Consider the following 57671-nt stretch of genomic DNA (forward strand, 5'->3'; position numbering starts at 1 on the left):
GCTTCAGTACAGCAACAAATGGGTGCTTTTGTTGAGAGTCTGAGCATGGTCACCGGCTCAATCGGAGATTTGAATCAATCTCAAGGTACGTTGTCCGAAGCGATGAGTAATGTCAGCGCAGTAGCTGAACAATCTTCTGCAACGTCCCAGGAAGTTGCCTCCTTGAGTAGTGAACAACAAAATATCAGTAACCAACTGGTGAATTTGTCTGCAAAACTGGAGAATGTGTCCACAGAATTGAAAGATACATTGTCTCGCTTTACAGTCTAATTCGAACCTGTTTGCTTCAATTGAGAAGCCTGTCCCTAATATGGGACAGGTTTTCTTGTTGTTACCGAATAATTCCATTCCGAATGAAGAATACTATGCCAAAACGCTGAACGGGGTGTCCTGATGCTTTTACAACTGAAGCGGCGCATTTATATTACATGTATTCTTCTTACGGGTTTATTTATTTTGCTTATGATTCGTTTAGCTTGGGTTCAGGGCGTTCAAATCAACCGCACGATGCCAGGATTCCAACGTACCGTTCGTGAAATGTCCGTATTGCAGCGAGAGCGAGGAGTGGTACTGGATACGGGACGAGGCCAATTTACCGATTATAAGGGTCAACCCTTAACAGGCAAGCTGGAATGGGGGTTGGTCCTTTTTCCGCATCCAAATCAAACAAGTCATTCATATCCATCCATAATGGCAGATTCGGAGGTTAAGGAATTGGCTGCTCTCTTACATACTGATGTGAAGTCGTTACAAAAGGAATGGAATCAAGGAAACGCACCCCATTTCTGGACTGCAGGTGCCAACCAGCCCAGAACGTTGACCAATTCTCAGGTTGCCCGACTACGTGAATTGAAGGCAGACGGAGCGAGTGTGTATCCTTTTATGACAAGATATGGACAAGCCGCTACGGGCATGCAATGGTTGGGTTATCTTGCTGAACAGCCTGGATTCTCAAATATACGGTTGGGTCACAAAAATGAGGTCAAGCAGCCTTTTGCCATGAAATCTGGAGCAGCTGGGCTGGAAAGAACAATGGAACCTTTATTGATGGGCATTGGGCCTACCTTGTTAACACGTATGGTTACAGGTTCAGGAGAAGTTATTCAGGATATCCAGCCACGCGTGATTGCACCCTCCAATACACACTACCCATTGCGTGCAGAGACGACGATCAATATCGATGTGCAGCAAGGGATAGAGCAGATTGTGCAGAAGTCCGGAATGAAGGAAGGGGCTATCGTTGTGCTGGATGCAGCCAATGCAGACGTACGTGCAATGGTTTCGGCGCCGTTCTATAATCCGCAGCATGTGGACCCTAAACAAACGGCTTGGGCAAATCGTGCCGTGCAGGGCGCTGTACCGGGTTCCATATTCAAAATCGTTACAGCAGCGGCCGCACTGGAATATCACGCTGTATCCAAAGGGGAAACTTTCCATTGTGATGGCGAGTTTGGGAAATACGGTCTGTCCTGCTGGAAGGAGCATGGGCATGGGACATTGAATCTGGAGCAGGGATTTGCCGAGTCTTGTAATATTGTATTTGCTGAGACTGCACGTCGGCTCAGTATGGAGCAGCTGGAACGTACGGCGGATGCTTTGGGATTGGCACGTACAGTTGGTTGGGAGGGAAAGAAGGCTTCAGGTATGCCGGTGCTGCATCATTTCGATCATGAGGATGCAGGAAGAGTGAGACTGCCTTCCGTCTCTCCTCAGGATGAAGGAGCCAAGGTACAGACGGCTATCGGTCAGCGGGACGTTCTGGTTACTCCTTTACAAGCGGCCAATTTGATCGTTACGCTTTTGCATGATGGCAAAGTGAGCGCTCCACGCCTCGTTCAGCGTATCCGATATGCCGATGGAGATACGATGCTGGATATGCCGATACATGATTCACCATCTTCAGCAGGACGGATCTCTCCAGCTACAGCGCATCAGCTGTTATCCTGGATGAAGAAGGTTGTTAGTGACGGAACGGGAAAATCCCTGCAACATGCACGGTGGCAGGTGGCAGGGAAGTCAGGCACAGCACAGGTACAGCAGCACGGAGAGAAACGTAACCATCAATGGTTTATTGGGTATGGGCCTACGGAACAACCCAAATATGCTGTAGCTGTCCTTGTCCAAAACGTTGCTCCAAGCAGCCGTCATCAAGCAACGGCGATGTTCAGAAAAGTGATGGACTATTTGGCTGAATCCTCGTGATTACCGGGAGAAGCAGGCTCTTGCACCGAAGGCTCAACATTCGTATCAGGGGTGGTGCTGCCCGGTGTGTCCATCACTAAAGGGGAAGATTCGAATTCATCCTTCGGCAAATGAATCCATTGCTGGAGATATCCTTGTTGCAGCAGTTCTTTGAGCAGAATCAGCAGCACGGGAGACAATACCACACCAGCCAGACCAAAGACAGAGAGCGAGATCAGCATAAAAGAAAGCATCAAGTAAGCGGAAGAAACCCCGATTGAATTACCCGATATTTTGGGCTCCAGCAGTTGGCGTGTCAGCATGGTTACAGCAAGGACTACAATTAAGCCAATCGCAAGGCTGCTATTTCCCACAATGAACAGATACACAATCCACGGGATGAAAATAACAGGAACACCCAGCAATGGAACGAGATCAAAAACGGCACAGATGGCTGCGATGGTGAAGGCATTGGCAGTTCCCAGAATTAACAAGCCTGCATAAATCAATACAAAAGTAATCAGCATCATAATCATCTGAGCCTTCAAATACGAACGGATCGTCTTGAACACATGATTCCGCATAAATTCAAGAGCCAGCTTTAACGTTTTTGGTGTTTTGGCGCGGGCAAATTTCCGCCAGGATTCAATCTCAATGCTGAGAAAGAACGCGAGAATGATGGCAATCCCGAAATTAGTAATAAACGAAGAAAATGAACTGAGAAAACCGATGACGAATTGCGCACCGCTGGTTACCCATTTGGACAGGAATCCGGTCAGTGTCGCAAAATAGTCATTAACCTTATCGGTTATTCCGTTAGGTAAGGCATCAGACTTGTCCTGGATGAAATAAACCAGATTGGTGAATTCATGCTGAATCAACTCGATATAATAAGGGAAATTATCCTGCAAATTAGAAATTTGGGATACGATAATTAACCCCAATCCAAAAAAAGCAGCAACAATAACTGCAAGAAACAATAATACTGAAACGGCGGCACCCAAGGTTTTGGGCAATCCTTTACGATGTAGAAATCTTGCCAGAGGTTCGATCATCCAATACACTATAAATGAAAGAAAAACTGGCGCAGCCAATTGATATAATCGACTAAAACCGTACATGATAAAGTACACGGTTAATACGAGCAGCGCAATGTCAAAGACGGTGCGCCCGTATTTTTTGTAAAGCGGCAGCATGGGCAGGGCTCCTTTATACGTCATTAAGGTAAAAATTAGGATGCATTTATTGTACACGATAGCAATCTTTTTGGGAAAAGAGGATTCAAGAAAAGGCTGAATTATGATAAAATTAAAGGCGGTTTATTTTGGTTAGTGCTATATTATGGCACGGTAATTCAGCAAGAGAAGCGGGGAGTTTGTAGCATGACAAATTTACTTCAGAGCATATTACTGTGGTTATTGTACATTTCATCGTTTTACGCCTTTATTCCGAGTTTGGTTAGCAGACTTTTCGGTTTTCGTGTGTTCAGGCGCGGGAGAAGTGAGACGGAGTTTTCCTTAACATTTGATGATGGGCCGGACCCGGAATACACGCCCAGATTGCTTGATTTACTGCGTCAGTATGAAGCAAAGGCAACGTTTTTTGTAGTCGGGGAGCATGCAGCCCGTCATCCCGAGCTCATCCAGCGCATACATGAGGAAGGTCATCTTCTCGGAATTCATAATTATATTCATAAAACCAATTGGTTGATGCGGCCACGTACGGTTCGAGATCAGATTCAACGAACAGGTCAGATTATTCAAGGGGTAACCGGGGTAAGAACTTGTTATTATCGTCCACCATGGGGCATTATGAATCTGTTTGATTTCTTCAGTAAAAAAGATCGCCGTATTATTCTGTGGTCGTCCATGTTTGAGGACTGGAGAAGCAGTGTGGGCGTTGAGAAATTGACGGAACGAATGTTGAAGGAGCTAAGGGGCGGAGAGGTCATGTTACTGCATGATCGAGGGACTACCCTCGGCGCTGATGCACACGCGCCGGAGCAGATGCTTCAGGCGCTCGAAGTCGTATTGCAGGAAGCAAACAGGCAGCAGTTGCACAGTGTACGCATCGATACGTTGATGGGAGGCGTTACGGTGAGCGAATCTAAAAATGAAGGTCAACCACAAACACTTTTATCACCTTGGAAACGTATGGTTGTTGCGTTATGGCTAGGCTGGGAGAAGTTGTTTCATTGGGTATACCATTTGCATACTGCATCACCAGAGGACCCATTATTACACTACCGCTCCCGCGTATATCATGGAGCATTGGTTGAAATGAACGACGGTCATGTCATTCGTAACGGAGATCCGGTTATTGAACTTCATTTTGATAATAAAAAGCTTTTCGATCTGGGTATGACATCACGCTCAAGTATGCATCTGGCCATTCGCATGATTCGGGCCATGGAACAGCAACTTCCTGATTTGGCCCGGCAGGTCGCACTTGAACCTGAACTTCGTTCAGCCAAGGCTCTGTACGGTGTGAGTATGATTAACCGGGGACCGGAGAAATTTGGGTTTACGGTTCGGGAGTTGGCTCCTGGGCCATTCAGTTCTGCATCCAAAGTGTATCTGAAACTTCTGCTAAGCGTCATTCATCCGGCTGGAACAAAACGACTGAAGCAGCGATCCGAACAATTGGTTCCAAAAATGATTGCCATGCCGCTTGATGTGCTGCTGGATCGATATGGTCAGCACGCATTGGTAGCAGCAACAGCGGAACAGTCATCAGAGGAATTGTTGGTTCCTGAACAGGATCTTGTACCTGAACGAAACTGATTGCGAAATGAATAAAGAAAAGGGTTGCCCTTCGCCGAAGTCGGCTGAAGAGCAACCCTTTATTTATGTTTCTGGTATAGAAATTCACCAGATATTACTTGAATTAGATACTCAGTACGCCGCCGTTGCTTGCATTCGTTACGAGTTTGGAATAACGAGCGAGATAACCGGTTTTTACTTTCGGTTCAAAGCCTTTCCAACCTGCGCGACGACGTTCGAATTCTTCGTCACTGATATGCAATTCGATGATGCGGTTGTTCAGATCAAGTTCTATGATGTCTCCTTCTTCAACAAAAGCGATTGGACCGCCTTCAGCAGCTTCCGGAGAGATATGTCCGATACTGATTCCGCGGGATGCGCCAGAGAAGCGTCCGTCGGTGATCAGACCTACTTTGGCACCAAGGCCCATACCTACGATCTGGGAAGTAGGAGCGAGCATCTCAGGCATACCTGGTCCGCCTTTCGGTCCTTCATAACGGATAACAACAACATGTCCTTCTTTAACTTTGCCGTTCGCAATGCCTTCAAGCGCTTGTTCCTGGGAGTCGAAGCAAATAGCAGGACCTTTGTGGTATCCGCCAACCGATGGGTCAACAGCACCGACTTTGATGATAGCTCCTTGTGGTGCAAGGTTACCAAACAATACAGCCAGTCCGCCTTTTTCCGAGTGCGGATTATCCAGATGATGGATGACATTTGTATCTTGGATTTCCTGACCTTCAACGTTCTCACGGATCGTTTTACCCGTTACAGTAATGCAGTCTCCGTGAATAGCACCTGGTTTCTTGAGCAATTCGTTCAGAACAGCACTTACGCCACCCGCATTGTGAACGTCTTCGATGTGAAGATCGGAAGCAGGTGCCAATTTTGCCAAGTGAGGAACGCGGTTAGCAACTTCATTGATTCGCTCGATTGGATACTCGATGCCTGCTTCATGAGCCAGTGCCAATGTATGAAGTACCGTATTTGTGGAACCACCCATAGCCATATCCAGTGCAAAAGCGTTGTCGATGGCTTCTACAGTAACGATATCACGTGGTTTCAGATCCATTTTGATGAGTTCCATCAGTTGTTTAGCGGATTGTTTAACAAACTCACGACGCTCAGGAGCAACAGCCAGGATGGTTCCGTTACCTGGCATAGCCAGTCCCATCGCTTCAGCCAGACAGTTCATGGAGTTCGCAGTGAACATACCGGAGCATGATCCACATGTTGGACAACCGAACTGTTCAAGTTCAAGCAAGCTCTTATCATCGATTTTACCAGCTTGATAAGCACCTACGCCTTCAAATACGGAAGTCAGGGACAATGCTTTACCGTTGCTGTCACGACCTGCCTTCATTGGACCACCGCTGACAAACACGGTAGGGATATTACAGCGGAGTGCACCCATCATCATGCCTGGTGTGATTTTGTCACAGTTCGGGATACATACCATGCCGTCGAACCAGTGTGCAGATACAACGGTTTCCACGGAATCCGCGATAATGTCACGGCTTGGCAGCGAGTAACGCATACCAATGTGTCCCATGGCAATTCCGTCGTCAACTCCGATGGTGTTGAATTCGAATGGAACGCCACCGGCTTCACGAATAGCTTCCTTTACAATTTTACCGAATTCCTGCAGGTGGACATGGCCGGGCACGATATCGATGTAAGAGTTACATACGGCAATAAATGGTTTGCCAAAGTCCTCTTCTTTAACGCCCGCTGCGCGGAGCAAACTGCGGTGCGGTGCACGGTCAAAACCTTTTTTGATCATATCGGAACGCATCTTCTTGGCTGACATGGTGTATTTCCCCCCAAATTTATAATATTGAGCAACATGAATGGAAATATAAATGGCAGTGCATCTGTCGTTTAATTTCATCCGTACTCTAAAAAAATAGACCAGTGATACTGGTTTCGAGCTTCCCGTAGTTTGTGAAGTTCTTTGCTGCTTTAAACCCGTGAACAACCCGGTTTTTCTATAGAGTCTATCACAACCGTCGTCATATTTCTACAATTCAATAGAAAGAAGCTTCAATCCATTAGTGGAATGAAGCTTTCTTGATTTGATGCACGGGCTCAGGTGATCTTTCGCCGCTGCCCATGGGGATTGGCTAACTACTCCCGCCTTTGCGGCCAATCTCCCGATAGAATTCTTTATTATGAGTTTCGGAAGTTGCTTCTCCACCCTTGCGTCCAATTTCCTTATAGAACTGAGAATCATGCGCATCTGAAGTCGCTTCACCACCTTTTTTACCTATCATTTGGTAGAAGCTCCGATCATGCTTTTTGGATGTGGCCTTGCCACCTAACCTACCGGCTTCCTCACGACTCATTTTGTGTTCAGACGTCTGTGGACGTGCCATTACAAATCACTCCTTATATCATAAGTAGATTGTTGTAGCGCGTATTCCTACTTACCACAACTTTTCCAGCCTGAAACAAGTCGATTTGGATGGTAAGGAGCAGGATTTCAGTTCATCTGAACCAGGATGCTGAACGTTTTAATACCCCTTGACGATTGAACTGGAAGCGGGAAATATCGGGCTCAATGAGAGGGCGGAAGGTATGACGGATGGCTGGGTGGGCCAGCGTTACAGCGAACAGTAACGCAATGGAGACAATCACCGGGATGTACAAGCTGGTCTCCATATAGTTGTAAACCCCGGACCAGACCGCCAAGCGAACGAGAAATCCATGTAGAAGGAACACATACAGCGTGCGTCGTCCCAATTCAGTCAATCTGGATGTTAATGGAGGGACCCATGCGAGAAATAATGCGCCTGACCCGATTTCAAGTGCATAAATTCCGAGGCGATAAATTCCTGCAAACCACTCATGATGTCCAAGCTCTGCGTAAGTCATGCTTCCCAGTAACCAGCCTGGTGAAATGTTGAGCCCTCCGAGTCCGATCCAACCAAGAAGAGCAGCAGACAACGTAGCTGCAATTTTACGACCCCAGCCGGATCGCAAACGGGAGCGGATGGACGCTCCGTAGTCATACCCGATAACAAAGAAAGGAAGAAATACAAATGTTCGGCTGAAGCTCAGCCAGAAACCGTCAATGGGTAAATATCCGGCACATACCCCCAGCATCACGGCACCGAGTAGTCTGTAGATCGGTTTCCAAGAGAGTGTGAGACGAAGCAACAGTCGCCAGCAAAAATGACTTGCCAGAAACCAGAGCAATAGATAAGGTGCAAAGAAAGACAAACGCATATGCGGTGTATGGAATACGGTGAAATCCATTACTGCATAGAGGGACTGAAACAGAAGGTACTGTAATGCAATCTGTTTAAGCACATTGCGGCCAGATGTACCTTTGAGTGAATGTCTGGCAAAGTAGCCGGTTACCCATACAAACAGCGGCATGTGAAACGTATATATCCACAGAAACAGAGCCTCTGCTCCTGCAAAACGCGTAATGATTGGTTCGAGAGCATTGCCCGCTAGTACACAGACAATAAGCATAAAGCGCAAGTTGTAAAAAAAGGAATCCTGATCGTTGTGAATGTTAGTCGGTTTGTTCATGTTGTAGCCCCCCTGATAACCCTTGGCGATTGCAATCTGGTTCTGTAATAAGGGTAATATGGATGTGTAGTATTCATTGTGATATATTTCACATGAGAAAGCGCTATCCTTTCTCAAAGCTGTGACAACAAAATGAACGCTCCGGGATTGACAACGGTTGCATAGAGGCTGACAATGGGGAAAGAAGATGAGAAATTGTAAATATAAGGAGGGGAGAATTCATGTCGACGAATACCCGCCGAAGCCCTGAAATTGTTACGTTTGGGGAAAGCATGGGTTTGCTGACAGCAAAGGATACAAGAGGCCTCGAATATGCAGCGACATTAGACAAATCATTTGGTGGCGCAGAGAGTAATCTGGCCATTGGTGTATCCCGGCTTGGGCATACCAGTGGTTGGTTTGGCCGTCTGGGTAATGATCCGATCGGTAACATGATCTTGAAGGCTATTCGTGGTGAAGGTGTAGATGTATCCAGAGCAAGGATGAGTGAGAAAGAGTCCACCGGTTTGATGATTCGTGAGAACGCTTCCGGGAAAGCCTCGGTGCACTATTATAGGAAGCTATCCGCTGCAAGTGCAATTACTCCTGAAGACCTGGACCCGGATTATATTGCGGGTGCGCAAATCCTTCACGTTACAGGCATCACTGCAGCAATAAGCGCATCGGGACTTGCTACTGTTGAAGCTGCTATACATATAGCCAAGCAGGCTGGTGTGAAAGTGAGTTTTGATCCGAATCTGCGTCTTAAATTGTGGTCAGCTGAAGAAGCGCGGCCTGTTCTGCTTCGTCTGGCTGAGCAAGCTGATTATTTCTTGCCGGGTCTGGACGAGATGAAACTTCTGTATAACGAGGAAGATGATCAAAAAGTACTTGAGCGTTTGTCCGCCATGAAAGCAGTCTGCATCGTTAAGGGCGGTCCTGATTTGACCTACGTATTGGTGAATGGTACCCTAACGGAAGTTCCGTACTTCAAGGCAGATCATGTCCTGGATACGGTCGGGGCAGGAGATGGATTCTGTGCGGGCTTTTTGTCCGGACTTATTAAAGGATATTCTCCGCAGGAGGCGACCCGTCTCGGGAATTTGACCGGTTCCATGGTTATACAGGCTGTTGGCGATTGGGAGGCGCTCCCGACGTGGGAGCAGGTCGAGGCCAAGCTGAACAATGTAGCTCATGTTGAGCGCTAGTCGCTGCTGATATCATAGATGTCTCATCTTCGTTCATTAATGTAAGGCTTGTAATAGACAACCACATTGACAAGGGAGAGAATGAAATGAAGAAGCTTCAGCTGCTGCAAAAAATAACGGACAGTGGGGTTGTTGCGGTTCTGCGTGCAGATTCTGCTGATCAGGTTATCGCCATGGCCGAGCAAGCCATCGCGGGTGGCATCAAGATTATCGAGATTACGATGACAGTGCCTAGTGCCCTCAAAGCCATCGAGAAATTAAGCCGTGTATACCATTGGAACACACAAGATCCAGAGAAATTTGCCATTATTGGAGCTGGAACAGTGCTTGAACCCCAGACAGCGCGTGCCGCGATTATGTCAGGTGCCGAGTTTGTTGTAGGTCCTTCTCTGAACCCGGACACTGTGAAAATCTGCAACTTGTATCGGATTCCGATTCTTCCAGGGGTGATGACCATTGCGGATGTACAACGTGCGTTGGAACTAGGCGTGGATATTGTGAAGTTGTTCCCGGGTAATCTCTACGATCCATCTATAATTAAAACAATGAAGGGACCTATGCCGCAAGCGAATTTCATGCCAACCGGTGGGGTTTCCTTGTCCAATCTGGGTGACTGGATCAAGGGAGGCGCCGTTGCTGTAGGTATTGGGTCGGACCTTACAGCGGAAGCAGTGAAGACGGGGGACTTGAGTCATGTTCGCCGCAAAGCGGAACAATATATGGATGCTTACCGCAAGGCCAAGGCTGAATAGCGATGAATGATGCAGAATGGGAGCCTCAGGAATGAAGGCTCCCATTCTGCAAGCCGCGGCACCTGCGGAAGTGCAGAAAGGTGATGAATGTTGAGAAACCGATATAATACAGGGCGTAAGAAAAGGGGCATCGGGAAATTCCTGCTCGTTCTTCTGGCGCTCATTGTCATTGGGTGTGGGTTTGTGGCCTGGAAGCTGTTTACGCCTTATGGACCACAGGAGATGGCTCAGACAGCAATAGAAACTGCAAATCAGGTGACAGTAACTGAAAAAGACAGCTGGATTGATTTTGTACCGGACAAATCTGCTGGGGTGAGTGTTATTTTTTATCCAGGTGGATTGGTTAAACCGGAAAGTTATGCACCTCTTGCCCATGAACTTGCCGCAGCAGGACATCATACCATTATTGCGAAAATGCCGGTTAATCTGGCGGTACTCAAGCAGAATCTCGCAGATGATATTATTAAAGCTTATCCGGAGGAACAATTTGTTATGGGAGGCCACTCTCTTGGTGGATCGATGGCGGCACGTTATGCGGCTTCCCATCCTGATGCACTCCAGGGCATCTTTTTCCTCGCATCCTATCCGGATGAAAAAGGCAGTGTGAAGTCATTGGGGATACCAGCGTTATCCATACTGGGTACGAATGATGAAGTTGTGAATGCAACAAAGTATCAGAATGGTCGGGCATATTTACCAGAAGATACGGTGTATTACACCATTGAAGGTGGCAACCATTCACAGTTTGGTGACTATGGCCATCAGAGCGGTGACGGCGAACCTGGAGTCAGTGAAGAGGAGCAACTGTCCCAAACGGTTAAAACGACTCTAGGTTGGCTGGATACAATCAAGTAACCTGCAAGTTCAACGGTGAAAGGGACTAATCCATAGCAGAGGGAACTGGAGGTGATACGTATGTCCATGCTTCAAATCCGTGAGAAGCAAGTTCCCTGCCGAGGCATTCTTTTTGATAAGGATGGAACATTACTGGATTTCTTACAGTTATGGGGGCCGTGGGCAGAGTCTTTGCTGAATCAGCTGGAGTCACAGCTGTTAGAGCTTGGGGCCTCGTTCACGGTGGAGCGTGAGCAAGTTCTGGGTACGATCCGCGATCGTGAAGGTCGTCTGATCGGATATGATCTTCAAGGACCCTTGGCTATTGCCACGGTGGACGAGAGCAATGGTTTGCTTGCTGGGCAGTTGTATGCAGCAGGCATGCCATGGAATGAAGCGATCACTATGATTCGCCGTTTTTCCAGTATCGCCATGGATGAGGTAAGGCAGAGAAAAATGGCTGAACCGCTGCCTGGATTAAATGCATTTTTGCAGAGCTGCCAGGAAGCATCGATTCCGATGGCAGTGGTCACTTCGGACAGCACAGCTGCTGCCGAGGAACATCTAGAGTGGATGGGCATCCGGTCGTATTTTACATCGATTGTTGGCAGTGATCGGGTGACGCGGGGCAAACCGGATGGAGAGGCTGCGGTTCTGGCTTGCCGAGAATTACATATTCTTCCTGAGCAGGCTGTTGTGATCGGTGACAGCAATGGAGATATGCAGATGGGACGTAACGCAGGGGTGTCCTGTAAGATTGGTTTCTGTCCAGCAATCGAGGAAAGTCACTATTTACATGACGCTGATACCATTATCCAACATTATCATGAGTTAAAAATCATCTCTGAACATTCCTCACAGGGGTGATCTCGTAAAGGAGGAGAGAGGATGAACGCAACAGAACAACTGGCTGCCTGGATTAATGAAAGTTCAAATATTGTTTTTTTCGGAGGAGCCGGAACTTCAACGGAAAGCGGGATTCCCGACTTCCGCTCTGCGGCTGGTTTATACCAGACAGAGCAGCATTCACCCTATCCACCGGAAGAGCTGCTGAGCCGACATTTTTTTGACCAGCATGCGGATATTTTTTATGATTTTTATCGAGGCAAAATGCTTCATCCCGATGCGATGCCCAACGGCTGTCATCGACTGCTCGCCAGATTGGAGCAGGAAGGAAAACTTCAGGCGGTTATCACGCAAAATATCGACGGGCTGCACCAAAAGGCTGGCAGCAGCAATGTCTTGGAGCTTCATGGTTCAATCCATCGAAACGCTTGTATGGATTGCAAGAGGTTTTATGGGCTGGATGATATTATTACCGCAAAAGATAAGGTGCCTCGTTGCACGGCTTGTGGTGGCGTGATCAAACCGGATGTCGTGCTGTATGAAGAGGAGTTGGACCAGACGATATTATATCGTTCGGTTGATGCACTGTCCTCAGCGGATTTGCTGCTGGTTGGTGGAACTTCACTAACCGTGTATCCTGCCGCACAATTGATTACGTATTTTCAAGGGAAACATACGGTCTTGCTTAACGCTACACCTACGGCTTACGACAGGCGGGCTGATTTGTTGATTACAGACCCTATTGGTGAGGTAATGAATAAGGTGGACCAGCTTCTTGGTTAAACGTAAGTCAACATTATCCGAATAACCGCATTCTCCGGCATACGGACCGGGTACTAGAGGCGGAACCTGGGGAAAGAAGGGATTCATGATGGTCTACGTAGCCAGCGATGCACGCTACGAAACAATGAAATACAACCGCGTTGGACGTTCAGGATTGAAACTGCCAGCGATTTCACTTGGGTTATGGCATAATTTTGGTGGCATTAATAATGCGGAGAACGGCCGAAATATGATTACCCGTTCGTTTGATCTTGGCATTACGCATTTTGACCTTGCCAACAATTATGGTCCGCCGGCAGGTTCGGCAGAGCAGTTATTCGGTCAGGTTTTGGCACAGGATCTGAAGCCATATCGAGATGAACTCGTCATCTCCACCAAAGCCGGGTACTATATGTGGCCTGGACCTTACGGTGAATGGGGTTCTCGTAAAAACCTGGTTTCCAGTCTCAATCAGAGCTTGAAGCGAATGGGTCTCGATTACGTAGACATCTTTTATTCTCATCGTTATGATCCCGAAACACCTCTGGAAGAGACGATGATGGCGTTGGACCATATTGTACGTTCCGGCAAAGCCTTGTATGTCGGCATATCCAACTATCCTGCAGAACAGACGAAGCAGGCGGCCGAAATTCTCAAAGGCCTGGGTACACCTCTGTTAATTCATCAACCCAAATATTCCATGCTGGATCGCTGGATTGAGGATGGACTGCAGGATGTACTTGATGAGTATGGAACAGGCAGCATCGCTTTTTGTCCATTGGCACAAGGCGTGCTCACCAACAAATATCTGAATGGCATTCCAGAAGATTCACGTGCCAAAGGCCCGTCTGTATTTTTGAATGAAAACAACATCTCGCCAGAGACATTGCGCAAAGTTCGTGCTCTGAATCAAATTGCAGCATCACGTGGTCAGAGTCTGGCCCAGTTTGCACTCGCTTGGGTATTACGTGATGGCAAGGTAACTTCTGCACTGATTGGTGCAAGTCGTCCTTCGCAGATTGAAGAGAATGTCGCTGCTCTCAGTCAGTTGGAATTCTCCTCAGAGGAATTAGAACGCATTGAATCGATTCTCCGTCCGGAACCGGATCATAAATAAAGTTCAAAAGGTGCATCTTAGCCATAATGGCGGGATGCACCTTTTTTGTTCCTTTATTATGTAGACCTACGGAATAGGAGATCCTACTTTTGATTACAGGGTTATCTCTGGTGCGGTGGTACTTGGCGAGAACCTTGAGGCAAGGGACTATTAAGAATATTCTCCCGGTACAGACTAGGTGCTTCCCCATGGAATCGCTTGAACTGTTTGGAGAAATACAGCGCATCTGGCAAGCCCACGGAGGCGGATACCTGTTCGATGGACAGATCCGGACGTTCCCGCAGCAACTGGCGCGATTTATCGATCCGCAGTTTAAGCAGGTAGGTGACTGGTGATAGTCCGGTCTCCTGTTTGAAAATGCGGGAAAGGTACGCACGATTATAGCCAAGACTGGCTGACATTTGCTCAATCGAGACAGGGTAGGCATATTGGGTAGACATGTATTGAATCATTTGTTTTACCGTTCGTCGTATGGAGGATTCACCTGGTATTAAGGTTTGACCCTGAGAAAGGTGATTTTGTGCCTCGGCTAGAATCATATATAACGTACCCAGTGATGTAAAATGAGAGCTTTCTTTTCGCTCGGCAAAAGCCGTCTGCATCACGGATAACCAGTCTGTAATACCGCAGGAAGGACCTGCATGAAAGACGGATTTCTCCGGACGGAAGCCTGCTTCCTCTATATGCTTCGCAGCCTGGCTGCCGGTAAAGGCCATCCAGCGATATTGCCAGGGATGCCGGGCATGGGATTGATAACTTACAAGCTGTCCCGGTTGAATGAGAAAACAGTCTCCTGCGGACAGTTCGTAGGTATGTAGTTCAGTACGGAACGTACCGGCTCCTTTTTCTACATAATGCAATAGATAATAATCGTATAGCTTCGGGCCAAGGGCGTGACCGGGAAGGGTCTGGCTTGCCCCTGCAAAGAGGACATGCAATGCCCCTTTTTCATAATAAACAGGATTGGAGGCAACCGAATAGCTGAGAGCTCCACTTTTGCCAGAGGTTTCTGGAATTTGTTTTATCGGATCCCCCGTTGCCCCCGTTGGAGCTTCCTTACGTTGTTCAGTCATGATGACATTCCTTTCCTTCCTGGATGTTCCATTCATTATACGTCGAAAGGTCACATTTATCCATATGGAACACACATGGTTGCATTTCAAGAGGAACCGCCTTCTTGTATAATTACATTAAGAAAACCAACAACATTGAGATGGGGTGCAGCAGCAATGAACATAAATGAATTGAAACAAAAGTTTATTGACAAGTACGGAGAGAGTGGAGCGGACATCCGTGTATTCCATGCCCCTGGGCGGGTGAATCTGATCGGTGAGCACATTGACTACAACGGGGGATACGTGCTTCCGGCAGCGCTTGAATTCGGTACCACATTGATTATCCGTGAGCGTGAGGACAACAAGTTGCAGTTGGCTTCCACGAATATGTCCTATGAAGGAACGCTGGATACGTCCTCTATTGGTAAGGAGAAAACAGGGGAATGGACGGATTACCCGGTAGGCGTCATGGTAGAACTGCAAGGTAAAGGCGTAAAAGTAACCAAAGGTTATGACTTCCTCTATCATGGAGAAATTCCGAACGGCGCAGGACTTTCCTCTTCCGCATCGCTGGAGGTTCTTACCGGGTATGCCATCCAGTCAGTTGAAGGTGTTAAGGATATTGATACGGTGCAACTGGCACTGCTGTCCCAGAAGGCAGAGAATGAATTTGTTGGCGTCAACTGTGGCATCATGGATCAGTTCGCTGTAGCTAATGGAGCAGAGGATCATGCGATCCTGCTGATGTGCGACACTCTTGAATATGAAAAAGTGCCATTCCGTACCGGCGCCTACAAGCTGGTCATTGGTAACACGAATAAACGCCGAGGGTTGGTGGACTCGGCTTACAACGAACGTCGCTCCCAATGTGAGCAGGCACTTGCCATTTTGAAAGAACAACTGCCTGCACTGAACTATCTGGCGCAACTTACACCTGAACAATTCGTTACACTGCAGGATCATATCAAGGATGAGAAGGTAAGACAGCGTGCCCAGCACGTCGTGGAAGAGAATGCACGTGTACTTGCATCAGTGGATGCACTGCGTGATAACGATCTGGAGACTTTCGGTAAGCTGATGAATGCTTCTCATGAATCCCTTCGTTACCTATATGAAGTGAGTTGCGAAGAGCTGGACGTGATGGTTGAAGAAGCTCAACGAATTCCAGGCACTCTGGGTGCACGCATGACCGGAGCAGGATTCGGCGGATGTACAGTTTCCCTTGTGCATGAGGACGATGTAGAGCGTTTTGTAAGCGAAGTTGGAGCGGCATATGAAGCACGTACCAGTCTCAAAGGCGAGTTCTATGTATGCGGAGTAGGCGACGGCGTTAAAGAATTTAAGGAGGCGAAGTAAGATGGCGATTTTGGTGACAGGTGGAGCAGGATATATTGGTTCTCATACGGTAGCGGCTTTGTTGGAGCGTGGCGAAGAGGTCGTTGTATTGGATAATTTGCAGACAGGGCATCGTGAAGCTCTGCTGGGCGGAAAATTGTATGAAGGTGATCTGCGTGACAAGGAACTTCTGGCGAAGCTGTTCGCTGAGAACTCCATTGATGCAGTCATCCACTTTGCGGCTAATTCACTGGTCGGCGAGAGCATGAAAGATCCCGTGAAATACTATGACAACAACGTGTTTGGTACATTGTGCCTGCTGGAAGCGATGAATGCAGCGAATGTACGTCGCATCGTCTTCTCCTCTACGGCTGCTACTTATGGCGAGCCGGAGAAAGTGCCCATTGAAGAGAGTGATCGGACAGAGCCTACGAACGTATATGGTGAAACCAAGCTGATGATGGAGCGCATGATGTCCTGGTTCGATAAAGTACAGGAGATCAAATACGTCTCACTTCGTTACTTCAATGCTGCCGGAGCCCATGATAGCGGCAAAATCGGTGAAGATCACCAGCCGGAGAGCCATCTTATTCCACTCGTGCTGCAAACGGCCTTGAAACAACGTCCACACATCGCCGTGTTTGGTGACGACTACGCGACCGAAGATGGAACCTGTGTACGTGATTACATCCACGTAAGTGATTTGGCGGATGCACATCTGCGGGCCGTAGACTACCTCCGTAAAGGGGAGAACAGCAACGTGTTCAACCTGGGCAACGGTCAAGGTTTCTCTGTTAAACAGGTTATTGAGACAGCTAAGAAAGTAACTGGCCTTGACATTCCGGTTGTTCAGGAACCACGTCGTGCGGGTGACCCGGCTGTACTGGTCGCATCGTCTGCCAAAGCAAGATCCGTACTGGGCTGGAATCCAAAATGGACGAATCTCGAAGATGTCATTCAAAGTGCATGGAGCTGGCATCAGTCTCACCCGGACGGCTACGCAAAAAACTAGGAGGCGAACATCGATATGTCACAGACTCATATTGCAGCAGGCGCCACAGAGCGGACACCGGAGCAGCAGGAAGCACTGCATGCCATTGAACGTCTGGTAGCATTTGCCTTGCAGAACAAATTGATTGAAGAAGCGGATCGGGATTACAGCCGTAATCTGCTGCTGGAACAGTTTGGGTTCTCCGAGCCGTATGCTGGAGTATTGAACGAGACGGTGTTGGATGGACCCCAACCATTGCTGGATACGCTGATTGATTATGGATTTGAGATTGGACTTATACCTGAAAATACGGATACGTACCGTGATTTGCTCGATGCGAAGATTATGGGTCAATTGATGGCCCGTCCATCCGAGGTGGTGCGCGCCTTCCGTCATACGGAGCAGACCGAAGGCATCGAGGCGGCTACTTCCCAATTTTATGAGCTTTCGATTCATTCCAATTACATTCGCATGGATCGCATCTCTAAGAATGTGTATTGGACACAGGATACAGCTTATGGAGACATGGAGATCACGATCAATCTCTCCAAGCCGGAGAAAAGTCCGAAGGAGATCGCGATGGCCAAGCTGCTTCCGCCTCCGGTATATCCGAAATGCCAACTTTGTCGTGAAAATGTGGGCTATGCCGGTCGGGTCAACCACCCGGCGCGACAGAACCTGCGTGTCATTCCATTGGAATTGAACGGCGAACCCTGGTTCTTCCAGTACTCGCCATACGTGTACTACAACGAGCACTGCATTATTTTCCATCACGATCATGTGCCGATGAAATTAACCAAAGATACGCTGCGCAGGCTGCTGGCTTTCGTGGGGGAGTATCCGCATTACTTTATCGGTTCCAATGCCGATCTGCCCATCGTTGGCGGCTCCATCCTGACTCATGACCATTTCCAGGGCGGGCGTCATACCTTTGCCATTCAAAATGCGAAGCCAGAGGCGGTATTCCGCCACGTTGGTTCACCGGGACTTACGCTTAGTCTTGTGAAATGGCCAATGTCCGTATTGCGACTGGCATCACAGGATCCGGCTGAGTTGCTCGAAGCGGGGAATGCCGTGTATGAAGCGTGGAAGGTATACAGTGATTCTACGGTGGAGGTCGAAGCATTCAGTAAGGTTGATGGAGAACAGATTCCACACAATACAGTGACTCCAATCGTTCGTCGCAGTGCGGACGGAGGATATGAGATGGACCTTGTTCTGCGGAATAATCGCACGAATGATGAACATCCCGAAGGGATTTTCCACCCGCACCGCGAAATGCATCATTTGAAAAAAGAGAACATTGGACTCATCGAAGTGATGGGGCTTGCAATCCTGCCAGGCCGTTTGAAAGAAGAACTGGACAGCATCGCGGATATTCTCGCTGGGGATGCCAAGCTGGCTGAGGCAGCCAAAGCTTCCGAACATGTGTTGAACAAACATCTGGGCTGGGCAGACGAACTGATCGAACGTTTCGGTCCCAACCTGAACAAGGAGCAAGCTGTTGCGCTTGTACAACAGGAAGTCGGCTTGAAATTCGCGGAGATTCTCGAACATGCAGGTGTCTACAAATATGATGAGGCAGGACGCCAAGCCTTCCGTCGTTTTGTGACCAGCATGGGATACACCGAATAAACATGTACAACCTGGAGCACCAGCCCTATAGGGCTGGTGTTTTGGTTTATTTGACAATGTGAGATCGAAAAATACTTCTTTACTATGTACACATGTATAATATTTAGAAGAAAAGTCATGGATACTCCTTATCATTAAAAAAAAGGGGATACGAAAATGGAAAAAAAGGGTTTGGATATACCGCTGGTTACCGATGCCGGGGAATTGCAAAATATGGTGGGTGAACCCCACGAGCATGTACGTAACAAGGCAATTTCGTTTGTAGATGCACATGTTCAGAACTTTATATCGCTTTCTCCTTTATTTCTCCTCTCCACTTCTGATCGTGAAGGAAAGAGTGATGCATCTCCGAGGGGAGACGGAGCAGGGTTTGTAAAAGTAATAGATCCCTATCGGCTTGTCTATCCTGAACGTCCTGGCAATCGCAGAATCGATTCTTTACTAAACATTTTGTCCAACCCAGGCGTGGGCATGCTCTTTCTAATTCCAGGTATGAACGAGGTGCTGCGCATTAATGGGAGGGCTTCAATTACGAAGGATGAGGAATTTATCGCGAGTATGGATTGGAGCGGCAAAACCATTGGGGCAGCTGTCATTGTGGAAGTGGAAGAATGCTTCATTCATTGTCCACGAGCATTTAAACAAGCAGGATTATGGTCGTCTGAGACGTGGGTGGATAAAGAAAGCTTGCCATCAACCAGTGAAATGTTCCGTGCACATTTGCAAATCAACGGAATGCTATAAAGTGAGTGGCTATCGATTTGTTTTTGTATAATCGGGGTACTATAATGGGAGTTGCACTAAAATATGAATCTCCATTGGAGGCGACATAGATATGAGATCTTTTCAATTTTATAATCCAACCCGATTGATTTTCGGTAAAGGTCAGCTGGAAGCACTGAAAACCGAAGTACCGAAATACGGCAAGCGGGTTCTGCTTGTATATGGTGGCGGCAGTATCAAACGCAGCGGTTTGTACGATCAGGTGATCGGACTGCTGAAGGAAGTTGGAGCTGAGGTTACGGAGCTGGCTGGTGTAGAACCGAACCCACGTCTTTCGACGGTGCACAAAGGTGTAGACCTCTGCAAAACGAACAACATTGACCTGGTCCTCGCTGTAGGCGGCGGCAGTGTACTGGATTGTGCCAAAGCGATTGCCGTAGGCGCCAAGTATGACGGCGACATGTGGGACTTTGCTCAGCGCAAAGCCGTTGCACAGGATGCTCTTCCACTCGGTACCGTGCTTACAATGGCTGCAACTGGCTCGGAAATGAACTCCGGTTCGGTTATCACGAATCAGGATACACAGGAGAAATTGGGCTGGGGCAGTGCGTATTCGTTCCCTGCGTTCTCGATCCTTGATCCGGTAAATACATATACCGTTCCTCTGGACCAAACGGTTTACGGCATGGTTGATATGATGTCTCACGTACTGGAACATTATTTCCATCTGGATGCCAACACACCGGTTCAGCTCGGCTTCTGTGAGACGATTCTGCGCACAGTTATGGATGCAGCGCCTCGTCTGGTTGAAGACCTGGAGAACTATGAACTGCGTGAAACGATTCTTTATTGTGGAACGATGGCATTGAACGGCGTACTGAACATGGGTCTCGCTGGTGACTGGGCTACTCACAATATTGAACACGCGGTATCCGCAGTGTATGATATTCCGCATGGCGGAGGGCTCGCGATTCTGTTCCCGCATTGGATGAAGCATAATGTGGACGTAAATGTGGATCGTTTCAAACGTCTCGCGATCAATGTGTTCGAAGTTAATCCTGAAGGTAAATCGGACAAACAGATTGCTGAAGAAGGTATCGATGCATTGAGCAAATTCTGGACATCCATTGGTGCGCCTAACCGTCTGGCTGATTATGATATCGATGACAGCCAGATCGAAGTTATGGCTGACAAAGCTATGCTCTTTGGCCCATTTGGTAACTTCAAAAAATTGCAACGTGAAGATGTTGTATCCATCTACAAGGCTTCTCTATAAAATTAAAACATAAAAACACAGCGATGTGTTCTGGAACCGCATGTCTCCTTTAACGGAGATTTGCGGTTCTTTGTTGTGAATAAGAGCGAATTGGAGAATGTTCCAGGAACTGGACCATATTGCGATGAGAATAACCATTATCGGGTCTAGAATACAAATGAGGAAAGATTTTGAAACATAACGGCACCTTGCTACGTATTTATTTACATGAGGAATGCCCAGTTGGATGGAATTGCGGCAGAAGAGAGGAGGAACGGGGAATGGAGTCAATCTATTGGGGGTGTCTAATCGGAGGAGCCATATTTGCAGTCGTCAGCCTTGTGCTAGGTGACTTGATTGATGGCTTGCTGGACGGGGCCTTTGAATTGCCAGGCCTTGATTTTTTCAAACCTGTTGTGCTGGCTGGTTCCATAACAACCTTTGGTGGAGCCGGCATTATGCTGACACGTTATAGCTCGATTAGTGCGATTTCGGCACTGATACTATCCCTGCTTATAGGTATTGCTGCAGCCATGCTGGTATTCTTTGCATATATCAAGCCGATGCGTAACAGTGACGTTTCCATTGCATTTTCCATGAAAGAGCTATCTGGGAAAATTGGAGAAATTACCATTCCGGTACCGGAAAAAGGTTTTGGTGAAGTCATGATCAAGATTGCTGCCGGTAATACGGTGCACACGGCATCCAGCTTTGAACATCGTCCCATTGCGGCGGGAGCGCGTGTTGTAGTTGTGGATGTAACCGAAGGTGTACTGCGTGTGTCGGAATGGGATGAAGATGTACTTAAAAATGTTTAAGGTAGTTTAACCGTTAGCAGTGTAAGCAGTCATGTATGAATAAGGGGAGAGATGTGGAATGAGTGATTTGAATTTGGATATGGATGTATTGTTGATTCCTGCAATCGTTGTCGGTGTTATTCTGATTCTTGGTTTGGCATTCTGGGCGAGATACAAAACGGTTGGGCCGGATGAAGCCATGATCGTTACGGGTTCATTCCTCGGAAGCAAAAATATTTCCGACGATGACTCCGGACGGAAAATTAAAATTGTTCGTGGAGGCGGCGCATTTATCTTGCCAGTGTTCCAGCAGTCAGAGTTTATCTCTCTGTTGTCCCATAAGCTGGATGTTTCCACACCGGAAGTATATACGGAACAAGGCGTGCCGGTCATAGCCGATGGTGTCGCCATTATCAAGGTTGGAAGCTCTGTAGAAGACGTGGCTACTGCAGCGGAACAATTCATCGGTAAGCCCGTAGAATCATTAAGAGGCGAAGCACAGGAAGTTCTGGAAGGGCATTTGCGGGCCATTCTCGGAACGATGACGGTCGAAGAAGTATACCGTAACCGTGATCGCTTCGCACAAGAGGTTCAAGGTGTAGCTGCCAGAGATCTGAAAAAAATGGGACTGCAAATTGTCTCTTTTACCATCAAAGATGTTCGTGACAAACAAGGTTATCTGGATGCCCTCGGTAAACCGAGAATAGCAGCCGTCAAGCGGGACGCCGAAATTGCGGAAGCGGAAGCGATGCGGGATGCGCGTATTCAGAAGGCTAATGCAGAAGAGCAAGGGCAAAAAGCCGAGTTGCTGCGTGATACGAATATCGCTGAAGCTGCAAAAGAGAAAGAATTGAAAGTAGCGACGTTTAAGCGTGATCAGGATACTGCAAAAGCGGAAGCGGATCAGGCTTACCATATCCACGAAGCACGTGCGAGACAAACCGTGGTGGAGGAAGAGATGAAGGTTGAGCTCGTTCGTAAAGAACGTGAGATTGATCTGCAAGAGAAAGAAATTATTGTACGTGAGAAGCAGTATGATGCTGAAGTGAAGAAAAAGGCAGAAGCGGATCGTTATGCGGTGGAGCAGGCTGCCGAAGCGGATAAAGCCAAAAGAATGCGTGAAGCCGATGCGGTACAGTACTCCATTGAAACGCATGCAAAAGCTACTGCTGAGCAGAAGCGTCTTGAAGGTCAAGCGATGGCAGATGCTGAACGTGCCAAAGGTACAGCGGATGCAGAGGTTATTCGTCTCCGGGGTCTGGCGGAAGCAGAAGCGAAGGAAAAACTGGCCGAGGCGTTCCAAAAGTTTGGCGAAGCTGCCGTGCTCGATATCATCGTCAAAATGCTGCCTGAACTTGCTGGCAAAATTGCAGAGCCGATCTCTGCAATTGATAAGCTGACCGTTGTGGACACAGGTAAGGGTGAAGGCGCCACTCGTGTAAGTAATTATGTAACTGAGCTCATGGCGACAGCCCCTGAGATGCTCAAAAGTGTCTCCGGCATTGATGTGGAGCAGTTAATTAAAGGTCTCACCAAACCTAAAACAACAGCACCAGTTGCTATTCAACAGAGCGAACCTGTAACGACTCCCTCTATAATCGATAAGATTGTGGAAAAAGCTGGAGTTGACGAGTAAGACAACGAATTATAAAGCACTTATGTTCTATTGACCTTAAGGCGAATTTTTGTTACTTTTTAAGCGAGACGTCCGGCGCGGTTTGCCCGCTTCCGGATGTCTTTTCTTTCTTACTAGGGTGTGACTGAATCACACTTAAGATGGTGTGAAAAAGAGGTGCAAATATTGAGTAGCCTGCAAGTAGCCAAAGCGCTAAATAATAATGTAATTATTGCACAGCATCCTGAACATGGAGAAGTTGTCGTGATTGGTAAAGGCATCGGCTTCAATCGGAAAACGAATGACATTATTCCACTAATGGCTGTGGAAAAGATGTTCATTTTGAGAAACCAGCAGGAGCAAGAGCAGTATAAACAGCTTCTTCCCCAAGTGGATGAAGCATTGATCGAGATTATTAACGAAGTCATTACGTATATTGCTGAGCATACGGACGTTCCTTTAAACGAACATATTCATATCGCATTGACCGACCATATTTCTTTTGCATTAAAACGGAAAGAACAAGGGATTGTCATCCAGAATCCTTTTCTATATGAGACCCGTGAAATTTATCCTGATGAATATCGGATGGGTGAATATGCGGTTCGTTTGATTAAAGAAAAACTGAGTGTAGATCTGGGCATGGACGAAATCGGTTTTATTGCACTTCACATCTACAGTGCCATGACCAACCAAAATATTTCTCAAGTTCGCGAACATTCGCAATTGATTACCGATCTGGTTAGCCTAGTGTCCACCCAACTGGATTATTCGTTTGAGACGCAATCACTGGATTACTCCAGGTTACTAACTCATCTTCGCTTTGCCTTGGAACGTGTCCGTCGGGGAGACAAAGTGGAAGAAATTCACAAACTGGATTCCCTGCTAAAATTGGAATATCCTGAAATGTACTCGCTTGCATGGAAGCTAACGAAGGTGATGGAAAAAAGGTTGAATCTTCCAGTATATCCTGCTGAAGTAGGCTATCTAACCATTCACTTGCAGCGCTTGAATCAAAGAAAAGAAGAAGAGAGCAAGTGAAATATTTCCACAAGTGGAACTCTAATTTGAGAAATTTCGTGTAAAGGCTTGCATCGTTTTTGAAGTGGTGCTACAATGGTTTCCGTAATCAAGCAACTGAATAAACACAAACGACGTGTTACTGATTCGATCAGGCATGAGTTAATTAGAGTGTGATTGTTCTTACCTTTATCCGGGTATGCTATACCCAAAGGTTGGCACAATTCACTTTATTAATTCATGCCTTTTTTGTTTTCCCTTGCTTGCATCACGACATATAAACTTAAACGAAAGGGTGGATACGACGCAATGTTTAAAAAGCTTTTTGGTGTATTGCAAAGAGTAGGTAAAGCTCTTATGCTACCTGTAGCAATCTTGCCAGCGGCAGGTTTATTGCTAGGGATTGGCAACATGCTTGTGAATCCTGATTTTTTGCAGTATGCAACCGTGTTAGATACTCCATGGGTAAGCTCAATCGCGACGATTATGATGAATGCGGGTCAGATCGTATTTGATAATCTGGCATTGCTGTTCGCTGTTGGTGTAGCTGTCGGGCTGGCCGGAGGCGAAGGTGTCGCAGGTCTTGCGGCCATCATCGGTTACTTGGTCATGAACGTGACTCTGGGTACAGCTGTTGGTGTTACGCCAGCCATGATCGGTGAAGTACCAGGTTATGCGAGCATCTTGGGTATCCCTACATTGAGTACCGGCGTGTTCGGAGGTATCATCATTGGTATTACCGCCGCGCTATGCTACAATCGATTTTTCAAAATCGAATTGCCGTCTTACCTTGGTTTCTTTGCAGGTAAACGATTTGTCCCAATTATCACTTCAGTCGTTTCCCTCTTAATCGGGTTGCTTCTGGTGATCATCTGGCCTCCGATTCAAAATGGGCTGAATGCTGTATCTCACTTCATGGTAGATACAAGTCCGACATTGTCGGCGTTCATATTCGGAGTAGTAGAACGGTCACTTATTCCGTTCGGTCTGCATCACATTTTCTATTCACCATTCTGGTTTGAGTTCGGTGAATATGTGAACAAAGCTGGAGATGTCATTCGTGGAGACCAGCAAATCTTCTTCAATCAACTGCGTGATGGTGTGAACCTCACAGCGGGGACGTTCCAAGTTGGTAAATTCCCGTTCATGATGTTCGGTTTGCCAGCAGCGGCGCTTGCGATGTACCATGAAGCAAGACCGGAGCACAAAAAGTATGTTGCAGGGATTATGGGGTCAGCTGCGCTGACTTCATTCCTCACAGGGATTACAGAACCGCTTGAGTTTTCATTCCTGTTTGTAGCGCCAATCCTGTTTGCAGTACACTGTATCTTTGCAGGTTTGTCTTTCATGACAATGCAAATTCTTGGAGTCAAAATCGGGATGACATTCTCCGGTGGATTCATTGACTTCCTGATCTTCGGAATTATCCCGAACCGCACGCCTTGGTGGGATGTTATCATCGTAGGTTTGATTCTTGCAGTGATCTACTATTTCGGATTCCGATTGATCATTCGCAAATTCAACCTGAAAACACCAGGTCGTGAAGAGGCAACACCTGAAACAGCTTCGGGTGGTGGAGGCTCAGGTTCAACAGATGATCTGCCTCACAACATTCTTGCTGCATTCGGTGGGCAAGAGAATATCAAACATCTGGACGCCTGCATTACTCGTTTGCGGATTGAAGTAAATGAGAAATCCAGTGTAAATAAAGATCGTTTGAAACAATTGGGTGCATCTGGCGTACTTGAAGTGGGTAATAATGTACAGGCCATCTTCGGTACACGTTCAGATACGATTAAATCTCAAATGCAGGATATCATTGCAGGACGGACACCGGCACCAGCTCCAGCAGCTGTAGCTAAGCCAGCTCCTGAACAGGAAAAGGCGCAAGGTGAAGAAGGCGAACGAATTATTGCGGAAGACATCGTTATGCCAGTTAACGGCGAATTGATGGATATCACAAACGTTCCTGATCCGGTCTTTGCTGAGAAAATGACAGGCGATGGCTTTGCTGTTCTACCTCATGATGGCAAGATTACTTCTCCTGTATATGGTAAGGTGTTTAACGTATTTCCAAGCAAACATGCCGTGGGCATTATGTCTGACGGAGGCAAGGAAGTGCTTGTTCATATAGGTGTCAACACGGTTAAGCTGAAAGGTCAGGGCTTTAACGTGCTCGTGCAGGAAGGCGACCTGGTATCTGCAGGACAGCCGATTATGGAAGTGGATCTGGAGTATGTGAAAGCCAATGCTCCGTCGATCATCTCTCCGGTCATTTTCACCAACCTGCCAGAAGGCTCGACAGTAACGCTAACGAAAAGTGGGTTACTGAAAATTGGCGATCAGCCGATTATTGAGATAAAATAAGAAGTGTTACGACGATGGCAAGCAAGTGTAAATATATGCAATGCCTAAATTAAATTATTGAAAGTGAGATGATTGTAATGCAACAAACATTCAGAATTACAGACGAAGATGGTATCCACGCACGTCCGGCGACAGCCCTGGTTAATACAGCAAACAAATTCAAAGGTGCAGAATCCTTTGCAGAAGCTAACGGTAAAAAAGTAACTTTGAAATCCATCCTGGGCGTACTTTCCCTGGGTCTGGAACAAGGCGACACCATCAGCATCATCGTTGAAGGCGAAGGAGAAGCTGAAGCTCTTCAAGCTCTGACAGACGTTATGGTTAACGAAGGGCTGGGCGAAATTAATGCTTAATGTCTCTGGGATCGCGGCTTCGGCGGGTATTGCTATCGCCAAGGCGTTTATCTTGGAGCATCCCAATTACTCTGTAGAAAAACGCGAAATCAACGACGTTGACGCAGAGATCGCGAAACTCGACTCAGCTCTGGGCAAATCCCAGGCTGAGCTTGAGGCGATCAAAGAGCGTACTTTACAAGAGCTTGGCGAGAAAAAAGCTGAGATTTTTGCTTCGCATTTGCTCATTCTGAATGACCCGGAACTGATTGATCCGGTTAAAGCGAAAATTGCAGACGATAAGGTTAATGCGGAATTCGCATTGAACGAAACAGCAACGCAATTTATCGAAATGTTCGAAAACATGAAGAGTGCTTACCTGCAGGAACGTGCTGCGGATATGCGTGATGTAACCAAACGTGTGCTAAATCACTTGCTTGGTATCGAATTCATGAGTCCGGCTGAGATCAGTGAAGAAGTGATCGTGCTTGCGGAGGATCTTACACCTTCCGACACGGCTCAACTGAACCGTCAATATGTTAAAGGTTTTGCAACCAATATTGGTGGACGTACTTCTCACTCCGCGATCATGGCTCGTTCACTTGAAATCCCGGCTGTAGTCGGAACCAAGGATATTCTGGCTCAAGCGAAACAAGGCGATATGATTATCGTTGACGGTTTGGACGGTCACGTGCTGGTTAATCCAACGGATGATGTAATTGCTGAGTATCGTTCCAAACAGGAGCAATACGATGCACAACGTGCGGAGTGGAGAAAACTGCGTGATGAGCCAACGGTAACGGTGGACAACGTTCATGTGGAACTGGCAGCCAACATTGGTACACCGAATGATGTTGCTGGTGTTCTGGAGAATGGCGGCGAGGCTGTAGGCCTGTACCGTACCGAGTTCCTGTATATGGGCAGAGACAAGCTTCCTTCTGAGGACATTCAGTATAATGCCTACAAGGCTGTACTGGAAAAAATGGAAGGCAAACCTGTTGTTGTTCGTACACTCGATATCGGTGGAGACAAGGAGCTTCCATATCTGGATCTGCCAAAAGAAATGAATCCATTCCTCGGTTTCCGCGCAGTTCGTCTGTGTCTGGACCGTCTGGATATTTTCCGTACTCAATTGCGTGCATTACTGCGTGCAAGCGTACATGGTAACCTGCGTGTTATGTTCCCAATGATCGCAACACTGGGTGAATTCCGTGAAGCCAAAGCTGTCCTGCTCGAAGAGAAGGAAAAGCTGGTTGCTGAAGGTATTGCTGTTTCAGACAGCATCCAACTGGGAATCATGGTCGAAATTCCTTCGACTGCGGTTCTGGCAGATCAATTTGCCAAAGAAGTGGATTTCTTCAGTATCGGAACGAACGATCTGATTCAATATACCATGGCTGCTGACCGTATGAACGAGCGTGTGTCGTATCTGTATCAACCATACAACCCTGCCATCTTGCGTTTGGTTAAAATGGTAATTGATGCAGCGCACCGTGAAGGCAAATGGGTTGGCATGTGTGGAGAGATGGCGGGAGACGAAACAGCAATTCCATTGCTGCTCGGTCTCGGACTGGATGAGTTCAGCATGAGCGCAACGTCCATTCTGCCAGCTCGCAGTCAGATCACCAAGCTGTCCCGTGCAGACATGCAAGAGCTTGCTGTCAAAGCACTGGATATGCAAACGGCTGAACAAGTCGTTGAATTGGTTCAAAGCATTCAAGCGTAATGTAATTTTATGGGGTTTCCACCCGATTTTAAGGGTTTCTTTTTCCGATAAAAAGCTGCAGTCGTGCAGCGGTTTTGCCGGTATCTGTTGTTACAGCAGATATCGGCTTTTTTTGTTTTGTGCATTTTGCATAAAACCAAAGAGCGTGTTTCAATCAGCAGGAGAGAGAGCGAAACGCTACTATTTGTCATTTACATTTTTCCATTTGTATCTTGGTTGAAAATCATTATCATTAAGGTATTCGAACAATTCAATCAATGGACATCATGCTGAGGGAGAAAGTAGGGTTACCATGAAGGTCAACGAAAAAAAGGCAGGCAAGATGCTTAAATATAGCAGTATCGATTCGTTTGAAGTGTCCTGGAATGGAGAAATGGTTCATGCTGCGACAGCGGAACATTCCGCTATTCTTTGTACAAGTGGCTCAGGAACTTTGGTATCGAACGAACACATATCCCGATTGAATGAAGGGGAAGTCTATTTGCTGGCTCCTGGACAGAGGTTCAAGCTGGCGGCGGATGAGCAGGCGTTAAAAGGCTATTTGCTTCGTTTCGAAGTATACGAATATGGTGGAGAACAGCAGTTGACCGCTACCCATGCTTTCATGGAGGGGTTGTTTTGGTGCAAAGACCGCGAGCAACTCGCGCGCTCTTGTGATCGATTGCTTCAAATGGAGGTTGCTGGTGACGAGGAGCACTTCAATAGACAGGCGGCACTATACGGTCTGATGACTTTACTTGTTCAAGCGGAGGCCAAGCCGGAAAGCACTGAGCCAACCGCTTCTGTGATTGCCCGTGTTGCCGATTATATGAATGAGCATCTGGATCATGAGTTAAAACGAGATGAATTGGCCAAGCTCGCTGGCCTCAGCCCGGGTTATTTTTCGTGGGCATTTCAACAATATACAGGAAAGACCCCCACGGCCTATCTGATGGATGTCAGAATGAAACGAGCCAAGGAGCTCCTTTTGTCAGGTGACGGTGTAAAAGAGACTGCGGTTCGAGTGGGCTATGAAGATGAATTTTATTTTAGCCGCAGATTCAAACAGAAGATGGGACTTTCGCCTAACGCGTTTGTCAAAAGTCGCAGATATAGTATCGCAAGTGTCTCTGATCCAATCTCGGGCAGTTTACTGGCTCTTGGCCTGCTTCCGAAAGCTGCTGCTTTTTATCCAAATCATGAATTATACAACCGAATGACTCGTCTGCATTCTTATGAGCTTGGGGAAGGGCAGATCTGGCAAGAAAATGTGGATCAATTGCGTGCGTCGGAGCCGGAGCTTATTTTCTGCACCGACATTTTGGCCGAGCGGGCGCGAAAAGAGCTGGAACAGATTGCACCTACAGTTGCCATCCCTTGGTTATCCGCAGACTGGCGCGAGCAGCTTCGAACGATTGCAGAAGTCATGGAGCATCGGGCAGAAGCAGAGACATGGCTGTCGGAATATGATGGCAGGGCGGAAGCGGTCTACCGCAAAGTAAGGCGTAACATCGGTGGAGCTACCGTTAACATATGGCGTATCACAGATTCGGAATATCGGATATATGGCAAACGTAATGCTGGGGCGGTCCTTTATAATGATTTTAGATTGGCAGCTACGCATCGTCTTGATGACATCAATGTTTTTGAAGCGGTGACCAAAGAAGCTCTGGAAAAATACGACGCAGATATGCTGATTATCTTGGTAGATTCCACACAGCAGGCTGCCCGGGAATGGAAGGCGCTTCAGGCCAGCGAGCAGTGGCATCGATTGATAGCTGTTCGGCATGGACATGTTTACGAGGTTGGGACAGAAAAATTATTTGAGTATTCAGCATGGTCGCATGATCGGGCGCTGACCTATTTTATGCGATTGTTTGGCTGACTAAAGTCCAGTTCACTCCGTTTAAATATCCATGTTTAGCTGAAGCAATGAATGATATGATACGTATTGAGAAAGAAAATCATTATCAGTTCAAAGGGGAGGTGACATTCCATTTCTGGAAAGCCGCCTTGGAATCTGGAGCAATTGTTTAAAGTACCTCGATTATACCCTATCTCCGTAGATCAACATACCGGCGTACACGCCTGCTTCTATGAGGGTGTGTCATATAAAGGTCGTGGTACTCGCATATTTGCCTACTACGGCATCCCGCGTCCGGTCTCTCCTAACGAGGAAGTTCCCGCGGTGATTCTGGTCCACGGGGGTGCGGGAACAGCCTTTAGCAGTTGGGTAAAAGAATGGATCGCACGAGGGTATGCTGCGATAGCCATGGATCTGGAAGGTCATGTTCCATTCGGGGATGAAGAGCACACCGAACGGATGGAATGGCCTTCACATTCTTGGAGTGGTCCGGAGAAGCAGGGAGTATTTGCGGATTACGAACAGCCTGTTGATGATCAATGGATGTATCATGCCGTAGCTGCTGTAATATTGGCTCATTCGCTGCTCCGCTCTTATCAAGGAGTGGACAAGCAGAGCATAGGCATAACAGGAATTTCATGGGGAGGCATTATCACAAGTTTGGTTGCGGGGTTAGACACCAGGCTTTCTTTTGCCATGCCCGTTTATGGCTGTGGGTATCTGCATGAACCGGGCTCCTATTATGGGCGTAGCTTTGCATCCATGCCTGAGGCAGAGTCAGAACGTATTCGTCTATTGTGGGATCCATCTACGTATCTGTCTGAAAGCCGCTTGCCGATGTTATGGCTTAATGGTAGTAATGATACCCATTTTCCGTTGAGCATATTTAATAAGTCTTATGAACAGCATCTGGAGTGCCATCCGAAAAACAACAGCAGACTAAGCCTTCATCCGGGTCTCGGGCATTCTTATAAGGAGGCTTGGGCATGTGAGGAGGTCTTCGCTTTTGCGGACAGCATCGTTAAAGCGAAATCTGCGCTTATTGAAATATGTGAGGAGAAGCACGAGGACGGTTGGTTTGTCGTTCGGTATGATTCATGCCTTCCTGTCCTGGAGGCCAATCTTTATTGGTGCGTGGATGATCGTAATTGGAGAAGCGCAAGATGGGAGTCCATTCCCGCTTCGTTGGATAGGGCGAACTGCAGGGCACTCATACGTCTTCCACAGCATGGGAGTTCGTTTTTTATGAATCTAAGAAATAAAAAGGGCTGGATCACGAGCACACGCGTAATGAGAAATGAGAGAATGACAGAGCAGAAAATAAAATAACAGAATAACGAATGAATAAGGGGATTTGTAGAACATGAAACAACGAAATCAACGCTATCTCACTTTAACAGCAGTTTTGCTTGCGATGCTATTATTGATTGTAGCCTGCGGCAACAAAGAGAAGTCAGGTTCGTCTGAGGCAGAACCGACGAAACAGGAACAAGCGGCATCGGAAGAGTCCCAAGATGCCACGTTTACATTTAAGGATACAAATGGTGAGCAGACATTACCGCAGAAGCCAGAAAATATTGCTTCCACGGTGACATATTTGACGGATCACCTGATTGCACTTGGCATGACACCAAAAGCTACGGTGAAATCACAGAACGAAGATTTTCCATTATATTTGAAGCCATTCTTGAATGATGTGGCTATCATCGGGGATCAAGGTAAGGTAAGTGCAGAGAAAATGCTCTCTCTTGGACCAGACCTGATTGTGACGGATACGAACAGCAAAGAGCAATACGAGAATTACGCCAAAATTGCTCCAACCGCCATGCTTGAGAATGGATATGTGGCACCTGATTGGCAGACGGCATTTCGAGCTACCGCGGCGGCCTTTGGTTTGAACGAAAAGGCAGAAGAAGTGATAAATACCTATGAAACGCATAAAGCTGAGGCGATCCAAAAAGTTCACGCCAAAGCAGAGGGTAAGACACTGATGGTATTGCGGATAAGAAATGATATTCGGTATTACGGAGATATGGACTACAAATGGCTTTATGATGATTTCGGTTTCTCCAGACCGGCTGTTTTCCCAGTGACCAGCGCTGAAAGTCGCTATGAAGTGTTGTCTAATGAAAAGCTGCCAGAAATCGATCCGGATTATATTATCCTTATCAATGATAATGAAGAGATCTATAACAATCTGCAGACCTTGGGGATTTGGAAAAACATGAAGGCTGTTAAAGATAATCAGGTATTCCAGGTGGCTTCAGATTCGTGGTTTGGCGGGTATGGACCCCATGCGGCTACTTCCATGCTGGATGACCTGAATCGTTTGTTCGGCGAATGATGATTGACCGGATTCGTGAGGAACTGGGGGAGCACTTTAATCTTGTGCAGGAACTGAATATTGTACCCGTGGCATCGCTCTGGGCAGAATCTATTGTTGATCCGGAGGCAATGAGCAGCTTTCTATCCGCGTACCAACAGTTAATCGAGGGACAGGATCTAACGGTTGCCGCAGCCTATTTCACCAGTTGGTTCGGTGATGTGGCAGCTGCACTGCAATATACCGTATCCGTCCATCATGCAGCTCCGAATTTCTCGCTATCCAATCTGAGTATACATTTGATGAAGGAAACCGGGTATACACGAATTGCTTTTCAGCTTGAAAACATCGACGTCACTCTCGCTCCGAAGGATTCGGAGGAAAGAACGGTCTGGCTTGCCGCAGAATTAAGACGTTTTTACAGTCAAACTGCTCGTCCTCTCATGGAGTGTTTGGCCAAAGCTTCCGGGTTGCATGTAAGCATGTTGTGGGGTCAGTTGCCAACAGCTTTGCAAAACTACAGGGAGAATATCCATAATACGCATCAAGGCGATGAAGCTCTCTTGCGTCAGTTTGCCGCTGATGAACAGGTGGTACAAAATGGTCTGGAAGCTGATGTATTTGGTCTGGCCAAGAATCCACTTCGTGTCAGGGTTCGGATGATTGATCATCCGTTGGATCCTTCGAAGAGACTTGCGATCAAAAATGTCTGTTGCCTGCAATATTTAAGACAAGGTCGCTCCTATTGTTACACCTGTCCGCGATTGGGCAAGAAGGAACGAGCCAATTGGAAGCCTTAGGCCGGATAAGAAAATATAGAGCAGACAAGTTAATAAGCAAAAAGAAAAACAGCCGCGCAGAAAGCAAAATGCGGCTGTTTTGGCATTTATTAATCATTATCAACGACTGAATTTTGTTTTCATTGTAAAGATCGTGTCCAATTCCGGGATCATCACTTAGTTCGGATGTCGTGCAGGCATAATTATATGCAAATTTATTAGGGTTAGATTTTAACTACAAGCACAGTTCAGTACAGGTTTACGGGCTGCCGTTGTTTCATCCAAACGGGTAACCGGCGTGCCATAAGGGGCATTGAGTACCAATTCTGGGGTCTCCTCTGCTTCCTTGGCAATACGAATCATCGTATCAATGAATCCATCAAGTGTTTCTTTGCTCTCGGTTTCCGTTGGTTCGATCATGATGCATTCCTCAACGTTCAGCGGGAAGTACACGGTTGGCGGGTGATATCCAAAATCAAGCAATCGTTTGGCAACATCCAGCGTGCGTACACCATACTGCTTTAAGCCTCGGCCAGACATAACAAATTCATGTTTACACACGCCTGGATACGGAATTTCGTAGTAAGGTGCGAGACGGGCCATCATGTAGTTGGCGTTGAGCACCGCACATTCAGATACCCGGCGTAAGCCTTCAGGTCCATAAGTACGAATGTAGGCATAGGCACGGACCAAAATACCGAAGTTACCATAGTAAGCTTTGACCCGGCCAATGGATTGATCGCCTTCGCGATCCAATGCATATATGCCCTCATCATTTTTGATGACCATCGGTTTTGGCAGAAACGGAATCAAGCGGCTCTTCACGCCAACCGGGCCGGCACCAGGTCCACCCCCGCCGTGCGGAGTGCTCATTGTTTTATGCAAATTGAGATGCACAACATCGAAGCCCATATCTCCAGGCCGGGTGATGCCCATAATGGCATTGGAGTTGGCTCCATCGTAATACAGCAAGCCACCTGCCTGGTGTACAATGGAGGCAATCTCCTGAATGTCTTTCTCAAAAAGTCCAAGTGTGTTTGGATTAGTCAGCATCAGCGCTGCGGTATCCGAACCAACAGCTGCGCGAAGTGCATCCAGATCTACCAGACCATCTGCGCGGGAAGGAATCGTTACCGTTTCAAAACCTGCTACGGTTGCACTTGCCGGGTTGGTCCCGTGAGAAGAGTCCGGTACGATAACTTTCGTGCGCTGTTCACCACGACCTTGGTGGTAGGCACGGATCATCATGAGCCCGGTCCATTCGCCATGTGCACCAGCGGCCGGTTGCAGCGTAACGGCATCCATGCCGGTTAGTCCGGCAAGGTCATTTTGCAACGTGTAGAGCAGTTCAAGTGCACCTTGAATGCTGGATTCATGCTGATATGGATGAATTTTGGCGAACCCGTTGTAACGGGCGACATCCTCATTAATCTTCGGATTATATTTCATCGTGCAAGAGCCCAGCGGATAGAATCCGTTATCGACCCCGAAATTACGGCGGGACAGGGCAGTGTAGTGGCGAATGACGTCCACTTCAAAAACTTCGGGTAGTGCCGCTGCTTCCGACCGAAGCATTTCCCGGGGAATCAGGGAATCTACAGCTTGATGGGGAACGTCGCATTCAGGCAAGGAGTAAGCGACCCGACCCGGACTGCTGAGTTCAAAAATCAACGATTGCTCGGGTGCTGGAGAGGCAGCTTGAGCAGTAACTGTTGTGACAGTTTCAGGTTGGCCAGATGTGGAGGTAGAGGTTACCGTTTCCGATTGTCCTTGTGCTGATGTCGTCGTTGTCTTTGTTGTTGTTGTTTCCTGAGTCACAGCGATCCCTCCAATACATATGCGAATTCGTCGATCTCTTCCTTGCTGCGCCGTTCAGTAACCGCAATCAGCATATGTCCGGCGAGCTCAGGATAATCACGTCCAAGCTCATAACCACCAATGAAACCTGCATTGAGCAATTTCAGTTGCAGTGAATCCACATTTGTTCTTTCAGGCAGTTGGATAACAAACTCATTGAAAGTTGGTGCGGTAAACGTAAGAGAGACGCCTGGAATTGCGGTAAGCGTATTAAGGGCATAACGACTCTTTTGCAAATTCAAATCAGCGACGTCGATCATGCCTTGTTTACCCATAATAGACATATAGACAGAGGCGCTCAGAGCGAGTAAGGCCTGATTGGAACAGATGTTGGACGTCGCCTTTTCACGGCGGATATGCTGTTCCCGTGCTTGCAGCGTGAGTACAAAACCACGCTTGCCGTTGCGGTCCGTTGTCTGGCCTACAATTCGGCCAGGAATCCGGCGCATATGAGCCTGGGATACAGCGAAGTATCCGCATGTTGGGCCGCCGAGTGAAGCGGCGATACCAAGGGGCTGTGCATCGCCAACAACGATGTCAGCACCCAGCTTGCCTGGGGCTTCCAGCAGACCCAGCGATAGCGGGTTGGCGCTGACCACGAGCAGGCTTTTGTGCGCATGCGCAAGGTCTGCGGCCTGTTTTACATTTTCCACGGCGCCGAAGAAGTTCGGGCTCTGGATCATGACGGCTGCAGTGTCATCGGACACAGCGGCTTGCAGGGCATCCCAGTCTGTTACTCCATTTTGATATCCAATCTCAACAATCTCCAGATTGAGGCCGTGAGCATAAGCTTGCAATACCTGACGGGATTCAGGGTGCACGGTACGTGACACAATCAGTTGTTTGCGGCGGGTAGCCGCTGCGGCCAAATTACCTGCTTCCGCAAATGCAGTTGCACCATCGTACATGCTGGCATTGGCTACAGCCATACCTGTCAACTCACAGATGTAGGATTGAAACTCGAAAATCGCCTGCAATTCTCCTTGGCTGATCTCGGGTTGATAAGGTGTATAGGCTGTATAGAACTCGGAACGGGAGATGACATGATTAATGACGGAAGGAACGTGGTGATCATAAATGCCCGCACCCAGGAAACTGGCGTGTGTCTCGAAGTTGGCATTCGCTGCCGCTTGTTTCGACATGTGACGTGTCAGTGCATATTCATCGAGTTTGGAGGAAACAGGCAGTTCACCCTGATAGCGAATCTCCTGTGGAATGTCATGGAACAGATCCTCAATTGTTTCCACGCCGATGGTTGCCAACATGGCACTCTGATCCTGCTCGGTCATGGGGATGTAGCGATGCTTGCTCATGCTTGATCAGCTCCTTGAGTAGGTGTCTTTGGCGCACGTGTCCGTTTATGAAAAGGGGTCTTTACGACCTCGGCTTTTAGTTTCTTGCCACGAATCTCAATCTCCAGCGGGGTACCCAGTGCAGCATATTTGCTGTCGATCAAGGCCAGCCCCAGATTGCGTTTCAATGTAGGCGATTGGGTGCCTGTGGTCACTTCACCAATCTGCACGCCTTCGGCGTAAATCGGATAATGGGGGCGGGGAATGCCGCGCTCCAGTACTTCAATGCCGACCAGCTTACGGGCAGGCCCATCATTTTTTTGCTGCAACAAGGCTTCATGTCCGATAAACGGTCCTGCATTTAACTTCACAAACATGCCAACGCCAGCCTCCAGCGGCGAGATGGTTGCAGATAATTCCTGTCCATACAGGGGCAGCTTGGCTTCGAAGCGCAGCGTATCCCGGGCACCCAGTCCTGTCGGAACGAGTCCGTGACCTTCACCCGCTTGCATCAACCCGTTCCAGACCTCAGCAGCTTGTTCCGCAGGAACGTAGAGCTCAAAGCCGTCTTCACCCGTATATCCGGTGCGGGATAACAGCAATGTAACGCCGCATACCTTCGCATTTGCCACAAAGCGGAAAGGCTCAATCGATGACACATTGGTGTCTGTCACCGTTCGGAGAATATCCACTGCCAGCGGACCTTGCAGAGCAAGCAGCGCCGTTTGATCCGAATCATTGGTCATCGTTACGCCTGGCGTCATGTGCTGTTGCAGCCATGCCCAGTCCTTGTCGATGTTGGAGGCGTTAACCACCAGCATATAATGCTGGTCTTTCAGTTTATAGATCAGCAGATCATCGACCACACCACCATCCGGATAACACATTAACGTGTATTGGGCCTGACCGGGAACGAGTGTTGTTACATCATTGGTGGTCATGTGCTGTAAAAAAGCTTCTGCGTGTTCACCTTGGACGGTGAATTCGCCCATGTGGGATACATCAAATAATCCGGCACGTTCTCGCACCGCTTCATGCTCTTTCTGAATTCCACTGAATTGTACCGGGAGCTCCCAGCCACCAAAATCAATACATCGTACCCCTTCATATTGCTGATAGAGTGGAAAGAGTGGGGTTCTAAGCAAATCGGACATCCAATCACCTCGTCATGGGCCGTCAATGGGCCGAGTGTATAACCATGGATCAATGAAACTGGCATCATATTTTATTATAAAAGTAAGGTAAGGACGCTATAGGCAGCGCCGCTCTATAACCTGTTTTCGTTTTTTGGGAAAAAGGAAAAGGACAGGCCAAAGAATCGGCATGCCAGAAGCACGCTGTATTCTTAGGCTCTGTCCTTGGTACCTGAGAGTTACCCCGCCGCATGATGCAGCAGGTTTCCCCTTGGGTGATCATAACGCCCACACACGGCGATTAGATGCTCTCCAGAGTTGCGTCCCGTAAAAGTCCTTTTGCCTGAGAGATTCACCTCCGCTTGTCGGTGGTTTACTCCTTCGGCGTTACCGCATGTACACCCTGATTCGGTGTCAAGGGTAATCTCTCCCTTTACATTCATCCGCGGGTATTGCATAGACCAATTAAACACATTTACTACTCTCATTAAAGCCTGAATCGTCTGTTGATGTCAAGAACGATATCATAGAAATCAATAAAAAATCCGAATGATATTTTTGATTCGCTTCATAACGTTCGTCTATTTATAAAGAGTGCGCTTACTTTTCTAATATTCACCATTATATGTAGAGAGGGTCCATTTGAGTTACAGGCATATAAGGAAGAAAAACAAATAAATTGTGAGGTATCTTGACATTTGGATTGAAAATATCATACGCTATGTTCTGGGAAAAAGGTTAAGGTCAAAGAAACGCATGCACTCATTAATGAAAAGCGAGGCGGATATCGATGAGCGAATTGAAAAGTGATTTCCTGTACAGTGAAGAGCACGAATGGGTGCAAACCGTAGGGGAGGATACCGTACGTATTGGTATTACCGAGTTCGCGCAGCATCAGCTGGGTGACATTGTGTTTGTGGAATTGCCTGACCTTGAATCGGATGTAAAAGCGGAAGAGGGCATTGGAACGATTGAATCCGTCAAAACCGTTTCGGATTTGTTTTCTCCTGTCAGTGGAACGATTATTGCTGTGAATGACGCATTGCAGGATTCACCGGAGCTGGTTAACAACTCTCCATATGAGGAAGGCTGGATGATCGAGATTCGTGTTGAGGGCGACTTGACAGCAGCACTTTCCACATTGATGAACGCGGATGCGTATCGTAAACATACGGAATAATATTAAAGGTGCAAATTTCGGCTAGATACGAAGTTTCAGCTTAATGTAAACGTCCGTTTTACTTGATAAAAATGAATTAATTGATTATAGACCCGAATGGTGATAGTACTCATTCGGAGATACTTAGGCGCAATTGCCTCATCTGAATCAGGATGAGGCAATTGCGCTTTTTTTTCGTTGTTACTCGCCGAATTAGATGAAATAAATATCAATCTAACATGTTAATCATCATTTCTAAATGAGGTAGAACCGGCTTGACCAAATAGAATAAATTTACATTTTCATTTGTCATTAAAATGGGGCAATTCGTGGGTATGATACATGAAAGGGAATAACAGGTTTCGTTCCATATACAGGTTTAAATATGGAACAATCCTTTAAATTTAAATCTTGTCATCAACGTTCATGACGGAAGTAGGTTTTCATTTCGTTGTAGAAGATACCGTTTTCATTTACGATATGGTTGTAAATTAAGATTTATTGCAGATTTGTACCTTCGTTCGTCTGGATCATCGTTGTCAAAATTCAGTGGAATCAAGGTTTAATATGTTGAGGAGGTTTTCAGTATGAGTTCAGTGGACGCAAAGTCCGAAAAAAGCGGAGGAATACGGGTCGGCGTTCAGAAGTTTGGACGTTTCCTAAGTGGTATGGTTATGCCGAACATGGGTGCATTTATCGCCTGGGGTCTAATTACGGCATTGTTCATTCCAAAAGGATGGTTCCCTAACGCAGATTTTGCATTGCTGGTTGATCCAATGATCAAATATTTGCTGCCTTTGCTTATCGGTTATACCGGCGGTACCATGGTACACGGCCAACGTGGTGGTGTAGTCGGTGCGATCATGACCATCGGGGTTATTGTCGGCAGTGACATTCCAATGTTTCTTGGCGCCATGATAGCCGGGCCGTTGGGAGCCTGGGTCATTAAGAAATTTGACAAGGCTGTCGATGGCAAAATCAAATCCGGGTTTGAGATGCTGGTTAACAACTTCTCCGCTGGTATTATTGGTGGGATTTTGGCCCTTCTGGCCCTTAAAGGCATCGGGCCTTTCGTTGAAGCGATTAGCAAGGTGTTATCAGCTGGGGTAGAAGCTTTGATGAATGCTGGTCTTCTTCCTCTGGTCAACCTGATCATTGAGCCAGGAAAAGTATTATTCCTGAACAATGCGATCAACCACGGGATTCTGACACCAATTGGTACGGATCAAGCAAGAGAACTGGGCCAATCTGTATTATTCATGCTTGAATCCAATCCAGGACCTGGACTCGGCATTTTGCTGGCATACTGCTTCTTCGGTCGCGGATCAGCAAAATCTTCCGCTCCAGGTGCTGTAATCATCCATTTCTTTGGCGGGATTCACGAGATTTATTTCCCTTACATTCTGATGAGACCGATACTGATTCTGGCTGCGATGGCTGGTGGGGTAGCAGGTACATTGACCTTCATGCTGACTGGAGCTGGTTTGGTATCCGCACCGTCACCGGGAAGTATCATTGCCTACTCATTGTTAACACCTAAGGGTGGATACCTTGGCATGTTTGCAGGGGTAGCCGTAGCTGCGATCATCTCGTTCCTCGTAGCATCTGTGCTGCTCAAAACAGGTAAAAAGAAGGACGACGAAGATCTGGACAGTGCTTCCAACCGCATGAAAGATATGAAAAATCAGGGCAAAACGGGCAACCTCACCGTTGATAAAGACAATCGTGAAGCTGACCGTGCAGCCGATATTGCTTCTTCGGCAGTGAAAACGGATATCAATAAAATTGTATTCTCCTGTGATGCAGGTATGGGTTCGAGTGCCATGGGTGCCTCGATTCTGCGGAAGAAAATGAAGGCAGCCGGTGTGGATGTCGCTGTAACCAACACGGCGATCAGTGAGATTCCACAAGATGCCGACATCGTCATCACACAGAAAACATTGACAGACCGGGCCAAATCCGTGGCTCCTAATGCAGAGCATATTTCCATCGATAACTTCCTGAAGAGTCCTGAATATGAGGCACTGGTGGAGCGCCTCAAATCCTACTCCTGATGAGTAATATTACAAGGAGACAGCGTGAGATCGTGGAGTTCCTGCTGGAGCATCCTCATGAGGTAACTGCTGGCGATATAGCTGTTGCGGTCAAAGTAAGCACTCGTACCGTACATCGAGAGTTGCAGATGATTGAACAATGGCTTGAGCCCCTTGGCATGAGATTGGAAAAAAAATCAGGAACCGGGGTTCGAATTGATCCCGGTTCCGATGATTTGGCCGTATTGCGTCAACAACTTGAGCTTAACGAATATGTGGAGTTTACGCCCGAAGAGCGTAAACTCTTCATGCTTTGTATTTTGCTGAATGAATCCGAGCCTGTGAAGCTGCTTGCGTTAGCCTCAGATCTGAAGGTTACCGTGTCTACGGCAAGCAATGATCTGGACGATCTGGAGCCACGCATTCATCTGGCAGGATTGAAGTTGGTTCGCAGGCGCGGATATGGGGTCAAGATCAACGGAAGCGAGCTGGCTCATCGCATGGCTATTTCCGCGCTCGCTCTTGAATATCTGGATGAATCCGATTTGTTCGGTAGACAAGCGGAGCAAGGAGTTTCCAAAGTAAGCAGCAAGCTTCTGGAAATGATAGGGCATGAGGATGTACTTACGATCGAAAATGCATTATGGCAGCCGGATATTGAGTGGTTGGAAAATATACCGGAGCGTCAATACATGAAGCTGCTGATTCAATTGTCTGTAGCCGTTGTGCGGATTCGCAAAGGCTTTGGCATAGGTCGGTGCACTCAACAGGACAAAAAAGACGTTGGAATGCCTTTGCAAGACGAGCGGAAGGTACCGGAATATTTAGCCTATCGTTTGTGCGGTGTTCTATCTGCCCAGCTTGGACTGGAGTTTGTGAGCGAGGAGCAGGCTTATTTTCACAGGCTGCTGATTGAAATCGAGCAATCGATTCATTCCTCGCGTCTGCTGCCCGTAGACGATCTGGTCTTACTTGACATGGTTCGTTCCCTCACAGATCGGATGCAGCAGAAAACTCATTATTCGTTCCATGAGGATCGTCTGCTCCGTGAAGGTCTGATTGCCCATATGGAGCCAGTACTGGAACGAATGGATGAGCGGCAGCTCATCCGTAATCCGCTGCTTCAACAGATCCGCAAGGATTATGAATCACTCTTTGAGGATGTAAAGCAAGCAGTTCGAGAGGCTTGGCCCAATACGGATGTTCCGGATGAGGAGATCGGATTTTTGGTGATGCACTTCGGTGCTTCCATTGAACGACTGCGGGTGCTGAAACGTGAAATCAGGGCTGTCGTCGTCTGTACGAGCGGGATCGGATCTTCACGGATGTTATCGAGCCGTCTGTCCAAGGAAATTCCCGAGATTCGGATTGTGGACAGTGTGTCCTGGTATGAAGCCGCACGTATACCGAAGGCGGAATATGATCTGGTTCTCTCTACTGTGGATCTGCCAATGGATAAACATCAATACTACAAGGTGAGCCCACTGCTGACGGCAGAAGAAAGCGAACGTTTAAGGCACTTCATCAGGACAACGACGCTTCAGCGGGAACATAGTCCCCCAACTGAGGCAAATTCAAGGACAACAGGACGAATTTCCGATCCGGTTGGACTGGAAGCTACCCTGATTGAAATCGTACAGATTATCGGCAAGTTTCAGGTGTTCCCGCTGGATAATCGGGAGATCGGATTTTTGGAAACGGCCTATGCGATGTGCAGTGTTTTACATCAATCGGGTGTGTTAAATAATCCTAAAGAGATTGCCAGGCTGCTGGAGGAGCGTGAAGCGGTTGGAAGTCAGAAAATTCCCGGGACTTCCCTCGCTCTGTTTCATACACGCAGTGATGGCATTCACAGTCCTTCAATCACGTTGTTCCAGTTGACAGAGCCGCTTCTGTGTACGCCGGAAGACCCGACAGGTGTCAGCCATGTGCTCTTGATGCTAGGACCTAGACAGTTATCGAAGGAAAGTTTGGAGGTACTGAGTGAGATCAGTGCACTATTGTTGCAAGAAGAAATGATCACATTACTTGAAAAAGGCAACCGGGATGATCTTATTCATTACTTGTCCCAAGAACTTGCGGGATTTTACCGCAGTAAAACCGAAATTGGAGGTATTTAAACATGAGTGTGTTAACTAAAGATAAAGTCATCATGAATGCAACGGCTCAGGACAAATACGAAGCGATTCGTATGGCAGGTCAAATTTTGAAAGACGCGGGACATATCACTGCTGAATACATTGACAAAATGCTGGAGCGTGAAGAGATTGTTTCCACGTATGTCGGCAACGGACTTGCGATTCCACACGGCACGAAGGAATCCAAACCATTCATTTTGTCCACAGGTATATCGGTCATTCAGTTCCCGCAAGGTGTTGATTTTGGCGAAGAGAAGGCGTATATGGTCATTGGTATCGCTGCTCAGGGCGGAGAACATATGGAGATCCTCACCAGCATCGCAGTCATCTGCGCCGAGGAAGAGAACATGGAAGCTTTGCGTCATGCTCAAACCGCTGAAGAAGTCATCACTATTTTGGAAAGTGAAATGGAACTATGAAGGCCCTTCACTTTGGAGCAGGTAATATTGGACGTGGCTTTATCGGTTTGATTTTGTCCCGTGCAGGCTACAATGTCGTTTTCTCGGACGTTAACCAGGAGCTGGTTAAGGCTCTGGAGCAGCGTGGAGAATACACGGTTGAACTGGCTAACGAGGCCAAGGACCTGGAGACAGTTACCGGTGTGAGTGCAATCGATGGAACCAATCTGGATACTGTTGCTCAGAACGTTGCAGAAGCTGAACTGATCACAACCGCAGTGGGTGTGAACATTCTGAAACATATTGCTCCGGGTATTGCCAAAGGACTTACATCCAGACTTGGAACAGGTGATGTCTTCCAGCCCCTTCACATTATTGCTTGTGAAAATGCAATTGGTGCCAGCACTCAGTTAAAAGAACATGTATATGGTCTGCTTGATGAACGTACTCGCCTGCTTGCGGATCAGTACGTGTATTTCCCGGACTCTGCCGTGGATCGGATTGTGCCGATTCAGCATCATGAAGATCCATTGCATGTACAGGTAGAGCCTTTCTATGAATGGGTTGTGGACCGTTCACAGATGGCTCCTGCGTTCAAACCGGTTGAGGGTGTAATGTATGTTGATGATCTGGAGCCTTATATCGAACGGAAGCTGTTTACCGTAAATACCGGACACTGTATTGCCGCTTATATTGGATATGTGAACGGGTTTGATACAATTCAGAAGGCTATTGCTGATGAAAAAGTCAAATCCATCGTATATGGTGCCTTACAGGAAACCGGAGCAGTTCTGGTGAAGCGTTTTGGATTCAATGCCGACGATCATCAGTTGTACATTGCCAAAATATTGGAACGGTTCGTTAACCCACATCTGACAGATGAGGTAACTCGTGTAGGACGTTCTCCACTGCGGAAACTATCCCCGAATGACCGTCTGGTTCGCCCGGCTCTCCAGGCTTACGAGTACGGAACGGAGACAACACATTTGGCAATGGGTATGGCCGCTGCCTGCAAGTTTGACATTTCCGAAGACCCGGAAGCCGTAGAACTCCAGACTACGATCAAGCAAAAAGGAATTGAAGCAGCACTCAGCCAGTATACGTCCATGGATGAGAGTCATCCTGTATTGAAGCAGGCTGTAGCGCATTATCAACAAATGCAGAAGTAAGGGTCTATATTTCAATACAAAATCATATCGATAGAAGAAGAGCCTCACAGGGTTAACTGTGGGGCTCTTTATTTTGCTCTGTCTTCTTTTTGTACGTATCCAGACATGCCTCGCAGATGCAGGACTTCCTGCGCTGTTCTGCCGGAATGGGGTCAAATACCCCTTCTGGGAACACAGCCCGGTTACACCAGCATTCTGAATGAGGACGGCCAGCGGCATAGGAGCAGCCATTGGGCTCCCCGCACAAAGGACATATGAGAACTTCTGGAGTGACTTTCTTTGTATCCTGCTCAACAGACATATGAGTCTTCCTTCCCCAATGAATTTCTAACCACGAACGATCGATAAGGTTTATTAAAGTATAGCAACTCAACCTATTATATCAATCCTGTGGTTATTCTTCAGGGGGCAATTCAATCTTCAGTCCTTCCACATGCTTGCGATTCATCAGTTTGCGTTTTTTGCGGTTCTCTTTGGTCTCCAGCACAATGTCGAGATCATAGTCACCCGGATACAGTTCATCTGCGGAGATGTGCAGAGTTAGACGTTTCTTGTGAATTTTGACTTTGCGTCCACGCAGCATGACTCCGATATTTCCGCGACTGTCCTCCACATCACATACGATGCCTGATTGGTTCAGATAAGCTGCATAGACGCGATCCCCTTTTCGGAATACTTTGGCAGGGGTGGTGGGTTCTACTGATTCAGACCGATCAGCAGAGTGCTTTCTTGTTCCGGTTTGTACGGACGGGCTCACAGGTTTCATCTTGTTCTTTGTTTTATTCAAGTGTTCATGTTCAGCCGTGCTGTTTATTTGCGTTGACGACGAATTTACGTTAAGCACGGATGGAGTGCAGCTGGAAGAGACACTTTGCGGGACACCCTGATCTGAAATGAGTTTGGAGCGCTCAATAATACGCTGTGGCATACCCAATTTCAGTGCGATGGAATAGGCATAACTATCCCCGGCTTCTCCGATCCGCAATCGATAAAGAGGTTGAAGAGAGACCGTATCGAATTCCATTCGGGCATTCTCAAATCCAGGCGTACCTGCTGCAAAATGTTTGATTTCCCCAAAATGGGTTGTGGCGATAACGGTAGCTCCACGGCTGTGCAGCTCCTCCAGCATGGCGATGGAGAGCCCCACTCCCTCACCGGGATCGGTACCGGAGGCCATCTCGTCAATAAGCACAAGTGTCGATGAATTGGCTTGCTCCAGGATGCCAATCATGTTACGAATATGTGCAGAAAAGGTACTGAGTGCTTGCTCCAGGCTCTGTCCATCACCGATATCCACAGCGACTTCATGATATACGGCCATCTCGCCATCTTCAGCGACAGGCACAAGCAGACCGGATTGCATCATCAAGGTGAGCAGACCCAATGTTTTGAGTGCAACCGTTTTGCCACCCGTATTCGGCCCTGTAATGATTAGTGAGGAATACGTCTGACCAATTGCAAAATCAAGCGGAACCATGGATGAACCCATAAACGGATGGCGGGCATGATGAAGCAGAACCCGTCCATTGGCATTGACACGTACAGTCCGTCCGTCCATGGTGGCTGCATATTTCGCTTTGGCGAACAGGAAATCCAGAATTCCTACCGTTTCGGTGTTTAGTGAGATTTCTCGGTTATAAGACTCTGCAAGGGAGGTTAAGTCACCGAGGATTTTCATCTCCTCCCGTGATTCCTCGGCTTGGAGTGAAGCCAGCTCCATTTGCAGACCTACTAATTCAGCAGGCTCAATATATACGGTTTGGCCACTTCCCGATTCATCCAGCACACTGCCTTTAACATGTTTGCGGAATTCTTTCTTGATGGGCAGGACAGTTCTTCCGCCACGTTGACTGATCACATTTTCCTGCATGATGGAGCGGTGTTTGCTTATAAGAGAATCCAGCTTGCGCTTCATGCGTTCCTCATTCACAGTCATTTTTTTACGAATACGTATCAGTTCCTTGCTCGCCTGATCCTGAATGCGTCCACTATGGATACAGCGTTCAATCTCGCTCAGCAAGGCTTCCATCCATATCATGGATGAAGCGTAGCGACTAACTGTCGGGGCCACTTCGGATTTGCCCTCCATGTATTTCATAAGCTGCGCGCAGCTGCGAAGAAATTGGGCGAGATGGCTGAAATCACGTTCCGTGAATAAATAACCGGTGCCCAGCAGATCCATGATGGTCTCCATGCCATCGAGTGAAGGAATGGGCACACTGGCGCCGTTACGAATCAAAGCAGCGGCTTCAGCGGTCTCTTCCAGACGCATTTGGATCAGAGGAGCGTCTACCATTGGCTTCATGTCTCTTGCATAACGTTTGCCCAAATAGGATAGGGCACAGGCGGCAACATTTTTTTGAATTTGGGGATAACCCAGACTGGTTAAAGTTTTTTCATTCATGCTTGATCTCTCCTTGGAAATAAAATGGAATTTCGGTTAAAGCGATGGAACATATTCCCGGAAAACGCAAAAAGGGCGGAGAATGAACAAACGTCATTCTCCGCCCTTAACGTAAGGGAAAGTAAGGCCCGTTATAGGTCTATACAAAAAAATCCACGCTGAACACAGCGCGGAAATAGACCCGGACAAGTACAATCCCGGAGGCGATTTATGATATCCGCTGTTCTTAACTAAGTACAGGGTAATGGCGCATCATGAAATACACGTATGCCACAAGGCACAAGTGAATCGAAGGCCAAACTCCTGAATATGAAACTTGTTAGTTAAGAACGCTCACCGACATCAAAATCTCTCCTTTGATTGAGGAATATGCAACTAATATAAACTGGAAATTGCTTTGAAGTCAACCTTTAAGAATAAATAGTGGACTTGAATAACAATGGGTTTTAAAATAACAATAGTAAATTAATCCAATGAAAGCGATATTATACATACGTTTTGCATTAGTTCGAGAATTGATTCCGAAATCGTTCTCGTTCAAACCACCCAAAATGCACAAAGGAGGATGCTCTTTTTGCCTAAATACCTGCTGCGTTTGCTCTGTTTTACCATGATACTCGGAGCCCTTCCAGTCATTGTTATTGGTTCGGTCTCCTATTCGATTGCTTCACGTGACATTGAACAGAAGGTGCGAGAGAGTAATTTGCAGATTCTGCATCAGACCCAAATGCGGGTAGAACAAGTATTGCGTAGCCTGCAATTATCGTCCATCCAATATGTGAATTCTCCACTGGTATTACAAGCGATGAAAAAACCGCTGGACAGCAGCGAATTTCAGGAAATTCGTGATCTGACTTCCGGATTTAATAATTTGCAATCGGTTACAAATATTGATCAGGCCTATCTTGTGAATCTGGATGAAGACTGGGTCGTTTCGATGCGATCCTTTGGAAAATTGGATGATTTCAGTATTCGGGACCGGATTGGTTCCTATTTGAAATATACAAACAGCCTGTTTTGGGTGACGCAAAATGTGAGTTCAACCAAAGAAAGTATACCGGTATCGGCCGGAGTCGGTGAAGCGGCACAAGAACCTGCGCCTACCCTTATTTCATCCGACAATGTGGTCAGCATGGTATTCAAGATTCCAATGATACCCACGAATGTGAAACCAAAGGGATTTCTGGTTATAGACATAGCGGATACAGAGCTAAGTACATTTCTAAGTCGAAATCCGAATTCAGGGGATATGTACGTCCTTGATCGGGAGCAGAAATATTTTCTCAACGACACAGAACAAGACGGGAAATACGATACGCTGAATCAGGAAATCCACGAAAAGGTACAAACGACGGGACAGTCGGAGGGTTTCTTCAGCGCAGAGGTGGAAGGAAGCCAGGTGGCGGTTAGCTACAGGCAGTCACCACTTAATGGCTGGTTGTATGTTTCCGTTGTATCGCTGAGTCAGATAACCGCCCAGTCGCAGAAAATTGCATTGGTTACAGGTGTGGCTACACTGGTCATGTTATGTTTGACGGGACTAGTAGCCTTCTATGGCAGTCGCAAGATGTATTCTCCCATTTCCAGACTACTGCAGTTTACGAAAGGGCTGGATTCTCCAATGGCTCCGTCGGGACGTCGTCAGGATGAATTTATATACATTGAAGAGCGATTATCGACCTTGTTCAGCTCGGAGAAAACGATGCGTGAGCAGATGAAGGGCCAGCATGTTCATTTGCAGGAATTTTTTATGACCAAACTGCTTACAGGCAAAATATCGGAAGATGACTTCAGATATCAGGGCCAGTTATACGATTTTCCAACCTCATGGTCTAGACTTGGGGTACTTACCCTTCAGATTGATACCCTTGAAGGGACAAGGTATGAAGAGCAGGACCGGGATCTACTGCTGTTCGCGTTAAACAATATGGTCGGTGAACTGCTGCCCTCTGAGATTCGTTTCGCACCTGTCATGATTGATGACGCCCAGGTTACGGTATTGGCATCCGTGTTGGATGATGAAGTACAACTCAAAGAGTGGACGCACACTCAAGCGGAATTGATCCGTGAGCGGGTCGTGACCTATCTGAATCTGCCTGTAAGTATCGGTATTAGTCGCTCCTATTCTGCAATAGGTGATTCACCGAGGGCTTACCAGGAAAGTCGGGAGGCTCTGCAAGGCAGGGTTAGTTTGGGTAGCCGTATTATTTTGCATTACGAGGATATTCAGCCGCGCGGTCAGACAGAAGCAGCACTATATACACAGCTCAGGATGATTGAAGACCAGTTGGCTTCTGCGCTAAAGCAAGGGGACGAGGAGAAAACCGATGCGTACTTTAAACAATATCTCGGTCTGCTCGCAGACAAGAAGCTGCACTTCAGCGAATACCCCGTTATCATGGTTCAGTTGATGTCCCGTGTGTATCAGCTTGTACAGGAGCAGGGTGGGAATGTTGCGGAAGTATTGGGTGAAAAGGCCTCCATGGCACGATTGCTGAAGTTGTCCACATTGGATGAAATGACGAACTGGTTCCGCAAATGTTTATTTCGACCCGTCATTCGATTCTGGCGCGAGCAGGAAGAGTCTCAATATTTGAATATTGCCCGGCGCATGATTCGGCTGATCGAGGAGCGATATGATCGTGAATTGTCACTGGAAGCTTGCGCAGAAGAACTGAATTTTCATCCCGTTTATCTGAGCCGTGTGTTCAAGAAGGAGGCTGGTGTGAACTTTACGGAATACCTTGCGGAATACCGGATGGAAAAAGCCAAGACCTGGCTGCAGACGACCAATCTGAAAATATCGGAGATTGCCGAGAAACTCAATTACACGAACCCTACCGCTTTTATCCGTACATTTCGTAAAATTACGGGAACTACCCCCGGAAAATACCGGGAGCAGCAGCGATAAAAGCAACCTGCTCTGCCTGCCATGGCAGGCAGGTTTTTCTTTGTTTTATGGTCATCCTTTGTTCTGTGTTTGGAGCAGAGTTAAGACGGGAGTATCGAAGGTTAAAAGTGGTTCATTCAGGAGAGCAGCCCAGAGTTACCAATGCCTTAAACCCTTGCTGCACAAGGGAAAATAAGAAGCTAAAACGAGACGATAGCCAGTCACCCGTTTATCCTCCACAATGAAGACATGAATTCAGGAAGTGATATTTTGTAATCGTTTCCAATGTGGGGAGGAAGACATTATGAAAGCCGAAACGGCGGCTCGAACACGACCCGCTACCCGCAGTGACAAAAACCTGCTGTGGAGGGACATCATCAAAAACCGGTGGCTCTATATTATGTTGATACCGGGCGTGCTTTACTTTGTTATTTTCAAATACATACCCATGTACGGCATTACGATGGCTTTTCAGGATTACACGCCTTACAAGGGCATCCTGGGCAGTGACTGGGTAGGGTTCAAGCACTTCCAGCGTTTCTTCGGGGAACCGCAGTTCTGGACCTTGTTCCGAAATACGTTTTTGCTAGCGATCTATAATATGGTGTTCTTCTTCCCGCTGCCCATTGTATTGGCACTCATGATGAATGAAGTTCGCCGTGAACGGTTCAAACGATTTGTACAGACGCTGGTATATGTTCCGCACTTTGTTTCCTGGGTTGTTGTGGTTGGTGTGTTCTACATGCTGTTCACAACCGAGGGCGGCGCTATTAACGAATTACTTTATAACCTGACGGGACAAAAAGTGGCGTTCCTGCTTGAGCCTGGCTGGTTTCGAACGATGATTGTTGGACAATCCATCTGGAAAGAGGTGGGCTGGGGCACGATTATTTTCCTGGCGGCACTTTCCGGTGTAGATACACAGCTCTATGAAGCTGCACGGATGGATGGTGCCAATCGTTGGCGCCAGACATGGCATATTACGCTGCCTGCCATCCGCAGTACGATCATTATTTTGCTCATTCTGCGTCTGGGCAACTTCCTGGATACAGGCTTTGAACAGATCTTCCTGATGCTGACGCCGACGAACCGGGATGTGGGAGAGGTATTTGATACCTACGTCTACACCAAAGGTCTCACACAGGCACAGTACAGTTACAGTGCTGCTGTCGGTTTGTTCAAGTCGGTGGTCGGACTGGCGCTTGTACTGGGTGCCAACACGATGGCCAAAAAATTCGGGGAGGAAGGCGTCTACTAATGATTGGCTGCAGACGTTCTTCACCAGACAGGAGTGAACATTAAAATGCAACAGGATAAAACGTGGGGCAACCGGATCTTTGATATCCTCAATCATGGTTTTCTACTTTTGATCGGAATCGTGACCGTTATCCCGTTCATTTATATTTTGGCCGTCTCGTTTACTAGCCCGCATGAAGTGGCCAAGGGAGGATTCATTCTTTTTCCAAAAGAATTCTCCCTCGCTGCTTACCGTTATATTTTCTCTACAGACACATTGATTCGCAGTCTGGGTGTATCCATCTACATCACCGTCATCGGAACACTGCTTAATCTGTTGTTCACGTCGCTGATGGCGTATCCGCTCTCCAGAAGATACTTGCGTGGACGTCAGCCGATCTTGCTGGGTGTACTGTTCACCATGCTGTTCAGCGGCGGGATGATTCCAACCTACTTTGTCGTAAAATCATTGCACCTTACGGATACATTATGGTCTCTGATGCTACCTACCGCCATAAGTGCGTTCAATCTGATCGTACTTAAGAACTTCTTCCAAGCCATTCCGGACGAACTGGAGGATGCCGCCAAAATGGATGGATGCAACGATGTGGGCGTATTGTTCCGTATTGTTTTGCCTTTGTCGATGCCAGCCATGGCTACATTCTCTCTCTTTTACGCGGTGGCTCACTGGAACAGCTTCTTCAACGCTGTTATTTATATCAATGATAGTGAAAAATGGCCCGTACAGGTGTGGCTGCGGGAAATTGTCATTCTGGCTCAGAGCCGTATTGGGGATACGAGTATTGAAGAAACCGAGATTCAGCCACTCACCATTCGCATGGCCGTTATCGTGTTCTCCACGATTCCAATCATGCTGGTGTATCCGTTCCTGCAAAAACACTTTGCCAAAGGAGTGATGCTGGGATCGGTAAAAGGTTGAAATTGCGCATGGTTGTACATCAGAACGGGTTCATGACTGTATAAAAAAAAGGGGAGGTTTTCGTTTAATGAAAGCAACAAAAAAGAAAGCCGTAGCTGTCTTGAGCACACTGGCATTGGTAACAGGCCTGCTGGCAGGATGCGGATCGGATGAAGGTCAGGCTGCCGAGGGCGGCGTGCAGAACGTGTCCATTGCAATAGCACAGGTCGGTGATGTACCAAGCAAAGGCAATGAGGTCCAGCAAAAGATCGAGGCGTATACGAACACCAAGCTGGACATTCAGTGGATTCCGGCTTCGGCTTACAATGACAAAATTAATGTCATGATTGCATCCAGCGATATGCCCAAAATTGTGAAAGTGCAGTATAACCCAACCGTAACCAGTGCGATGCGTAACGATGTTTTCTGGGAAGTTGGACCTTTGCTGAAGGATTATAAAAATCTGTCTGCACAGAACGAGCGTTTCTTTGACAATATCAAGGTGGAAGGCAAAATCTATGGGGTACCCGTATTCTCTGATATTGCTCGTGCAACGGTGATTTACCGTAAAGACTGGTTTGATAAGTTGAATCTCAAGGTACCAACGACACCGGATGAATGGTATGAAACGATCAAGACGCTGGCGACCTCCGATCCGGATGGAGATGGTCAGGATAATACGTTTGGACTAATGCTTTTCAAAAAGTATAACGAGGATCAATATTCCTTCACTACACGTCTTGGCGTAAGTTTTGGTGCACCAAACAAGTGGAAGGTAGAGGATGACGGCAGTTTTACGCCGGAATTCATGACACCGGAATATATGCAGGTGCTGGATTTGCTGAAACGTTTGTATAGCGAGAAACTGCTGAACCAGGACTTTGCCGTGTTTGACTCCACAGAAGCGGAGAAGAAATATGATACTGGCGTTGTCGGCATGCGTATCGGTGTCGCCCAGAACGGGAAGAGCCAGCAAGAGCGTCTGTCCAAGAACGACCCGGATGGCGTAGTAGACATTGCAGGTTTGCTTGGCGTGAGTGGTGACCGTGTGGCAGGGCAGACGGGTAACTCCGGTATTCTTGCTTTCCCAAAAGCAACGGTGAAATCGGAAGACGAGTTGAAAAACCTGTTGTCTTTCCTGGACAAATTGATGGACCCGGAGATGGCGACGCTGCTGATGCGTGGTATTGAAGACAAACATTACAAGAAGGCTGGCGAAGACCAAGTGGAGATGAGTGACTTCGATGCATTCCAGCGTGAAGTGAAGCCATATCGTGATAACTTGCCTTACGTAGAAGGGTACAATGTCCCGAAATTGAAAGATACCGAACTCGGTGAGAAGGGTACGGAACTTGCCAAAGAGCTGGCGGAACATGCTGTACCAAACCCTGCATTAACCTTGTATTCGTCTACTTATGGCGACCGTGGGGCAGATCTGGATCAGATGATTGCGGATGCGCAGACCAAATATATTATGGGCAAAATCGATGAAAATGGCTGGAAACAGGAAATCGAGAATTGGGGCAATGCGGGCGGTACCAAAATTCGTGAGGAATATGCCGAAGACTACAAAAAACAGGCTAAATAAAAAGCCGGAAGCGGAGGAACATCATGAAAGAAACCCTACAATTTACACCGGTACGGATGGCTGAACAGTTCATGGAAAGTTATCGCAATCATGAGTTGTATCCGACCTGGCATTATGAAAATGGTTGTCTGCTGAAAGCGCTGGAAGAGCTGTACACCCATACTGGAGAACAGAAATATTTTGACTACATCCGTGAACTGATGGATAACTTCATTCAGGAGGATGGCTCGATTCGCTCCTATGCGGTAGAGGAGTATAACCTGGACCAGATTAACCAGGGGAAATCGCTGTTCCTGTTGCTGGACAAAACGGGTGACGAGAAATACCGTAAAGCCGCAGATTTGCTCATGGTACAGCTTAAGGGACAGCCCCGTACGAGCGAAGGCGGATTTTGGCACAAGAAAATCTATCCGTTCCAGATGTGGCTGGATGGGCTGTATATGGCCACGCCGTTCCTAACGCAGTATGGTGCGGTTACTGGTGAAGAAAAGTGGTTTGACAAGGCGGCATTACAGCTGCTTCTGGTGGAGAAACGTACACGTGATCCACGTAGCGGTCTGCTGTACCATGCCTGGGATGAGAGCAGGGAACAGCGCTGGAGCGCGGGAGAAACCGGATGCTCTCCGCATGTATGGAGCCGGGCGATGGGCTGGTATGTTATGGCGGTAGTGGATACATTGGATCATTTGCCTGTTGATCATGAGCAGCGCGGTCAGATTGTGGGGATTTTCGAACGTGTAGCGAATGCGCTTGTACATGTACAGGACCAACAGTCCGGGTTATGGCCTCATTTGCTTGATCAACCAGGGCGTGAGCGTAATTATTTGGAGGCATCGGGAACCTCAATGTTTGTGTATGCACTGGCGAAGGGGGTACGTAAGGGTTATTTGAGTGGCAAGTTTCAAGCGATCGCAGAAAAGGGTTATCAGGGTCTGCTGTTGCATCTGCTGCAAACGGACCGTGAAGGTGTATTGTCCCTGACCCAGTGTAATGGCGGGGCAGGTCTGGGCGGTACCCCGTACCGTGATGGGTCGTACGAGTATTATGTGACAGAATCCATTCGGATCAATGATCCGAAATCGGTAGCTCCGTTTATTTTGGCAGGAGTGGAAATGGAACTTTACAAGCCCAACTAACATGTACATGAGAACGGAGAGGACAGAAATAACCTGAGGAAGCGAAGCGTTCGCCTTTATCACCGGATTTTCCCTTCTGAAGAAGGGAATCAAAAAAATCTGGGGATAACAGCGATCAGAAGGTTGTTCTGTCATCGGAGTGCTTATGTACATAACCTTTATCCAAAGGAGAGATGGTTCATGAGTCCAAAAGGTCGGATGTCCCGTTTAGGCGGATTGGTCGTGGTTGGTGCAATGTCCGCCGGACTGCTTGCAGGCTGTGGGGGAGAAAAAGCGCCTGCGGCAGGTGAAGGCAAACTTCCCATTTCGATTTCTTTAATGCAGGTTGGTGATGTGCCAGCCAAGGAGAACGGGATTGAACAAAAGATTGAGGAATATACGAATACCGATGTCAGTGTACAATGGATTCCGCAATCTGCTTTTGATGATAAAGTGAACGTCATGGTAGCTTCGGGCGAGATGCCGACCATTATGCGCGTGAATTATGTACCCACAACATTTAACGCAGCCAAAACGGGGCTGTTCTGGGAAATTGGACCCTACCTGAAGGATTATAAAAACCTCTCTGCCCAATCCGAGGCTTATTTTGACAATATCAAAATCGAAGGAAAGGTGTACGGGGTACCCAACTTCCGCGATATCGGGCGTACAGCCATCGTGTATCGTAAGGACTGGTTCGACAAGTTGAAGTTGGATGTACCAAAAACGCTGGATGACTGGTACGAAGTGATGCGCTCCATTCGCAAGGATGATCCTGATGGTAACGGTAAGGAGGATACGTATGGAACAGTACTGTTCAAAAAGTACAATGAAGGTGTATCCTCGCCGCTGACACGAATCGCCGTAAGTATTGGTGGGGTGAACAAGTGGGGTGTGGACGATGCGGGTAAACTTACCCCTGAATTCCTGACCACAGAATATATGGACACAATGAAGCTGTTCAATCGTCTGTTCAGTGAGGGATTAATCAACAGTGACTTTCCTGCACTGGACCCTTCCGATGCGGATAAAAAAATCGACTCCGGTCTCGTAGCTATGAAGTTGAACGGTGTTGCTCAGAACGGAAAATCATTCCAGCAGCGGCTGACACCAAACGTGCCCGATGGTGAGATTGATGTGGCCCCGTTCCAGGGACCCAATGGCATTCGAATTGCCGGGGAACCGGGAAACTATGGCATGCTTGTCATTCCCAAAGCTTCCGTACCGGATGAAGAACAGTTAAAACAGGTGCTGACGTTCCTGGATCAACTGATGGACGAACCGCTGAGTACACTTCAGCTGAGAGGTCTGGAAAATGTGCACTATACGAAGACTTCGGATGGCAAAACCGAGTTCAAAGACTTCGACGGATACCAGCGTGAAGTGAAGCCTTATCGTGACAATCTGCTAAGCGTTGAAGGCTATAACGTGCCTGAGCTTGTCGATGTACCAATCGGTATGAAGGGCACAAAGATGGCACGTGAGAATGAGCAGTATGCCATTCCCAATCCGGCGCTGACCTTGTCTTCTGCCATCTATACTGAGCGTGGCCAGGAGCTGGACCAGATGATCTGGGATGCACAGACCAAATATATTATGGGCAAAATCGATGATGCTGGATGGGAACAGGAAGTGGCGAACTGGAGAAAATCCGGTGGCGACCAGCTCATTTCCGAATTTGAAGCGTCTTATGCTCAGCTAAACGGGAAGTAATAGAACTGGTGAAAAAAAGAGTGGTCAAATGGAATGGAATCGTTTATTCTATGAAAGAGTAATGTTTTTACAAAATTAAACAGTAATTACACCTTAAAGAATAAGGCTATGGATCTGCGGATTCGTGGCCTTTTTTTGTGCATTAAGAGGTGAATTAGTTCTTAGGGAGGAGGTATGCCTTTAAAAAACAATACCAATCGCCTAGATTGACATGGTAGAATATTGATTATTATGACAAATTTAGGTTTTGTTTTGAAAAGAAATACGAGAGTATTAAACAAGCAGTATTAAGCAGTAGTTTACCCCATATTAAGGTACATAGGAGGAAAGAAAATGAAAAAAGTAATATTAACAGGAGTGGCTGCACTAACTCTACTTTCCGCACAAGCATCTATCGGCCCACAACCCGTAAAAGCTGCAATTAACGACGACATCAAGGTTGTACAAAAATTCAAAGACATTACTGGCCATTGGGCAGAATCCAGTATCCTTCAGGCTATTCAGCGAGGCTATGTCGATGGTTTCCCAGATGGGAAATTCCTCCCCAATAATGTAGTTACCAGAGCAGAATTCGTGAAAATGACGGTATCTGCTTTAGATCTGGGGGTCGGCTCTGCATCCGGGAGTTGGTATACCTCGTACATCAACGCTGCCCAAACAGCAGGGATCTATAAAGCAGGCGACTTTTCAAATTCGGATTGGACTAAGCCGATGTCTCGAGAGGAAATGTCAAAAGTAGCTGTCCGAGCACTTGGTGTTACCGACGTTGAAGACAAACAATGGATGTACTTGGCTACCAAGAACGGTATTATCACAGGCACCGCACCAGGTGAAATCTCGCCAGAGGGAA

General features: G+C 47.3%; 45 protein-coding genes, 1 pseudogene and 2 riboswitches (2 of these 48 cut by a window edge). Of the genes and pseudogenes, 36 read left to right on the forward strand and 10 right to left on the reverse strand.

The features are described from left to right. Both DC345_RS12925 and DC345_RS12930 read left to right on the forward strand, forming a co-directional pair. On the forward strand, positions 1 to 270 hold the 3' portion of the coding sequence (locus DC345_RS12925; protein ID WP_258530645.1) for a methyl-accepting chemotaxis protein. Its footprint begins 2013 nt before the window's first position; the window shows 270 of its 2283 coding nt (coding positions 2014–2283); the start codon falls outside the window, past its left edge; its stop codon occupies positions 268 to 270. 123 nt (positions 271 to 393) lie between these two features. Then, a complete protein-coding gene (locus tag DC345_RS12930) occupies positions 394 to 2202 on the forward strand; it encodes a peptidoglycan D,D-transpeptidase FtsI family protein (RefSeq protein ID WP_181586576.1) in 1809 nt (602 codons plus the stop codon). On the opposite strand, the gene DC345_RS12935 is transcribed toward DC345_RS12930, so the two are convergent. Next, complete coding sequence (locus DC345_RS12935) at positions 2181 to 3377, reverse strand: AI-2E family transporter (protein ID WP_113053443.1); 1197 nt, start codon at positions 3375 to 3377, stop codon at positions 2181 to 2183. The genes DC345_RS12930 and DC345_RS12935 overlap by 22 nt on opposite strands. A gap of 186 nt (positions 3378 to 3563) precedes the next feature. Between DC345_RS12935 and DC345_RS12940 the strand changes: the two genes are divergently transcribed. Next, a complete protein-coding gene (locus tag DC345_RS12940) occupies positions 3564 to 4964 on the forward strand; it encodes a polysaccharide deacetylase family protein (RefSeq protein WP_113053444.1) in 1401 nt (466 codons plus the stop codon). Between the two features lie 103 nt (positions 4965 to 5067). On the opposite strand, the gene ilvD is transcribed toward DC345_RS12940, so the two are convergent. The 3 genes and pseudogenes from ilvD to DC345_RS12955 all read right to left on the reverse strand — a co-directional run bounded on the left by ilvD (position 5068) and on the right by DC345_RS12955 (position 8483). After that, a complete protein-coding gene (gene ilvD, locus DC345_RS12945) occupies positions 5068 to 6753 on the reverse strand; it encodes a dihydroxy-acid dehydratase (protein WP_113053445.1) in 1686 nt (561 codons plus the stop codon). Positions 6754 to 7069: 316 nt separating this feature from the next. Then, positions 7070 to 7318: pseudogene (locus DC345_RS12950) on the reverse strand (KGG domain-containing protein); the annotation flags it as partial. Positions 7319 to 7430: 112 nt separating this feature from the next. Further along, positions 7431 to 8483: an acyltransferase family protein gene (locus DC345_RS12955; RefSeq protein ID WP_113053446.1), complete on the reverse strand. Its 1053-nt coding sequence runs from the start codon at positions 8481 to 8483 to the stop codon at positions 7431 to 7433. A gap of 221 nt (positions 8484 to 8704) precedes the next feature. On the opposite strand from DC345_RS12955, the gene DC345_RS12960 reads away from it, so the two are divergent. From DC345_RS12960 to mgrA, 6 genes are all read left to right on the forward strand, one after another. Beyond that, on the forward strand, positions 8705 to 9670 hold the full coding sequence (locus DC345_RS12960) for a sugar kinase (RefSeq protein WP_113053447.1): 966 nt from the start codon (positions 8705 to 8707) through the stop codon (positions 9668 to 9670). An 86-nt stretch (positions 9671 to 9756) separates the two neighbouring features. Next, positions 9757 to 10422, forward strand: coding sequence for a bifunctional 2-keto-4-hydroxyglutarate aldolase/2-keto-3-deoxy-6-phosphogluconate aldolase (locus DC345_RS12965; RefSeq protein ID WP_063566860.1), 666 nt, complete (start codon positions 9757 to 9759; stop codon positions 10420 to 10422). An 87-nt stretch (positions 10423 to 10509) separates the two neighbouring features. Further along, on the forward strand, positions 10510 to 11277 hold the full coding sequence (locus DC345_RS12970; protein ID WP_113053448.1) for an alpha/beta fold hydrolase: 768 nt from the start codon (positions 10510 to 10512) through the stop codon (positions 11275 to 11277). Positions 11278 to 11337: 60 nt separating this feature from the next. Beyond that, positions 11338 to 12123 carry an HAD family hydrolase gene (locus DC345_RS12975; RefSeq protein WP_113053449.1) on the forward strand — a complete coding sequence of 262 codons (786 nt, stop codon included), beginning with the start codon at positions 11338 to 11340 and terminating at the stop codon, positions 12121 to 12123. Between the two features lie 21 nt (positions 12124 to 12144). After that, entirely contained in the window at positions 12145 to 12885 is a 741-nt protein-coding gene (locus tag DC345_RS12980; protein ID WP_113053450.1) for an NAD-dependent protein deacylase, read from the forward strand. A gap of 88 nt (positions 12886 to 12973) precedes the next feature. Further along, on the forward strand, positions 12974 to 13981 hold the full coding sequence (mgrA, locus tag DC345_RS12985; protein WP_063566864.1) for an L-glyceraldehyde 3-phosphate reductase: 1008 nt from the start codon (positions 12974 to 12976) through the stop codon (positions 13979 to 13981). Between the two features lie 101 nt (positions 13982 to 14082). Here mgrA and DC345_RS12990 read toward each other — a convergent pair whose 3' ends face one another. Then, positions 14083 to 15054 (reverse strand): AraC family transcriptional regulator, encoded by a 972-nt coding sequence (locus tag DC345_RS12990; protein WP_113053451.1) that lies wholly within the window; start codon positions 15052 to 15054, stop codon positions 14083 to 14085. A 156-nt stretch (positions 15055 to 15210) separates the two neighbouring features. On the opposite strand from DC345_RS12990, the gene DC345_RS12995 reads away from it, so the two are divergent. The 15 genes from DC345_RS12995 to DC345_RS13065 all read left to right on the forward strand — a co-directional run bounded on the left by DC345_RS12995 (position 15211) and on the right by DC345_RS13065 (position 33798). Then, positions 15211 to 16392 carry a galactokinase gene (locus DC345_RS12995; protein WP_113053739.1) on the forward strand — a complete coding sequence of 394 codons (1182 nt, stop codon included), beginning with the start codon at positions 15211 to 15213 and terminating at the stop codon, positions 16390 to 16392. Between the two features lies 1 nt (position 16393). After that, positions 16394 to 17383 (forward strand): UDP-glucose 4-epimerase GalE, encoded by a 990-nt coding sequence (gene galE / locus DC345_RS13000; RefSeq protein WP_113053452.1) that lies wholly within the window; start codon positions 16394 to 16396, stop codon positions 17381 to 17383. Positions 17384 to 17398: 15 nt separating this feature from the next. Then, the gene (locus DC345_RS13005) at positions 17399 to 18997 is read left to right on the forward strand and encodes a UDP-glucose--hexose-1-phosphate uridylyltransferase (RefSeq protein WP_113053453.1); all 1599 of its coding nucleotides are present in this window, start codon (positions 17399 to 17401) and stop codon (positions 18995 to 18997) included. A gap of 156 nt (positions 18998 to 19153) precedes the next feature. Further along, complete coding sequence (locus DC345_RS13010; RefSeq protein WP_113053454.1) at positions 19154 to 19741, forward strand: MSMEG_1061 family FMN-dependent PPOX-type flavoprotein; 588 nt, start codon at positions 19154 to 19156, stop codon at positions 19739 to 19741. Between the two features lie 91 nt (positions 19742 to 19832). After that, the gene (locus tag DC345_RS13015; protein WP_113053455.1) at positions 19833 to 20996 is read left to right on the forward strand and encodes an iron-containing alcohol dehydrogenase; all 1164 of its coding nucleotides are present in this window, start codon (positions 19833 to 19835) and stop codon (positions 20994 to 20996) included. A gap of 260 nt (positions 20997 to 21256) precedes the next feature. Next, complete coding sequence (locus DC345_RS13020) at positions 21257 to 21793, forward strand: NfeD family membrane protein (protein WP_113053456.1); 537 nt, start codon at positions 21257 to 21259, stop codon at positions 21791 to 21793. Between the two features lie 58 nt (positions 21794 to 21851). Beyond that, positions 21852 to 23408 (forward strand): flotillin family protein, encoded by a 1557-nt coding sequence (locus DC345_RS13025; protein WP_113053457.1) that lies wholly within the window; start codon positions 21852 to 21854, stop codon positions 23406 to 23408. A gap of 165 nt (positions 23409 to 23573) precedes the next feature. After that, complete coding sequence (gene glcT / locus DC345_RS13030; RefSeq protein WP_113053458.1) at positions 23574 to 24428, forward strand: glucose PTS transporter transcription antiterminator GlcT; 855 nt, start codon at positions 23574 to 23576, stop codon at positions 24426 to 24428. A 288-nt stretch (positions 24429 to 24716) separates the two neighbouring features. Further along, entirely contained in the window at positions 24717 to 26774 is a 2058-nt protein-coding gene (gene ptsG, locus DC345_RS13035; protein WP_113053459.1) for a glucose-specific PTS transporter subunit IIBC, read from the forward strand. A gap of 77 nt (positions 26775 to 26851) precedes the next feature. After that, positions 26852 to 27127, forward strand: a complete 276-nt coding sequence (locus DC345_RS13040; protein ID WP_036617010.1) for an HPr family phosphocarrier protein — start codon at positions 26852 to 26854, stop codon at positions 27125 to 27127. Continuing rightward, positions 27120 to 28832, forward strand: a complete 1713-nt coding sequence (ptsP, locus tag DC345_RS13045; RefSeq protein WP_113053460.1) for a phosphoenolpyruvate--protein phosphotransferase — start codon at positions 27120 to 27122, stop codon at positions 28830 to 28832. The genes DC345_RS13040 and ptsP overlap by 8 nt, the downstream gene beginning before the upstream one ends. Positions 28833 to 29124: 292 nt before the next feature. Continuing rightward, complete coding sequence (locus DC345_RS13050; RefSeq protein WP_113053461.1) at positions 29125 to 30696, forward strand: helix-turn-helix domain-containing protein; 1572 nt, start codon at positions 29125 to 29127, stop codon at positions 30694 to 30696. A 144-nt stretch (positions 30697 to 30840) separates the two neighbouring features. Further along, positions 30841 to 32004: an alpha/beta hydrolase family protein gene (locus tag DC345_RS13055; RefSeq protein WP_258530646.1), complete on the forward strand. Its 1164-nt coding sequence runs from the start codon at positions 30841 to 30843 to the stop codon at positions 32002 to 32004. A 34-nt stretch (positions 32005 to 32038) separates the two neighbouring features. Further along, positions 32039 to 33019 carry an ABC transporter substrate-binding protein gene (locus DC345_RS13060; RefSeq protein ID WP_113053463.1) on the forward strand — a complete coding sequence of 327 codons (981 nt, stop codon included), beginning with the start codon at positions 32039 to 32041 and terminating at the stop codon, positions 33017 to 33019. Next, the gene (locus DC345_RS13065) at positions 33019 to 33798 is read left to right on the forward strand and encodes a hypothetical protein (RefSeq protein ID WP_146752130.1); all 780 of its coding nucleotides are present in this window, start codon (positions 33019 to 33021) and stop codon (positions 33796 to 33798) included. The genes DC345_RS13060 and DC345_RS13065 overlap by 1 nt, the downstream gene beginning before the upstream one ends. 210 nt (positions 33799 to 34008) lie before the next feature. On the opposite strand, the gene gcvPB is transcribed toward DC345_RS13065, so the two are convergent. The 3 genes from gcvPB to gcvT form a co-directional block, all read right to left on the reverse strand. Next, the gene (gene gcvPB / locus DC345_RS13070; protein ID WP_113053740.1) at positions 34009 to 35448 is read right to left on the reverse strand and encodes an aminomethyl-transferring glycine dehydrogenase subunit GcvPB; all 1440 of its coding nucleotides are present in this window, start codon (positions 35446 to 35448) and stop codon (positions 34009 to 34011) included. Between the two features lie 143 nt (positions 35449 to 35591). Then, positions 35592 to 36947: an aminomethyl-transferring glycine dehydrogenase subunit GcvPA gene (gene gcvPA, locus DC345_RS13075; RefSeq protein ID WP_113053465.1), complete on the reverse strand. Its 1356-nt coding sequence runs from the start codon at positions 36945 to 36947 to the stop codon at positions 35592 to 35594. Further along, positions 36944 to 38080, reverse strand: a complete 1137-nt coding sequence (gene gcvT, locus DC345_RS13080) for a glycine cleavage system aminomethyltransferase GcvT (RefSeq protein ID WP_113053466.1) — start codon at positions 38078 to 38080, stop codon at positions 36944 to 36946. Before gcvT ends, gcvPA begins: the two co-directional genes overlap by 4 nt. 196 nt (positions 38081 to 38276) lie before the next feature. Then, positions 38277 to 38377, reverse strand: a riboswitch (glycine riboswitch). A 3-nt stretch (positions 38378 to 38380) separates the two neighbouring features. Continuing rightward, positions 38381 to 38502, reverse strand: a riboswitch (glycine riboswitch). A 347-nt stretch (positions 38503 to 38849) separates the two neighbouring features. Between gcvT and gcvH the strand changes: the two genes are divergently transcribed. The 5 genes from gcvH to DC345_RS13105 all read left to right on the forward strand — a co-directional run bounded on the left by gcvH (position 38850) and on the right by DC345_RS13105 (position 44956). Beyond that, positions 38850 to 39239, forward strand: a complete 390-nt coding sequence (gene gcvH, locus DC345_RS13085) for a glycine cleavage system protein GcvH (protein WP_113053467.1) — start codon at positions 38850 to 38852, stop codon at positions 39237 to 39239. 566 nt (positions 39240 to 39805) lie between these two features. Continuing rightward, the gene (locus DC345_RS13090; protein WP_113053468.1) at positions 39806 to 41272 is read left to right on the forward strand and encodes a PTS mannitol transporter subunit IIBC; all 1467 of its coding nucleotides are present in this window, start codon (positions 39806 to 39808) and stop codon (positions 41270 to 41272) included. Further along, the gene (locus tag DC345_RS13095) at positions 41272 to 43371 is read left to right on the forward strand and encodes a BglG family transcription antiterminator (RefSeq protein WP_113053469.1); all 2100 of its coding nucleotides are present in this window, start codon (positions 41272 to 41274) and stop codon (positions 43369 to 43371) included. Before DC345_RS13090 ends, DC345_RS13095 begins: the two co-directional genes overlap by 1 nt. A gap of 2 nt (positions 43372 to 43373) precedes the next feature. Further along, entirely contained in the window at positions 43374 to 43808 is a 435-nt protein-coding gene (locus tag DC345_RS13100; protein ID WP_113053470.1) for a PTS mannitol transporter subunit IIA, read from the forward strand. Then, positions 43805 to 44956, forward strand: coding sequence for a mannitol-1-phosphate 5-dehydrogenase (locus tag DC345_RS13105; RefSeq protein WP_113053471.1), 1152 nt, complete (start codon positions 43805 to 43807; stop codon positions 44954 to 44956). Before DC345_RS13100 ends, DC345_RS13105 begins: the two co-directional genes overlap by 4 nt. 52 nt (positions 44957 to 45008) lie before the next feature. On the opposite strand, the gene DC345_RS13110 is transcribed toward DC345_RS13105, so the two are convergent. Both DC345_RS13110 and DC345_RS13115 read right to left on the reverse strand, forming a co-directional pair. Then, positions 45009 to 45257 carry a cysteine-rich CWC family protein gene (locus DC345_RS13110; protein WP_113053472.1) on the reverse strand — a complete coding sequence of 83 codons (249 nt, stop codon included), beginning with the start codon at positions 45255 to 45257 and terminating at the stop codon, positions 45009 to 45011. A 93-nt stretch (positions 45258 to 45350) separates the two neighbouring features. Further along, on the reverse strand, positions 45351 to 47360 hold the full coding sequence (locus tag DC345_RS13115) for an endonuclease MutS2 (RefSeq protein ID WP_113053473.1): 2010 nt from the start codon (positions 47358 to 47360) through the stop codon (positions 45351 to 45353). A gap of 574 nt (positions 47361 to 47934) precedes the next feature. On the opposite strand from DC345_RS13115, the gene DC345_RS13120 reads away from it, so the two are divergent. The 7 genes from DC345_RS13120 to DC345_RS13150 all read left to right on the forward strand — a co-directional run. Beyond that, complete coding sequence (locus DC345_RS13120; protein WP_181586578.1) at positions 47935 to 50271, forward strand: helix-turn-helix domain-containing protein; 2337 nt, start codon at positions 47935 to 47937, stop codon at positions 50269 to 50271. 283 nt (positions 50272 to 50554) lie between these two features. Then, positions 50555 to 51508, forward strand: coding sequence for an ABC transporter permease (locus tag DC345_RS13125; protein ID WP_063566889.1), 954 nt, complete (start codon positions 50555 to 50557; stop codon positions 51506 to 51508). 45 nt (positions 51509 to 51553) lie between these two features. Further along, positions 51554 to 52426: a carbohydrate ABC transporter permease gene (locus tag DC345_RS13130; RefSeq protein ID WP_113053475.1), complete on the forward strand. Its 873-nt coding sequence runs from the start codon at positions 51554 to 51556 to the stop codon at positions 52424 to 52426. Between the two features lie 67 nt (positions 52427 to 52493). Beyond that, on the forward strand, positions 52494 to 53993 hold the full coding sequence (locus tag DC345_RS13135; RefSeq protein ID WP_099856847.1) for an extracellular solute-binding protein: 1500 nt from the start codon (positions 52494 to 52496) through the stop codon (positions 53991 to 53993). Positions 53994 to 54016: 23 nt separating this feature from the next. Then, on the forward strand, positions 54017 to 55129 hold the full coding sequence (locus DC345_RS13140) for a glycoside hydrolase family 88/105 protein (protein ID WP_113053476.1): 1113 nt from the start codon (positions 54017 to 54019) through the stop codon (positions 55127 to 55129). Positions 55130 to 55309: 180 nt separating this feature from the next. Then, on the forward strand, positions 55310 to 56821 hold the full coding sequence (locus tag DC345_RS13145; RefSeq protein ID WP_113053477.1) for an extracellular solute-binding protein: 1512 nt from the start codon (positions 55310 to 55312) through the stop codon (positions 56819 to 56821). A 333-nt stretch (positions 56822 to 57154) separates the two neighbouring features. Then, positions 57155 to 57671, forward strand: partial view of an S-layer homology domain-containing protein gene (locus DC345_RS13150; protein ID WP_113053478.1) — the beginning only. 659 nt of this gene lie beyond the right edge of the window; 517 of the gene's 1176 nt are visible here — the first part of the coding sequence; the start codon lies at positions 57155 to 57157; its stop codon lies off the right edge, out of view.

This window comes from Paenibacillus taichungensis (assembly GCF_003287275.1).
GTDB classification, from domain to species: domain Bacteria; phylum Bacillota; class Bacilli; order Paenibacillales; family Paenibacillaceae; genus Paenibacillus; species Paenibacillus taichungensis_A.

What these genes read in the sequence shown, in the direction of transcription:
- DC345_RS12930 (WP_181586576.1), top strand. Translation starts at nt 394, where the DNA reads ATGCTTTTACAACTGAAGCGGCGCATTTATATTACATGTATTCTTCTT.
- DC345_RS12935 (WP_113053443.1), bottom strand. Translation starts at nt 3,377, where the DNA reads ATGCTGCCGCTTTACAAAAAATACGGGCGCACCGTCTTTGACATTGCG.
- DC345_RS12940 (WP_113053444.1), top strand. Translation starts at nt 3,564, where the DNA reads ATGACAAATTTACTTCAGAGCATATTACTGTGGTTATTGTACATTTCA.
- ilvD (WP_113053445.1), bottom strand. Translation starts at nt 6,753, where the DNA reads ATGTCAGCCAAGAAGATGCGTTCCGATATGATCAAAAAAGGTTTTGAC.
- DC345_RS12955 (WP_113053446.1), bottom strand. Translation starts at nt 8,483, where the DNA reads ATGAACAAACCGACTAACATTCACAACGATCAGGATTCCTTTTTTTAC.
- DC345_RS12960 (WP_113053447.1), top strand. Translation starts at nt 8,705, where the DNA reads ATGTCGACGAATACCCGCCGAAGCCCTGAAATTGTTACGTTTGGGGAA.
- DC345_RS12965 (WP_063566860.1), top strand. Translation starts at nt 9,757, where the DNA reads ATGAAGAAGCTTCAGCTGCTGCAAAAAATAACGGACAGTGGGGTTGTT.
- DC345_RS12970 (WP_113053448.1), top strand. Translation starts at nt 10,510, where the DNA reads ATGTTGAGAAACCGATATAATACAGGGCGTAAGAAAAGGGGCATCGGG.
- DC345_RS12975 (WP_113053449.1), top strand. Translation starts at nt 11,338, where the DNA reads ATGTCCATGCTTCAAATCCGTGAGAAGCAAGTTCCCTGCCGAGGCATT.
- DC345_RS12980 (WP_113053450.1), top strand. Translation starts at nt 12,145, where the DNA reads ATGAACGCAACAGAACAACTGGCTGCCTGGATTAATGAAAGTTCAAAT.
- mgrA (WP_063566864.1), top strand. Translation starts at nt 12,974, where the DNA reads ATGGTCTACGTAGCCAGCGATGCACGCTACGAAACAATGAAATACAAC.
- DC345_RS12990 (WP_113053451.1), bottom strand. Translation starts at nt 15,054, where the DNA reads ATGACTGAACAACGTAAGGAAGCTCCAACGGGGGCAACGGGGGATCCG.
- DC345_RS12995 (WP_113053739.1), top strand. Translation starts at nt 15,211, where the DNA reads ATGAACATAAATGAATTGAAACAAAAGTTTATTGACAAGTACGGAGAG.
- galE (WP_113053452.1), top strand. Translation starts at nt 16,394, where the DNA reads ATGGCGATTTTGGTGACAGGTGGAGCAGGATATATTGGTTCTCATACG.
- DC345_RS13005 (WP_113053453.1), top strand. Translation starts at nt 17,399, where the DNA reads ATGTCACAGACTCATATTGCAGCAGGCGCCACAGAGCGGACACCGGAG.
- DC345_RS13010 (WP_113053454.1), top strand. Translation starts at nt 19,154, where the DNA reads ATGGAAAAAAAGGGTTTGGATATACCGCTGGTTACCGATGCCGGGGAA.
- DC345_RS13015 (WP_113053455.1), top strand. Translation starts at nt 19,833, where the DNA reads ATGAGATCTTTTCAATTTTATAATCCAACCCGATTGATTTTCGGTAAA.
- DC345_RS13020 (WP_113053456.1), top strand. Translation starts at nt 21,257, where the DNA reads ATGGAGTCAATCTATTGGGGGTGTCTAATCGGAGGAGCCATATTTGCA.
- DC345_RS13025 (WP_113053457.1), top strand. Translation starts at nt 21,852, where the DNA reads ATGAGTGATTTGAATTTGGATATGGATGTATTGTTGATTCCTGCAATC.
- ptsG (WP_113053459.1), top strand. Translation starts at nt 24,717, where the DNA reads ATGTTTAAAAAGCTTTTTGGTGTATTGCAAAGAGTAGGTAAAGCTCTT.
- DC345_RS13040 (WP_036617010.1), top strand. Translation starts at nt 26,852, where the DNA reads ATGCAACAAACATTCAGAATTACAGACGAAGATGGTATCCACGCACGT.
- ptsP (WP_113053460.1), top strand. Translation starts at nt 27,120, where the DNA reads ATGCTTAATGTCTCTGGGATCGCGGCTTCGGCGGGTATTGCTATCGCC.
- DC345_RS13050 (WP_113053461.1), top strand. Translation starts at nt 29,125, where the DNA reads ATGAAGGTCAACGAAAAAAAGGCAGGCAAGATGCTTAAATATAGCAGT.
- DC345_RS13060 (WP_113053463.1), top strand. Translation starts at nt 32,039, where the DNA reads ATGAAACAACGAAATCAACGCTATCTCACTTTAACAGCAGTTTTGCTT.
- DC345_RS13065 (WP_146752130.1), top strand. Translation starts at nt 33,019, where the DNA reads ATGATTGACCGGATTCGTGAGGAACTGGGGGAGCACTTTAATCTTGTG.
- gcvPA (WP_113053465.1), bottom strand. Translation starts at nt 36,947, where the DNA reads ATGAGCAAGCATCGCTACATCCCCATGACCGAGCAGGATCAGAGTGCC.
- gcvT (WP_113053466.1), bottom strand. Translation starts at nt 38,080, where the DNA reads ATGTCCGATTTGCTTAGAACCCCACTCTTTCCACTCTATCAGCAATAT.
- gcvH (WP_113053467.1), top strand. Translation starts at nt 38,850, where the DNA reads ATGAGCGAATTGAAAAGTGATTTCCTGTACAGTGAAGAGCACGAATGG.
- DC345_RS13090 (WP_113053468.1), top strand. Translation starts at nt 39,806, where the DNA reads ATGAGTTCAGTGGACGCAAAGTCCGAAAAAAGCGGAGGAATACGGGTC.
- DC345_RS13095 (WP_113053469.1), top strand. Translation starts at nt 41,272, where the DNA reads ATGAGTAATATTACAAGGAGACAGCGTGAGATCGTGGAGTTCCTGCTG.
- DC345_RS13100 (WP_113053470.1), top strand. Translation starts at nt 43,374, where the DNA reads ATGAGTGTGTTAACTAAAGATAAAGTCATCATGAATGCAACGGCTCAG.
- DC345_RS13105 (WP_113053471.1), top strand. Translation starts at nt 43,805, where the DNA reads ATGAAGGCCCTTCACTTTGGAGCAGGTAATATTGGACGTGGCTTTATC.
- DC345_RS13110 (WP_113053472.1), bottom strand. Translation starts at nt 45,257, where the DNA reads ATGTCTGTTGAGCAGGATACAAAGAAAGTCACTCCAGAAGTTCTCATA.
- DC345_RS13115 (WP_113053473.1), bottom strand. Translation starts at nt 47,360, where the DNA reads ATGAATGAAAAAACTTTAACCAGTCTGGGTTATCCCCAAATTCAAAAA.
- DC345_RS13125 (WP_063566889.1), top strand. Translation starts at nt 50,555, where the DNA reads ATGAAAGCCGAAACGGCGGCTCGAACACGACCCGCTACCCGCAGTGAC.
- DC345_RS13130 (WP_113053475.1), top strand. Translation starts at nt 51,554, where the DNA reads ATGCAACAGGATAAAACGTGGGGCAACCGGATCTTTGATATCCTCAAT.
- DC345_RS13135 (WP_099856847.1), top strand. Translation starts at nt 52,494, where the DNA reads ATGAAAGCAACAAAAAAGAAAGCCGTAGCTGTCTTGAGCACACTGGCA.
- DC345_RS13140 (WP_113053476.1), top strand. Translation starts at nt 54,017, where the DNA reads ATGAAAGAAACCCTACAATTTACACCGGTACGGATGGCTGAACAGTTC.
- DC345_RS13145 (WP_113053477.1), top strand. Translation starts at nt 55,310, where the DNA reads ATGAGTCCAAAAGGTCGGATGTCCCGTTTAGGCGGATTGGTCGTGGTT.